Here is a 57,671-nt window from a genome sequence, read left to right as displayed (position 1 = left end):
ACCAGACCACGGCCCCGCCACGGCGGCGCACCTGTTGCACCGCCGCCATCAACGGCGGCAGCAGGCCGATGTCGGCATACTCCATGGGGTGCTCGAGAAACACCAGCTGCGGTCGTCCCAGAAAAGCTTTGACGCACGCCGCGCGTTCGAGATCGCTGGCGGGACAATCGTCTGGCGGCAACATCGGCAGGCCGGGCAGACCGAAATGGCGCGCCAGGTCACACGCCATTTCACGCAGCAGATCGTCCGGCAGCACTGTGTGGTGCCGCAATGGCAGCAAGAGATTGTCCATGACCGTGCGCGAGCGTAACCAGTTACCGCGGTTCATCACCCGACCAACCTGGCCGCGCACGCGAAACGCGTCACTTTCAGACATTTCACGCCAGGCCTGTCCGTCAAAGCGCACATCGCCGGCTTGCGGTTGTTCAAGCCCGAGCAGAATGTCCACGAGCGCCGTCGAACGCTCGACGTCGAGCGAACGCAGCAGATGCAGTTCGCCCGGCGCAACATTCAGATCGAACGACAGTGCCGGCCAGGTGCCGGATGCGGCCACCCTGACGCCATGTGCCTGCAGGCGCGGCACCGTGTTGTGATGAGTCATTGGTGCAAGCATCTACAACACCGCCGAAACCGTTGCCCCGATCAAGAACGTCGCGATCAGGGAATAAACGAAACCACGCGGCAACATGCGACGCACCGCCAGCGCATTGGCCTCCACGCGCATACCGAACCAGACGGCGATATACGCAATGACGTAGCCGGTAACCAACGGCTTGATTACCAACAACAGGTGATCGCCGATGGTCATGCCGCTCAATACGCTATCGACGAAGCTCAGCAGCGAGATCGACGTCAGGCCGGTCAACGACGCCATCAGGTAGCCCGACCACAGCGCTGCATACAGAAAGATGATCGTCAGCACGCAGACTGCCAGGGACATGGCAAAGCAACGCGGTATCGCAATGAGATCGACCGGGTCGAGGCCGACCGACTGCAACATGCGCAGTTGCCCATTCACTTTCATGTGTCCCACTTCGTCGAGCAGCACCGATCCGCTGCGCCCGATGACGATCAGCGCCGTGACCACGGGCGAAATCTCACGCACCAGCACCAGAACGAGAAATGAACCGACGCTTCCCTGTTGCCCGGCGACGTCGAGCCAATACAGGATCTGCTGGACCAGCCCGATGCCGACCAACAGCGCGGCGACAACCACGGCAGGCACGGCACGCACCCCGACGTGGTAGAAATAGGTGAACAGCTCCTCGCGCATCGTGCGCCGCCAGCGCCCCGGTACGAAACCGCGGGCCAGCGCCACCGAGGCATCGCCGACGAACATCAAGACGGCGCGAATGACGCGTAGTACCCGCTCGCCCAATCGAGCAAGTAGCCCCAAAGCCGGCAATGTATCGCCAGTGTTCACGGCAACCGTGTTTGCCTCGCGCAGCTTCACAGCCGGCCACTCATCAGGTACGTGGAAAATTCACCGATATTTTCCAGATAGTGGCGCCCGCGGAGTTGGAACAGATAGTCGTCCGACAAGGCCCGGTAGACCGTTTCGGTTGCCTGAATGCTGCCGGGCAGCCCGGTCAGCGCCATGTCTGTCGCCATCTGCGCGGCCTCCCCCCACAGGTTGAACGCGCGCTGCTCGCGACCTACGACGCTCCCGATCACCGGACCGAGATCAAGACCGATACAGAACGCCAGCGGTGACTGCTGCTCGGTGAACAATCGTTCGCACACCGTCTGCACCTGCAGCGCAAAATCGGCCAGCTTCGCCGCGCCGGTCCTGGGATCATCGTTGGGATCCGCCGCTGCCATCACTTGATCGGAGAGAAACTTCATATAGGCCAAGTCGTGATCGGCGGCGGCGCGCTCGAGTTCGCGGATCAGGTAGGTGACGACAGACTCGTCGCTGGATTTGCCGAACGGCTCGGCCAGCACGACGGCATCGGTGAAGTGCAGTGACAATACCGCCAACTCGTCGATAACCTCGGCGCTCGCCGCGCGCTGCTCGCCGGCGAGCTGGGCAAGTCTCGCGGTAAAGGCTGCCGCACGCTGCGCCCCCAGGCTGGTTTCGATGTCGACCGCCTCGTCACGCCTGGCTTTCGCCGCAGCCGGCAGCGCGCCGCCTTGCCGCTTCTCGACGGGTGATGCCATGTCACGCTGGCTGTCCGACACGGTCGCGCCGCTCGTCGCCTGCCGAATGGCCAACAGGTTGGCCATTGCCAGCGCAAATTGCGCCACCTGGTCCGACCAGCGTTCACGCCTGCCGGTATCCTCCAGCCACAGCGCACCGATCACCTCGCCCCTTACCTTGACCGGTGCCGACAACAAGGCCCGGCAACCCATCGGGTCGAGGTAGCGGCTGTACACAGAGGTCGTTGCCGCCGCATTCGATGTATCGAGCTCGCGCAATGTCACGCCCTGCTCGATTGCATCGAACAACGCCTGGTGGTCCGGGCGGCGCAAGGCATTGCCGTGGGTGTGTCCTTCTGCCTCTTGGTCGAAACAGTCGAGACAACGCAGTTCGTCATGAGCGCTGTCGAACTGCCACACGCTGGCACGCCGGACTCGCGACGAACGCGCCACCGCTTCGGTGACCGGCGCCAACGAGTTCTCGTCGCCCGAGTCGAAAATCGCCGACTGCACGGCGGTGCTGCCGAATGCCTCACTCTGCGCATCGAGCTGCGCTTCACGTTCGAGAATACGGATGGCCTCGCGGTCGGTACGCAATCCCTGGCGAATCAACAAGGCGGCGAGGAAGGCCGCCAGCAGCATGACCGACAAACCCATCGCCAGCGTCTTGCCGACGTTCTCGACGACAAACCCAATGAAGTCATCCTCCGGCACCACCACGATCACCGACCAGTCCCGGTCGATCAGGTGCTTCAGTGAAGATACCGAACTGATGTAGCGGCGATCGTTCAATTCAAAATCGCGCCGGCCGTGGCCTTCTACCCGGAAACGGTCGTAGGCGCGTCGTGCAATCGGATCGGCAAGATCGGCGACGCGCGTCAAACGCACCTCACCGGCCTCCGTCTCCTTGACCAATTCGGCACTGGGGTGGGCGATAACGCGATCGGTTTTGTCGACAATGAACGCAAAGCCTGTGGTGCCGATTTTGAGGTCGCTCAAGAAACGACTCAGGCTTTCGAGCTTGACGTCGGCACCTATCACGGCCGCCAGTTCGCCCGCCTCGTTGATAAACGGCAGCGAACCCGTAATGCCGGCGGCGCGGTCGGTGAAGAACGGATAGACGTCGGTCCAGAACAGGCGGTCGGCTTCCTCATGGCTTACCCCCTGATACCACGGACGCTGACGGGGATCGTACCCGTCCCACTCGACAACCTGATCTGAAATCACTTTGCCGGCAGCATCACGCCTTACCAGGCGCACGACGGGCTTGCCATCGGCCTCGCTGGCTTTGCTGATGGTCTTGACCTCGAGCCCACGCTGTTGCTGCTTGTCGTCCTGATAGCGACGCACCATGAAGAACTCGCCGTTCGGCACGCCGATGATCAGGCTCGTGAGCTGCGGCATGTTGTTCAACACGCCGATGCCCAAGGGCTCGACGAGGTCGCGGCGGACATCGGACAGGGTCTTGTCAGACAAGAGATCGCGCGACAGGCGGATGGTGTCGCCGATGGGCTCGATATAGGCGACGACTTCGGTCTCGATCCGGCTTTGCAGATTGACGATCACGCCCTTGGACAATGCCAGGGTGTCGGCGCGCATGGTCCTGTAGTCGAATATGGCGATCCCGACCAGCGCAACCAGCATGACCACCACAACGCCAATCGGAAACCACAGGCGCAATCGACGACGGCGAGCCAGGGCCCTTGCTTCTTCGAACGCTGTCAATTCGTGAGCCGCCGTGGCCATGAGCGCGCTTTCGCCCTCCTTGTTCTTGTTGCCGCCACTTGCACCGGGCATGCCTGCCGGCATTGCGCGTCGTTAAACGCGGGTCTGGCCTGCCGATTGTAATCGACCCGCGGCCTTCGGGCATATCGGGTGACCAGGGCGAGGTCAGTCGTCGCTGCGATCCACCCCGCAGCAATGCGAATCCGGCCCGGCGGCAGACGCCTCGAGGATGGAACCGGTCACACGATTCGGCCGGAAGGTGGTGCAACCTTTGAGTCCAAGACGATAGGCGTCTTCGTACACCGACTGATAATCGGCCACAGCGAAATCCTCGGGGATGTTGACGGTCTTCGAGATCGCATTGTCGACATAGGGCTGCAATGCCGCCTGCATCTGCAGATGCTCTTCCGGCGTCAATTGGTGAGCGGCGACAAAGTAATCGGGCAGCGACTGTTCACCACGTTGCCGGCGCCATAGCCCGAGACTGTAGTCGTACAAGGCAAAGCACTGCGGCGAACCGTCGTTGTCGCGGATCTGTCGCTGGTGCTCAAAACTGAACACCGGCTCGATACCGCTGGACACATTGTTGGCCAGCAGGCTGATCGTGCCGGTAGGGGCAATGGCCGTCAGGTGGCTGTTGCGCAGACCGCTGCTGCGTATGCCTTGCTGAATGTCCTGCGGCAACGACTTGATGAACGGCTGCTGCAGCAAGGCATCGCGCTCGAAGAACGGAAAGCTGCCCTTCTCCTCTGCCAGCGCCACCGATGCACGATAGGCGGCGTGGCACACGGTGCGCATGATCGTCGCGGCAAGCTGCCGTGCCGCATCGCTGCCGTAGTGCAGACCGAGCATGATGAGCGCATCCGCCAGCCCGGTGATGCCGAGACCGATGCGGCGGCTGCCACGGGCCTGCTCTTGCTGCGCCGGCAACGGAAAACGCGACAGGTCGATGACATTGTCGAGCATGCGTACCGCAACCCCAGCGGTCTGGGCGATGCCGTCCAGATCGATACGCGCCTCTGCAGTTAACGCATGAAGGACGAACTGAACCAGGTTGATCGAACCCAGGTTGCAGGCGCCATACGGTGGCAACGGGATCTCACCGCACGGATTGGTGGCGCTGATGCGCTCGCGGTAAGCAAGATTGTTCTGCCGGTTGATCCTATCGACGAACAACACGCCGGGTTCAGCACTCTCGAAGCTGGCCTGCATGATCCTGTCCCACAGCGCCCGCGCCCGTAAGACACGCAACACCACGCAGGGCACGCGGCCTGCATAGCCGGGCCATTCACGCTCAATGATCGCGTTGCCGGCATGCTGCCCGCCGGCGAGACCGTCTGCCGGAAACACCAGCGGCCATTCATCGTCTGCGTGCATCGCCTGCATGAACGCATCGCTGACCAATACCGAGAGGTTGAAATTATGCAGTTGGCCCGTCTGCTGCTTGGCGTCGACGAACGCCTCGATATCCGGATGATCGCAGCGCAATGTCGCCATCATGGCGCCGCGCCGTGCGGCCGTGGACAGCAAGGTCTCGCACATGCTGTCCCAGATGCGCATGAACGAGACCGGCCCGGACGCCGTACCGCCGACCCGCCAGGCCGGCACGCCCGACGGACGCAGGGTCGAAAAATCGTAACCGACCCCGCCCCCGGACTGCATCGTGATCGCGCCTTCCTTCAAGGCCTCGAAGATGCCTTCCATCGAATCTTCGATGCGCCCCATGACGAAGCAGTTGAACAGGGTCACGTCGAAACCGGTGCCGGCACCAGCAAGAATCCGCCCTCCGGGCAGAAAGCGAAACGCATTCAACTGTGCATAGAAGCGCTCCTGCCAGTGCGCTTGGTCCGATGGCTCGACACTCGCCAACGCCGCGGCCACACGCTGCCAGCTGTCCTGCAAAGTGTGGTCTTGCACCACACCGTCGAGCCGGTAGCGGTAGCGGCTGTCCCAGATCTGTTGCGACACACGGTTTTCGAACGTTGAATCTGTCATTCGACGGATACCCACGGTCGGCGATGGAGAAGATGGTACCGGCAGCGCCGACACCTGGTACTCGCGCTGCAGGACTCCGTTTGGCGAACATCAATCGCCGCGTGCATGTTGGCCTGTCAGCGGTACGAACGCTACCGGCAGTATGTTGTGGGTTTCGATCTCACCGTGCGCGTTCTTGCGCAACAGTACGAGCTCCTGGCTGAAATGCGGCTGGCCCAGCGGCAACACCAGCCTGCCGCCGGGCTTGAGTTGCTCGATCAGCGGTGGCGGTATCAGTGGCGTCGCCGCGGTCACGATGATCGCGTCGAACGGCGCCTTGTCGGGCCAACCCTCGTAACCGTCACCGAACTTGGTCGACACATTGCGATAACCGAGTGATTTCAGCCTGCGCGCCGCATTTTCGGCGAGTTCCGGCACGATCTCGACCGAGTACACCTCATCGGCCAACTCGGCCAGAACCGCGCACTGGTAACCCGAACCCGTACCCACCTCGAGCACGCGCGCACCCTTGCCGACCTCGGCCAGCTCGGTCATCAAGGCAACGATAAACGGCTGCGAGATGGTCTGCCCGCGCCCGATCGGCAACGGTCGGTTGTCATAGGCATGGTCCTTGAGGTCGTCGTCGACGAACGCATGCCTCGGCACGCGGCGCAGCGCGTCGATCACGGCGGGAGCCAACGCATCCCGGCCCGTCTGACGACGTGTGAGGGCCACATCGTCGTTGATTGCCTGCAACATGCTGTCGGCTTCATGTGTTTTGCTTGACATGCCGCAAACCGTATTGGACGAAGTCTCGATCTACTATAAGCATAGTAGTGAAAACACGGTCGCCATCGAACACCGTTCGACACGCCGGCCGGCTCGTCGTGAACAAACGCGAGGCGTACCCATCATGCACTGCGACATCAAAGACCGGTCTCTCGCCGACGGCGGCCGTCGACGCATCGATTGGGCCTGGTCGGAGATGCCGGTACTGCAGACATTGTTCGAACATTTTGCAGCCGACAAACCGCTCGCCGGGCTGCGCGTCAGCGCCTGCCTGCATATCACGACGGAAACCGCCAACCTGGCACGCGTACTACAAGCAGGAGGCGCCGATATCGCTTTGTGTGCCAGCAACCCACTGAGCACGCAGGACGACGTGGCGGCCGCACTGGTGCACGATTTCGGCATACCGGTGTTCGCTGTGCGCGGCGAAGACAACGAGCGCTACTACCAACATATCGATGCGGCTATCGCCCACCGACCGCAAGTGACGCTCGATGACGGCGCCGACCTGGTCAGCGAGTTGCACAAGCGCGGCGGCCCAACGCTCGACGATGTGGTCGGCAGCACCGAAGAAACCACCACAGGTGTGATCCGACTGCGCGCCATGGCGGCCGACGGCGCCTTGCGCATACCGGTAATCGCCGTCAACGATGCCGATACCAAACACCTGTTCGACAACCGCTACGGCACCGGCCAAAGCACCCTGGACGGCGTTATTCGCGCGACCAACATCCTGCTGGCCGGCCGCACCTTCACCGTCGTCGGTTACGGCTGGTGCGGACGCGGCATCGCCAACCGCGCCCACGGACACGGCGCACACGTCATCGTCTGCGAGGTGGACGCGGTGCGCGCGCTCGAGGCGGCGATGGACGGATATCGTGTGATGCCATTGCGTCAGGCGGCCGCCGAATCGGATTTCATCATCACCGCCAGCGGCGATAAACACGTGCTGGATGCAACCCACCTCGAGACGATCAAGGACGGCTGCGTGATCGGCAACTCCGGGCATTTCAATGTCGAGATCAATATCCCGGCGCTGCAGGCGATGTCGGTCGAGGTTACCCGGCCGCGGCCGCATGTCGACGAATACCGGCTCAACGATGGACGACGTGTACGCCTTTTGGCGGAAGGCCGCTTGGTGAACCTCGCAGCCGCCGAAGGACACCCCGCTGCGGTGATGGATATGAGCTTCGCCAACCAGGCGCTCGCCGTCGCCTATCTGCGCGACCATGCCCTGCCGGCAGGGGTGCATCGCGTACCCGCCGAGATCGACAACGAAGTCGCCGCTCTTAAGCTGGCCGCCATGGGTTTGGCCATCGATGAACTAACGGACGAGCAGGCACAGTATCTCGCAAGCTGGCGGGAAGGTACCTGACGGCCGGTCTTATCGACCGATGCGGCGCTCGACAATCTCGCCATCGCGGATCGCGAGAATCTCCCCCTCTGCGAGCACCTCCCACGATTCGTCGGTCAGCGGTACGCTGGCCACCAGGGTCAATGCCTGCGCAACCGGCGACAGGGTGACCCCGGACCCCGACAGGTCGGGCGTCGCTTCCTCGCAGCTGCGCGTCAGCACGAACATACCCGGCAACACCATCTCCTTGTCGGGCTCGGTGCGGCGATGCGCGTGGACCCACAGCACATCGCCATCGGAATAGATGAAGTTGGCGGAGCCGAGTTCGCGTGTCTGCGCGGCGAAATCGGCGACGGTTTGCAGCCGCTTTGCCAGGTCCGGCACACCGCCCCCGGCCTCATCCCAAAGTGGCGCCAGGCCATCGAGCAGCTTGCAGAATGCGACTTCGGAGTCAGTCTCACCGATCGGACGGAAGCGCGAATGCCGCAGTGGCACCTTGCCGAGCAGATCCGGCAGGTCGCCGTTGTGTGCAAACACGTGGGCACGTCCGCCGAGTTCTCGCACGAAGGGCTGCGTATTGTGCAATGCGCGCTCGCCGAAGCTCGCTAGGCGGATATGCGAGATCACCCGCTGCGTCGGCGGACCGTGCTGCTCGATGAACTTCACCAGGTCGCTCTCGCTCGCGGCACTCGGTTCGCGCAGCAACAAGGCATCGGGACCGGCATAAAACGCCACGCCCCAACCATCGCGATGCGGGCCTTCGGCACCGCCCCGACGCGTCAGGCGTTCGAGCGAGAACCCGACACTGGTCGGCGATCGGCTCGACATCGCAAATAACTCGCACATCTTCAGATCATTCGTTCAAGTTCCCTCGAATCAATAACACAGCCAGGCAGGTAGTGCGAATGACCGGGCGCAAAGAACAGGCAGGGAGACGATGAAAGCTCAATATCCCGGTCGGCGCGTCGTCAACGCCAAACGCGTCCAAGTCAGATCGACCGTCGAGGGCGCGCAATCTCGATGACCACTCAGTTCATGTGTGGCCCATCTATCCTGACGGTGATCTGCGGCTCGACGATCGAGCCATCGGGCATTATCCAGAGCGGCTCTGAGAAATGACTGACTTCGACGCAACCGTAGGGCGTATGAAACACCAGACCGCGCCCGTGGCTCATCAGTACCCGCCTGCCACCAGCGGGATTGAGTGCGGGCGCAAGCTCCGGCACCCGCCACTTCAGATGATGCGCCAAATCCCAGTACACAATGTCGCCGTCGGCCTCGAACATGAGCCAACAATGCATGTCGTGGGTCTGCGATTTTTCCGGATGAACCCAATACCCAGCCAGGTATTGCGCTTTGAGGCCGACGGCTTTGGCCATCGCCATGATATAGCCATGCATGTCGACGCAACTGCCTTGCGCCGTACCACATACCAGGGGCATCTCAGCAGTCGCATCGTTGAATCGTTGTTTGGGGTGGGCGTATTCGAATCGTACGGCGGCATGCTCGACCAGCGCCCGCACCGCATCTGCCTGGTTTGCGCAATGGGCAACGGTCGATCTCGCCGTGTCGACCAACCCGATCGTTGCACGTGTATAGCGATTGTCTGGCTGCCGCCACACCGAAGCGTCGGGCCTGTCCATCGTCAGTTCGATGTCGAAACCGATCGACAGTGCACGGTTGTCGACGGCACACAGCAGCATTGCGCCTTGCGACAACGCATCCGCCGTCAGTCGGCCGGCCAGCGCCGCGTTGGTATACCGAGTGGCAGCAACCCGTTGAAACCATTCACCCGGCGGTATCGGCTGCAGCAGCAACGGCGGTTTGTCCCCAACTCTTAGGTCAGGTTGCTCGACGTCGATCGACACACTCCACAGCATCAGCGTTTCCCCGTCATGCGCATACATCCACCCCGTCCGGCAGATCGAGATCGGCCACGACAGCGGCGTGGTCACTGGCGAAACTGCCATCGCATGTCGGCCGGTCGAGGGCGACAGATAGCGCAGCCCAGCGAATACCCAATACACCGCCACCGAAGCGAAACAGATGATCGATGCATCCGCGGCCGTCGAAGTTCAATGTGTTGAGGTCATTGCCCGCGTTGCATTCGTCCCAGACCGAAATCGCATCGTCCCGTCCGGCCAATCTGTGCAGCGCAGGTGAATGCACGCCGGCGTTGAAATCACCGCCCAACACACACAAATCTGTGACCCTGGTATCCAAAAAATCGACAAGCTGACCCACCTGCTGCGCGCGTAAACGATCGCCGGGATCGAGGTGGGTCAGATGAACGTTGAGCAGCCCCACCACAACCGATCCGAGGTGGCATTCCGCCCACAAGGCGACACGCTCGCCATCGCGCGGGTTGCTGTTCAGCGCCAGGATTCGCGTGGCCGACAGCGGTAAGCGGCTCAATATCGCGAGTCCGGAATAGCAGTCGACCGATCTTTCTCCCACCCGACGCCGCTTGCGACGCGCAGGTGCGAAACACAGATACATATCGAGTGCTCTCGCCAGGAACACGCCAGTATCGATCTCTCCCGCCGATGCCACCAGCACCTCCTGCAGAAGAACGACATCGGGTTCGATCCGCGCCAAGCCGTCGGCAAGACACCGCAAGCGGTTTGCATAATCGCGCTCCCCTTTCCAGGTGTTGAGCGTGACGATTCTGACGCGCTGTCGCTGCATGATTCGGCGATTTTCGATACCGGTAAACCAACAAAAACTACCCGCACGATGTGACAGGCGTTCGATCGACAGAGATCGATCCGCGACGCACCAACCAATCAGCAACGTTGTATAGACAAATCATGGCCGGTAACCGATTTGTCATCGTTCGTAAACGCGGGAGTCATGGCTGCGCCGGGAGAATAGTTACATAAGACGGAGGCCGAGCCATGTCCAAAGCAATCAGCATTCAGCAGCTGAACAAAACGTTCGGCCGGGGATCAAGCGCGCAGACCGCACTGAAGAATATCAACCTGGATATCGCACGTGGCGAAATGGTCGCTTTGATCGGGGCGTCGGGCTCGGGCAAATCCACCCTGCTACGTCACGTCGCCGGCCTTGCCGCTGGAGACGCGAAGAACGGCGCCGGCATTGTCGAGGTCAACGGGCGAACCGTGCAGCGAAATGGTCGTATCCGTCGCGGCAAACGACATCAGCGCGCCGACACCAGCTTCATATTCCAGCAATTCAATCTGATAGAGCGCCTCTCTGTGCTTACCAATGTCTGTCTCGGGCTGCTGGGTCGGATTCCGGTAAACCGGGGCTCGCTCGGGTGGTTCAACAAAACCGAGAAACTTGCCGCCATGGAAGCGCTCGACCAGGTCGGCATGGCACGCTTTGCCGATCAGCGCGCATCGACACTGTCGGGCGGCCAACAGCAGCGCGTCGCGATCGCGCGCACCCTGGTACAACGTGCCCAACTCATTCTGGCTGACGAACCGATCGCCTCACTCGATCCCGCGTCCTCAAAACGCGTGATGAAGGCGCTGGCCGCGATCAACCAAGCGGACATCAGCGTCATCGTGTCGTTGCATCAAGTGTCGTATGCAATCCACTACTGCCCGCGAACACTGGCGATGCGCGACGGCGAAGTCGTCTATGACGGCACCAGCGAGGCCTTGACCCCCGAATTTCTCACCGAGCTGTACGGAGAAGACAGCGAAGAACTCATCCTCGGCACCCGCAAGAACACCGCCGACGATGACGACTACGACGACGCGTTCGACACCGACGTCGTCTACGCCTCTGCCAGTTAGTGCAATTGAAACCCGGCCCACATTCACCTGGAGCATAGAATCATGATGAAGACCCTGCTGAAAGGCGCGTTGTCCGCGCTGCTGCTGACCGGCGCAGCCGTCGCCGAACAAAACTTCAAGGCGCTCGAAGGCGATCCCGAAGTCATCAACTTCGGAATCATCTCGACCGAGTCGACCATCCACCTGAAACAGTCCTGGGAGCCCTTTCTCAAGGACATGGAAGACGCGATCGGCATCAAAGTAAAACCGTTCTTCGCTTCGGACTATGCCGGCATCATCGAAGGTATGCGTTTCGGCAAGGTTCACGTCGCCTGGTACGGCAATAAATCGGCTATCGAGGCCGTCGATCGTGCTGGTGCCGAGGTATTCGTTCAAGAGATCAAGGCCGACGGAACCCAGGGCTACTACTCGCACATCATCACCAACGTCGCCAACAAGGACATCAACTCGCTCGACGATCTGCTCAAGTGCGACGGCAGCAAGAACTTCGGCATCGGCGACCCGAACTCCACGTCGGGATTCCTGGTACCGACCTACTACGTGTTCGCACAGAACAACGTCGATCCGAAAAAATGTTTCAAAACCGTCCGCAACGCCAACCATGAGACCAACCTGCTGGCGGTCGCCAACAAGCAAGTGGACGCCGCGTCGAACAACTCGGAGCAGGTAGCACGCTCCAAGGTCACTGCCCCGGATGCCGCCGAGAAGATCAAGATCGTCTGGACCTCACCGCTGATCCCGGCAGATCCGATCACTTATCGCAAGGACCTGAGCAAGCCGCTCAAGGCCAAGATCAAATCGTTCTTCCTCGGTTACGGCCGTCTCGGTGACAAGGCCGCGGCACAGCAGCAGCGTCTTGCCGACCTGGGTACCGGTGGCGGCGGTTACACCGACTCCAACAACGCCCAGTTGTACCCGGTGCGTCAGCTCGCCCTGTTCAAGGACAAGCTCAAGATCGAAGGCAACGACAACATGAGCGCTGAGCAGAAAAAGGCAAAGATCGCCGAGATCGACGCCAAGCTCGCCGAGCTCGAAGTGTTGATCAGCAGCTCGATGGGCGTCGCCGCCAACTAAGACGCCCCTGGCCGTGCGCACCCCTGCGCGCGGCACCTCCCCGGCTTCCGGCCGGGGAGGCCACCCGCCAACGTCCATAACATCGCTATGAATCACACCGCTACCGCCACCGGCAAACTGGAACTCCCAAAGCGGGATCTGAAGAAATCGCTCGCCTACTACGTCGGCTGGGCCGCTGCACTCGCCGTGTTGGTGTGGTCCTGGGAGGGCGCCGAAATGGCGCCGGGCGTGCTGTTCAGCGAAGCGGGCAACATGAGTTCGTTCCTGCAGGGCTTTTTCCCGCCCGACTTCACGAACTGGACCGACTACGTCGAAGAAATGATGGTCACCATTCAGATCGCCGTATGGGGCACGGTACTCGCTGTCGTATTGTCTATCCCCTTCGGCGTGTTGTCGGCAGAGAACATCGTGCCGTGGTGGATCTACCAACCCGTCCGCCGACTGATGGACGCCGCGCGCGCCATCAACGAGATGGTATTTGCGATGATGTTCGTCGTAGCGGTCGGTCTCGGCCCCTTTGCCGGCGTGCTCGCACTGTTCGTGCATACGACCGGCATACTCGCCAAGCTGTTTTCCGAAGCGGTCGAGGCGATCGACCCCCGTCCGGTTGAAGGTATCCGCGCCACCGGCGCGAGCCGACTGCAGGAAGTCATCTTTGGCGTCATCCCACAGGTATTGCCGCTGTGGATTTCGTATTCGCTGTACCGCTTCGAATCCAACGTGCGCTCGGCGACGGTGCTTGGCATCGTCGGCGCCGGCGGCATAGGCCAGCCACTGTACGAGATGATTCGTGGTTTCTACTATGCAGAAACTGCGGCGATCATGGTCATCATCGTGGTCAGCGTCAGCCTGCTCGACATCCTTTCGCAGCGCCTGCGCAAACTGGTTATCTGACCGATGGATTTCACGATCATCAACGGTCGGGTGCTGACGGGCGAAGGCCACATCGCGTCGGTCCCGTTGCAACTCCGCGACGGCGTGATTGCCGGCTCCGCTGATAATGGTCCGGCATCGGCCGGGCAAACCATCGACGCGCAGGGCGCGTTGATTCTGCCAGGCATCATCGACCTGCACGGCGATGCCTTCGAGCGCCAGATTCTGCCGCGCCCCGGGGTTCATTTCCCGGTCGATCTGGCGCTGCGTGAAACCGATCGGCAGTTGCTCGCCAACGGCATCACCACCGCGTTCCACGGCATTACCTACTCATGGGAACCCGGGCTGCGAGGACGCGAAACCGCACTCTCTCTGATCGATGCCATAGAACAACAAAGGCCCAACCTCGGCTGCGACACGCGCGTGCACCTGCGCTGGGAGACCTTTAACCTGGCGGGCGAGCGAGACGTTTCCGACCTGCTGCACGACGGACGTGTCGATCTGCTGGCTTTCAACGACCATGCCGCCCACATCGGTCAGCACATCGCGGCCGACAACCGCCGCAAGATCAATGAATACGCCAATCGGACAGGTTTGACTCACGACGCGTTCATCGGGGTTTTCAACGACGTGATTTCGCGCGCCGCCGATGTGCCGCCCGCGATCGCCCGACTGGCTCAAGCGGCACGCGATGCGGGCATCCCGTGTGCGTCGCATGACGATGAAACCATCGAGATGCGCTCATGGTTCCATGAACTGGGCGTGCGCCTGTGCGAGTTTCCCGTGAGCACCGAGGTTGCCAGATCCGCCAAAGACCAGGGCGACTTCGTGATCCTCGGCGCACCCAACGTCGTACGGGACGGTAGCCATTGCGACCGCCTGTGTGCAACCGGCGCGGTACGCGATGGCGTTTGTGACATCCTGACGTCGGACTATTACTACCCATCGCTGCTGGTCGCGCTGTTCAAACTGGTTGAACGGACCGACAAGACGCTAGCGGAGCTGTGGCCCCTGGTATCCAGCTGGCCGGCGGCCGCAACCGGGATGACGGATCGCGGGTCGCTACGAGAAGGCATGCGTGCCGACGTGCTGATCGTCGATGACCGTGAGCCCGGCCTGCCCGAGGTCATCACAACCTTCGTCGCCGGCCAACCGGTCTACACATCGCGTCAACGTGTTGCTGCGTGAATCTCTTGGGAACTCGACCGACCCCGCGATGCGCCCGTTTAACCGGACGTGCACGTCAGCTTTCAAAGACCAGTTGCACGCGGTCGCCGCTCCAGATTGTCGAGCCAAAGGCAACCGGTTTGTCATCAACGTCCACGTCAATGTTTTCGGTGACCAGCACCGGGCGGTTCAGCGGCTGGCGCAGTTGCTCTGCTTCATCGCGTTTCGGCATACGCGTCGTTACATGCGTGACCTTGCGGAAATAGTCATCGACGCCGCACAGGCGCAACGATTCCGTGATCGACAGGGTGTCGAGCGCATGTCCCGCCATATCGGGAAAACGCGCGCGATTGAAAAAATCGTCCGACACGCTGACCGGGCGCCCATCGACCTCGGCGATCGAGCGCAGGTGGATGACCGCCCGCCCGCGCAGCATGCCGAGCGCCTGCGCCACCTTGGCATCCGCCTTGGCGGTGTCGGCAGCGATGATGCGACGGCCGCGCGACCGGTTCTGCCGCTCGACCGTTTCGGTGAAGCGCGTGCGTTTTCCGATCGGATAGAACAGCACGTTCTCCTGCACGAACATGCCGCGCCCCTGCTCGACCCGCAACAGGCCCTGCTCGGTCAAGCCGGAAATGGCACGCCGCACGGTATGGCGGTTGACACCCAGTTCGCTCGCCAGCGCATGTTCGGTCGGAATGCGTTCACCGGCCGCATAGGTGCCGTCCAGGATGGCGGCCTTCAGACGGTTTTGAATCTGGCGCCATACAGGCAGTGAAGCAGCGTTATCTGACACAACCATGAACATACGCCTCGTCTGTCAAAAAAAATTCACCGAAACGTCCTTGCGGAAGTCACCGTGGCAGCGTAATTGTATAGACAACATTTGTCTATACAAATATTTGGATTGTCTGAACAGCACATGAGTGAAACCTCAACACAACAAACGCAGCGACGCGCCTGGATGGCGACCCTCGCGCGCAGTTCGCTGGCGCAGTTGCAGTCGTTGATTGACGACGCACCGCAAAAGCCGAGTTACAGCCTGCCACGTCCCCCGGAGTCGGGGCTGTGCCAAGTGCGCGGTCGCATGGGCGGCAACGGCCGGGCGTTCAACCTGGGTGAGATGACGATGACCCGCTGTGTCATACAACTCGCCGACAAGACAACCGGCGTCGCCTATATCTGCGGGCGTGACAAGCGGCGCGCCGAACTGGCTGCCGTAGCCGACGCCTTGTTGCTCAACGGCAGCCTGCCGGCGGCGACCGTCGCGCCGTTGCAGCAGGCCATCGAACAGGCTCGGCGGTCACGTTCCGGCGAGGTCGCAAAAACCAAGGTGGACTTCTTCACGCTGGTACGGGGGGACGACTGAGATGCCTCAAGCAAGCGACGTGCTCGCTACCGGGTTCGACAACCCGGTGCACCAGTCACAGCAAGTTTTTCGCCATGTGTTGCAGGCGATGTCGCGCCCCGGCCTCGTTGTCACGCTGCCGGACTCGCGCATAGCACCGAACAACGGCCTGTCTGCCGCCGCGACACAGATCGCGCTCGCATTGCTCGACTTTGAAACACCCGTCTGGCTGGATAGTGCAGCCTCAGAATCGCGCGAATTTCTGGCTTTTCATTGCGGCTGCCCGATTGCGGATGCAGCGGAGCGTGCGCAATACCTGTTGTTCGGCGAGGCACAGGCATTCGATCGCACTGCGCAGATTCATATCGGCACGGACGAACATCCGGAACAGGCAGCGACCGTCATCATTGATGTTACCGGCATCGCCAACGATGGCGGTCAGCGATTGATCGGCCCCGGTATCGACGGAGTCATCGAGCTTGAAGTTGCCGGCGCGCCGGCCGGTCTCTGGCAACGGGTGGCCGACAACGCAACGCTTTTTCCACGCGGTGTCGATTTCATTTTGACCAGCGGTAATCGCCTGGCTGCATTACCGCGCAGCACGCGATTGGAGGCCTGACATGTACGTAGCCGTAAAGGGTGGTGAAAAGGCCATCGACAATGCGCACCGGCTGCTGGCCAGCGATCGCCGCGGCGACCGCGCGATCGACGAGATCGGCGTCGATCAGATCCGCGAACAGCTCAGCCTGGCGGTCGACCGCGTGATGATTGAAGGCTCGGTATACGACCGCGACCTGGCGGCGCTCGCGCTCAAACAGGCGCGCGGCGACGTCATCGAGGCAATCTTTCTGCTGCGCGCCTATCGCACCACCCTGCCCCGCCTCGCGGTCAGCGAACCGATCGACACCGACGCGATGCATGTCGAACGTCGCATCTCGGCGACCTACAAAGACATCCCCGGCGGGCAGATCCTCGGGCCGACATTCGACTATACCCACCGACTGCTCGATTTCGCGTTGGCCGCCGAAGGCGACACCGCGGCTGATAGCGACGCCACCAAGTCGGAGTCTTCTCATCCGGCGTCAAAGGTCGACGCGACGCAGCAGGCGATGCCGCGGGTCACCGACGTGCTGAACGACGAAGACCTGATCGAGACCGAAGCAAACGCCAACGCAGATGAACCGGTCGGCGACCTGACGCGGGAACCGCTGACGTTCCCCGCCGAGCGCGACATCCGACTGCAGAATCTCGCCCGTGCCGACGAAGGCTTTCTGCTGGCGATGGGCTACTCGACGCAGCGTGGTTACGGGCGCAACCATCCCTTTGCCGGTGAGATCCGCATGGGCGAAGTCAGCGTCGAAATCGTGCCCGAGGAGCTCGGCTTCGCGATCGACGTCGGCGACATCGTCATCACCGAATGCGAAATGATCAACCAGTTCAAAGGCAACGCCGAACAAAAGGCGCGCTTCACGCGTGGCTATGGACTCACATTCGGCTACGGTGAACGCAAGGCGATGGCCATGGCCCTGGTCGACCGTGCGCTGCGTTCACGCGAGCTGGGCGAAGACACATCGGCGCCCGCGCAAGACGAAGAGTTCGTGCTCTACCACAGCGACAACGTCGAGGCATCAGGGTTCGTGCAGCACCTGAAGCTACCCCACTACGTCGACTTTCAGGGCGAACTCGATCTGGTACGTCGCCTGCGTGCAGCCGATGAACATGACGACGCCACCCAGCGTAAGGCCGGAGGTGCCGCATGAACGGCACCGCCGCAAGCGCACCGATGGACGGCTACAACTTCGCCTACCTCGACGAGCAGACGAAGCGCATGATCCGCCGCGCGATCCTCAAGGCCGTCGCCGTGCCGGGTTATCAGGTGCCGTTCGGCAGCCGCGAGATGCCTCTGCCCTACGGATGGGGAACCGGCGGCATTCAGGTAACCGCGAGCGTGATCGGCGCCGACGACACCCTGAAGGTCATCGACCAGGGCGCAGACGATACGACCAATGCGGTCAGCATTCGTCGCTTCTTCGCGCGTACCGCCGGCATTGCAACCACCGAGCAGACCTCAGCGGCCAGCGTGATCCAGACGCGCCACCGGATACCCGAGGTGCCGCTGCGGGATGGCCAGATCCTCGTCTACCAGGTACCGATCCCAGAGCCGCTACGCTGGATCGAGCCGCGTGAAAGTGAAACGCGCAAGATGCACGCCTTGCAGGAGTACGGCGTGATGCACGTGAAGCTCTACGAAGACATCACCCAGTTCGGTCGCATCGCCACCGGCTACGACTACCCGGTGCAGGTCAACGGCCGCTACATCATGTCGCCGTCGCCGATTCCGAAGTTCGACAACCCCAAGATGCACATGAACCCGGCACTGCAACTGTTCGGCGCCGGTCGTGAGAAACGCATCTACGCCATTCCGCCGTTTACCGAGGTCAGAAGCCTCGATTTCGAAGACCATCCCTTCGAGGTGCAGTCATGGCAGCAGCATTGCGCCCTGTGCGGCTCCGACCATAGCTACCTCGACGAGGTCATCACCGACGACCGTGGTGGTCGCATGTTCGTCTGTTCCGATACCCAGTACTGCGCACAACGCCGCGATCAGGGATTCAGCGGTGACGACATCACGCCGGCGGCATACCCACACCCGGAATCCGAACGATGAACAGCAACACCCGCGAGCCGTTACTCCGCGTCACACGGCTGAGCAAATACTACGGCGAACAACTGGGATGTCGCGATGTCAGCTTCGAACTGCATCCGGGCGAGGTCCTGGGAATCGTCGGCGAATCGGGCTCCGGCAAAAGCACGCTGCTCAACTGCCTGTCGGCCCAGCTCTCACCAAGTAGCGGCAGTGTCGAATACGCCACGCGCCACGATGGTATGCAGAGCCTGTTTGCTATGTCCGAGGCGCAGCGACGCATGCTGATGCGCACCGACTGGGGCATCGTGCACCAAAACCCGCGCGATGGGCTACGCATGGGGGTCAGCGCCGGCGCCAATGTCGGCGAACGTTTGATGGCTGTCGGCGCCCGGCACTACGGCGGGATTCGCAACGAAGCACAGCGCTGGCTCGGACGTGTCGAGATCGACGCCGCCCGCATCGACGATCTGCCGAAGAACTTCTCCGGCGGCATGCAACAGCGGGTACAGATCGCGCGCAACCTGGTCACCACCCCGCGGCTGGTGTTCATGGACGAGCCGACCGGGGGCCTGGACGTTTCGGTGCAAGCGCGCCTGCTCGACCTGTTGCGCAACCTGGTCACCGATCTGCAACTGTCCGCCGTTATCGTCACCCACGATCTGGCCGTAACCCGCCTGCTGGCACATCGCCTGATGGTCATGCGCCGTGGCGAAGTCGTGGAAACGGGACTGACCGACCAGGTACTGGACGATCCGCAACATGCTTATACGCAGTTGCTGGTCTCATCGGTACTGCAACCATGAGGTCGCCGATGGACTCGATGATGCTCGAAGCACGAGACCTGCACAAACACTTCACCCTGCACAACCAGGGCGGCATCCGTCTCGATGTGCTTGACGACGTGTCGTTCAGCATCGAACGCGGTCAATGCATCGTGCTGCACGGTCAATCCGGCACCGGCAAGAGCACCCTGCTGCGTTCGCTATACGCCAACTATCTCCCGCAATCGGGTCAGGTGTTGGTGCGTCACGATGAGGCATGGGTCGACATGGTGACGGCTGCGTCGCACCAGATACTCGACATCCGGCGGCGAACCCTGGGTTATGTCAGTCAGTTCCTGCGGGTCATCCCCCGAGTCAGCACCCTGGATATCGTCGCCGAGCCACTGCGCCGCCAAGGCGTACCGGCCAATGAAGCCCGGGAACAGGCAGAGACCTATCTCGACCGACTCAACATCCCGCGGCGTCTGTGGTCGCTTGCACCAAGCACCTTTTCCGGCGGCGAACAACAGCGCGTCAACATCGCGCATTGTTTCGTCGCCGATTATCCGATCCTGCTGCTCGATGAACCGACTGCGTCGCTCGACGCCGCCAACCGCCAGGTCGTGATCGACCTGATGCACGCTGCGATGCAACGCGGCGCAGCCCTGATCGGTATTTTCCACGACGCCGAAGTGCGCGAAAACGTCGGTACGCACCGACTGGATATGGGTACCGGCGAACTACGGAGTATGGCCGCATGAACAGCGAGACAGTTCTCAGCAACGCACAGATCGTGATGCCGGACTGCGTCATCAAAGGTACGGTCTGCCTGCACGACGGCAAAATTAAGGCGGTCGATGAGGGTCACAGTCAGCTGCCCAGCGTTGTTGACCTCGACGGCGACTACCTGATCGCCGGTTTGATCGAACTGCACACCGACAATCTCGAAAAGCACTTCAGCCCGCGTCCGACCGTGAGCTGGCCGGCGATGCCGGCGATCTTTGCCCACGATGCGGCGGTTGCCAGCGCCGGTATCACCACCGTGTTCAATGCCGTGGCGACAGGCGACGTAATCCAGGGTTCATCTCGCATCCAACGCTTCAGGCACATGACCGAGGCCGTTCGCCAGGCACATGCGTCCGATCTCACGCGCGCCGAGCACCTGCTGCATATACGCTGCGAGGTCACCTATGAGCCGACATTGGAAAACTTCACGTCGATCGTCGACGACCCGCTCGTCAAGCTGGTATCGGTCATGGACCACTCGCCCGGCCAGCGGCAGTTCGCCGACATCAACAAGTACCGCGAGTACTACCAGGGCAAGTACAAGCTGAGCGATGAGGAGATGGAGGCGCAGATCCAGCGTCAGACCGAGACCAGCCTGCGTCTCGGCCGCCATCATCGCGCGGCCATTGCAGAGATGTGCCGCGAACGCGGCCTGTCTCTGGCCAGTCACGACGATGCGACGATCGAGCATGTCGAAGAAGCGGTTGCCGACGGCATGAGTATCGCCGAGTTCCCGACAACCGTGGGCGCAGCCAACGCGTCACGCCACCACGGCCTGCACGTGTTGATGGGCGCACCGAATGTCGTGCGCGGCTTTTCGCACTCGGGCAATGTATCGGCACGTGAACTCGCGCAACAGGGTCTGCTGGATACCCTGTCGTCAGACTACGTACCGAACAGCCTGCTGCACGCCGCGTTCGTCCTTGCACAGCACATCGATCACATCCAACTGCCGGAAGCCGTGGCCATGGTCAATCTGAACCCCGCGGACGCCGCCGGCCTGCACGACCGCGGCAGCATCGCCGTGGACAAGCGGGCAGACCTGATACGTGTGCGTTGCGTGGATGATGTGCCGGTAGTGAGACAGGTATGGCGCCAGGGCACACGCGTCGTCTGACCCTGAGACGCACCGATATTCTGGTGGGCGCGAAACTGTTCTATATCATCGGTGCGTCTGGTGCAGGCAAGGACAGTATCATGCGCTATGCGCGCGACAACCTGCCGACGGCTGCATCCGTGCTGTTCGCCCATCGCTATATCACCCGGCCTGCGGATGCCGGTGGTGAGAACCATGTCGCGCTCACTCCCGACGAATTCGCCCGTCGGCTGCAAGCAGGCTGCTTTGCCATGCACTGGCGCAGCCATGGTCTCTCGTATGGCGTCGGCATCGAGATCAAGGAATGGATGCAGCGCGGCATGCATGCCGTTGTCAATGGCTCTCGCACCTACCTCGACAAGGCGGCAGCACTTTTCCCGAACCTTCATCCAATTTTGATCAGGACCGACCCGGAGATCCTGCGACAACGACTCACCGCACGCGGCCGGGAAACCCGGGTGGAGGTCGAACGACGCCTGCTGTTGGCCAGCGAGCGCGATGCATTGGTCGACCACACGCGCCTGACATGCATCGACAACAACGGCAGCCTGCAGCGGGCGGGCCAGCAAGTGATAAGGCTGCTGTCGGAAGACGAGCAATGAAGCTGACGTTTCTCGGCAGTGGCAACGCCGGCGGCGTACCGCTGTTCGGCTGCGACTGTCCGGCCTGTGAACGTGCGACGCTCTCGGCGGCCTACAGGCGCCACTCTGCCTGTCTGCTGATCGAGGCCGACGACAGCGTGATTCTGCTCGATGCCGGCTTGCCCGAACTGGCAACCCAGCCCTTCATGGATCGTGTGACCAAGGTGGTGCTCACCCACTACCATACCGACCACGTGCAGGGCCTGTTCCGGATCCGCTGGGGAACCGGCAAGCACGTCCCGGTGATCGGACCGGACGACCCGGAGGGCTGCGGCGATCTGCTCAAACACCCCGGTATTCTCGATTTCGGAAACAAGGCAACGGCATTCGAGCCTTTCACTGTCGGCGAGGTCAGGTTGACACCCTTGCCATTGACACACTCGAAACCGACATTCGGCTACCTGATCGAACATGCCGGACTAACGGTCGCTTATCTCTGTGACACCGTCGGTCTACCTGACGCTACGGCAGAACGATTACAAGATCAAACGCTCGCTGCAGTGATCATCGACTGCAGCTTTCCGCCGCGCGACGCCGCCCCGCGCAATCACAACGATCTGACACGCGCATTGGCCACCATCGAGTCGCTGAAGTCACCACGCAATCTGCTCACACATATCGGGCACGAACTGGATAGCTGGCTGATGGAGCACGACCATCGGCTACCCGACGAGGTAACGGTTGCTTACGATGGTCTGGTGATAGAGATCTGACGCCCAATCGCTACCGTCAGGTTGCGATCAATCTGCCGCGCCGGCTTGACCTCGAAAATGGTCCCGCATGCGCGACACGAAAGGTGCGATGTCGACTTTGTCGTTGTGCGGATCTTTGGCCAGGTCGTCCCAATGGCGCAATCGAACGTGCAGGTACATATCCGGACGGGCTTGAAACTCGCTCACTTCATCTGCACTCATCGGCCCGCCCTGGAACGCCAGGCTCTCGACGCTGGCGGGAGACAAAGTCGCCAGATAGTCTGGATCGACCGCAGTCAGATAGCGCTTGCTGTCGACGTGGGTCGCCACCAGATCGATCACGAGTTCTGAGAACCCCAGCTCACGTAACAGGTCTGCACCGATCTGCTGATGACGGTAGATGGCTGCATCACGTTGCGCCTCCGGCACCTCGTTGACCATCAGATGCCCGATGTCGTGCAGGAAAGCGCCGATCACGACATCATCGGGATGCCCTTCGGCAATCGCCAGCGCGCCGGCTTGCACCGCGTGCTGCGTCTGGGTCACGGCTTCGCCATAGTGGCCCTGTCCGTGGCGCTCGAACAGGTGAAGAATCTCGGCAACGGGGTCGCGCATCGGCATCGTGGTTTGTCTCGGCGATTGATTGTCGCTGAATTGTCATGGCTGACAATGACAACATTATGTTGCTCGAGTGGTTTCGCCTATGGCTTTTCGGCATTGCACCGTAGATCATGCGATCGGGTTCTAAATTCATCAGGTTGACACGGTGATGATCGACATCTCCTTCAGAGCCGCCACCGAAGCCGATCTTCCGTCCATCCTGGATCTGTACAGCCAACCCGAATTGGACGACGGCAAGGTGCTGACGCTCCCGGCTGCGCAGGCTGTCTTCAACCAGATCAACGCCCTACCCGGCTACGGTTTGTATGTCGCCGTTCACGAACAGCAGATCGTCGGCACCTTTGCCCTGATGATCATGCCGAACCTCGGTCACTGCGGGACGCCTTCAGGCGTGCTGGAAGATATCGTGGTTACCCCCGAGCAACAGGGGCTCGGCATCGGTACGGCGATGATCGAGGAGGCGATGCGTCTGTGTGGCGCAGCGGGCTGCTACAAGATGACCTTGTCGTCCAATCTCAAGCGCGAGCGAGCGCATGCCTTCTACGACAAACTCGGATTCGACAAACACGGCTACAGTCTTCGCATCGCCATCGCTGGCGAGTAAGCTGCCGCGACCGGGCAACAAAAAACCCACCGGCAGGCGCTGATCGGCCTCGCCGGTGGGTTTCTTTGGGTTTTGCTATGACGTTATCAGCTACGACGCAGCAACTTGGTCTTGATGATCTCCAGCGAGGCGCTTAGTTCATCGAGCTCGTTGATGCCGGTCTTCTGGAAATGCACGCCCATATCGCCATCGCGCATCGAGCGCGTCTGATCGATGATCTTGCGGAACTTGCCCATGAACGAGCGATCCAGCGTCATCACGCCGATCAGCATCGTCACCAGTACAAGCAGGCCGGCGCCGTAAGTGAGATAGGCGATCATGTCGGCGCTGTCCTGCACGCTGGCGCGCGTCGCAACAAGTTCGGTATCTTTCTTCGCCTCCAGCGTATCCAGCCCTGAAAACACCAGCTTGAGTCGATTCTTGCCATCGGCGATCTGCGTGTTTGCATCCACGGTGTGCTGGGTCGAGGCAACCGCTGCCAGTTCGCCGACCTCGTTCAGCCCGGCATAACGCTCGATGATCTTCTCGAACTCGCTGCGATAGAACGCGATCGCTTTCTGCCACTCGATGAATTCGATCGCATCATTGTCGTCGAACAAACCGTCCGCATCGTCGATCATCGCTTTGATCATGACGTCGACCTTGTTCATCGACTCGGTCCATTCGCCGATGTACTTGGCTTTCTTCGCGGTATGACCGACGTAGATGAAGTATTCCTTCTCGTAGCGACGGGTTTTCTGCAGCTGGATCATCAGCGAGTTCGCCAGTGCATGCGCCTGGCTGTTCTTGAGCAGGGTTTCGTCAACCAGTTGTACCTGGCGATTGCTCAGTGAGCTCACCGCGAGCGCGTACGCCAGGATCACGGCACCCATGAGAAAAAAGATGGCTAGCAGTCTTGTTCGTATGTTCATTTCGTTGTGTTGTCTCTGTCTTGGAGTCGGGAAAAGTTTCGGGCCTCCAATGCACCTACTAAGAGGAGTGTCCCAACCAACCATTGGCGTAGCACGACGCGTGCACCAAGCTCAGACTTCCTCTCGGTAAGCGCTCGTGACGAGCAACCGTCGCAATGCCATGGCGGTGGGTTTCGGCCGGCTTCAGCTATCGACCCTGCAGGGCATTACTTTAACATTGCCTAATATAACGATTTTTTATCGCAGAAGTCAGCCCTTGATTCCCACAACTCACCAAAAGCTTCCTTAAATCAGGCATTTAACGACTATCCCTCGCGCACCGATTTTCAGATTTGAGAAGCAGTTCAAAATAAAGCCGAACATCGTGCCTTTACAAAAGCCATCCCCAAGTTCTCACCGAACGACGGCTCGATGCCCTCCAACCGCTATCGGAAATCATCCGAATTTCAGACGACACCCGCCACCAACGGCACGCGCCTGACAAGAACATCAATGCATTCCATTCGCTGTAACGACGCATGGTTTAGCAGTTGTTCAACTAGGCATGCTGCACGACCTTGAATCGCACGCTATGGATCAGCAGTCACGAAATCGGCGTCGTGTTCGCCAAGCGAACGGGTCCATCAAATCGCCAGTGTTTCGCCACAATTTGCACATGAACCGCAGCAGCAAACGGCCTATACTTGCGCGTCGTTTTCGGACACCAACTACAAGGAACGTCGCATGGGTTTCATCTTCCGGGCAATCGGCAAACTACTGGCTTTGATCTTCGGAAGCCTGAGTTGGCAAGCGCCGCCCTGGTTGCGTCCGATGACGGTTTGGCGCCGCGATCACAGCGCGACATTCAATCGATCCGTGCTCGTATTGCTGCTGATCGGCATTGCCGGCGGCGCCGCCTATTTCTATTACCAGACCCTGCCCGAACCCCTGCGCTACGTCGCCGCCGCTGAAAGTCCGCGTGTCACCCCTGTCGTCAATGATGAGTTGCAACCGCAGCCGCTGATCATTCGATTCAACGCCGTGTTGTCCACCGATGTACTGCGTGCACAGTATCCGGAAGGCGCGCCCGATGTTGCCCAGTTGGATCTGATCGGAGAGACCGTAAAAAACGGTGTCACGATGAAACCGGCCGTACCCGGCACCTGGGAATGGCTCGACGCGAACACCCTGCGTTTTCAGCCGAAAAACGACTGGGCTCCCAACCAGGACTACACCGTCGATTTCGCGCCTTCCATTTTCGCACCGCATGTCGAACTCACGCAGCCCGGCGCCGTATTCAGCACGCCGTCGATGACGGTCAAGCTGAAAAACTTCCGCTTCTACCAAGATCCGGCGGACAAGAAAATCCGCAAGACCGTCGCCACCCTGCAGTTCAGTCATCCGGTCGATGCCGAGAGTCTCGATGAGAAACTCTCGGTCGCCATGCGCGAATCCGACGCCGGCGTAGTGACCAAGCCGACGTTGTACGGCCGCAAGATCACGTTCGACAAGTTTCACCGCGAGGCGTATATCCACTCCGACCCGGTATCGCCTGGCGAACAGACCAGTTACATGAAGCTGCATGTCAACGAAGGCGTTGCCAGTTCACTCGGCGGCGACGCCAGTGCGCAGACGGTCGACGCATCGGTCAAGATCCCGAGCCGGGAGACCTTCTTCAAGGTCGCCGCCAGCCAGGCAATGATCGCGCGCAACGCGGACGACGAGCCGGAACAGGCGCTGGTCGTCAATTTCACCGATTACGTGAAACACAGCGCCGTCGTCGATGCGACGCACGTTTGGCTGTTGCCGACCAAGGAGAATGCCTACGAACGCTGGAACAGCCCGCGCGAGGTCACCGACGCCGTGCTGGCCAAGGCCGAGCCGGTCGTGCTCGAAGCGATGGAGAGCGAACGCGATTCATCGCAATCGCACAGCTTCCTGCTCAACATCCCGGAAGGTCGCGATCTCTACGTGCAACTCGAACGCGGACTGACGTCCGATGGCGATTTCAAGATGGCGACCCGCTACGACACGGTGTTGCGCAGCCCGGAATATCCGAAAGAAGTCCGGGTAATGGCCGAGGGCGCGCTGGTCGCCAAGAGCGGCGACAAGCATCTGCCGTTGCAGACTCGTGGTCTCGAAACCATCCGCTACACCATCGGTCGGCTGCTGCCACAAGACATCAATCACCTGGTCAGCCAGACCGCGGGCGACATCAGCTCGCCGCAGTTCATCAACTTCCAGTTCAACGAGGACAACCTCACCGAACGCTTCAGCGGACTGATCAGCCTGGCACAACAACACCCCAAGAAAGCCAGCTTCGCGTCGATCGACCTGAATCCCTACCTGGCGCAGAGCAACGATCGCCTCGGACTGTTCCTGGTCAAGGTCGAGGGTTGGGACCGCAAAAAAGGCTACGCCATACCCGGTACCGTAGACCAACGCCTGGTGCTGGTCACCGATCTGGGCCTGCTGGTCAAGGACAACGTCGATACCAGTCACGACGTCTTCGTGCAGTCGATCAACGACGGCTTGCCGGTAAGCAACGCCCAAGTTGCCCTGCTCGGCAAAAATGGCTTGCCGATCCTGCGCGGCACCACCGACGAGCTCGGTCATGTCAGGCTCGCCGAAACCGAAGGCTTCGAGCGCGAACGCACACCCACCGTCTATCTGGTGCGCACCGAAACCGATGTAACCTTCATCCCCTTCAGTCGCGCTCCGCGGTTCCTGAACTATTCACGCTTCGATACCGGCGGCCTGCACTCCCGCTACCAGCGCGACGACCAACTCACGGCCTACCTGTTCACCGACCGCGGCATCTATCGCCCCGGTGAAAGCGGCCACATCGGGGCCATCGTGCGCCGGTTCGATTTCGAGCAGCCCGGACGGATACCGTTGGCGGTTCAGATCACCGACCCACAGGGCAACACCCTGGTCGACAAAAAACTCACCCTCGACCCGAGTGGCTTCATCGAACTCGATTTCGCCACCGACGACGTCGCACGTACCGGTACCTACCAAGCGGCGATCTATATTATCGATCGGCAGAAACGCCGCGACCTGATCGGCACAACCAATTTCCGCGTCGAGGAATTCCAGCCCGACCGCATGCGCATTCGCACGCGCCTCTCAAGCCCCAAGGCGAAAGGCTGGATAAACACCACCGACGTCAATGGCCTGGTGGCGCTCGAAAACCTGTTCGGTGCACCGGCGCAAAACCGACGCATCGAGGCCGAGCTCACGCTGAGCCCGAGCGGCTTCGGATTCAAGGAGTTCGCCGACTACACCTTTATCGACCCCTATCTGGACCCGGAAAAGCCGCCGCGCACGATTCGCGAGAAGCTGCCGATGCAGCGCAGCGACGACAAGGGCAATGCCACGTTCGAACTGCCGCTCGCCAAGTTCGACCAGGGCACCTATCGGCTGACGTTCGCTGCCGACGGCTATGAAAGTGGCGACGGCCGCAGCGTGAGCGCTGCCACCGGTGTGCTGCTGACGCCCGCCGACAAGCTCATCGGCTACAAGGCCGATGGCGGTCTCGACTATCTCAAACGCGACGCCAAGCGCAGCGTGGAGTTTCTTGCCGTGGATCCCGAGCTCAATCGCGTCGCCTACGACGAGCTCACACTGCGCCTGGTCGAACGCCAGCAGGTATCAACCCTGGTGCAGCAACGCGACGGCACCTATCGCTTCCAATCGGTGCTCAAACGCCGGCCGGTGTCCGAGACGCCGTTTGCGATCGCAGCCGAGGACGCCGCCGAGTACCAACTGCCGTCCGACAAACCGGGTGACTACGAGCTGGAGTTGGTCGGCAACAGTGGACGCGTGGTCAGTCGACTGAAGTTCTCGGTCGTCGGTGCCGCCAATGTCGCCGGTGAACTCGAAAAGAACGCAGAGCTGTCGATCAAGCTCGACCGCAAGGATTACCGCGCGGGTGACGAGATCGAGATCGCGATCACCGCGCCTTATCACGGCGCCGGCCTGATCACGATCGAACGCGATCGTGTGTATGCCTTCCAATGGTTCCAGAGCGATACCACGCGCTCGGTCCAGCGCATCCGCATACCCGAGCAACTCGAAGGCAACGCCTATGTGAACGTCGCCTTCGTGCGTGCCGCCGATTCCAAGGAGATTTTCACCAGCCCGCTCAGCTATGGCGTCGCGCCGTTCAGTATCGACCGCGCAAAACGCCAGCTCGAGCTGACGCTCGATGCCCCCGAGCGGGTAAAACCCGGCGAGACACTGACGATCGGTTTCTCGTCGTCCAAACCGTCGCGCATGGTGGTCTTCGCGGTCGACGAAGGTATCCTGCAGGTTGCGGATTACAAGAACCCCGAACCGCTCGATCACTTCCTGCAGAAACGTGCGCTCGAGGTCAGAACTGCGCAGATCGTCGACCTGATCCTGCCCGAGTTCGCGCTGCTGAAATCGCTATCCGCCACCGGTGGTGACGAAGCCAAACGCAAACGCGCCCTGGGCGCCAACCTGAACCCGTTCGCACGCAAGGCCGACGCCCCGATTGCTTTCTGGTCGGGGATCATCGAGGCCGATGCCGAACGCCGCGAACAGTCGTTCACCATACCGGACCGTTTCAACGGCGAACTGCGCCTGATCGCCGTCGCCGTCAGCGATCAGGGCATGGGCATGCAATCGGACAGCACCCATGTGCGTGGTCCGTTCGTGCTTCAACCCAATGTGCCGCTGGCCGTTGCACCCGGCGACGAGTTCGACGTAACGGTCGGCGTCAGCAACGCGCTCGAAGGGTCCGGTCCCGATGCCAAGGTCATGATCGAAGCGGTCGGCGGCGACCGTCTGCAGATCCTGGGTGACGCCAAACAAGAGATACCGCTTGGCGAGGGCAAGGAGTCGCGCGTGGAGTACCGCGTAAAGGCGCTTGCGGCGCTCGGCGATACCGAACTCCGTTTCCGCGCCAGTCACGCCGAAGCCGACGCACGCATCACCACCACGCTGTCGGTACGCCCAGCAGTGCCCTATCGCACGAGCCTGGATGCCGGCTTCGCCGAGAACGGCAAGGTCACCGTGAAGCTACCGCGCACACTGTATAAGAATCTCGGTGAGAATCGTGCGACCGGTTCGGCGCAGCCGATTGCATTGGCCGACGGGCTGATCACTTATCTGCAGCACTACCCGCACAACTGCACCGAGCAGATTGTCAGCCAGACCTACCCGCTGCTTGCCTATCTCGACTCGGCAGACTACCAGGGCGATATTGCGTCGAAACACCAACGACTGCAGGCATTGATCAGCAGTCTGCGCTCGCGCCAGTCGGCCGACGGTGGTTTCGGTCTGTGGCCTGGCGACAGCCGCACGGCGACGTTCCCCAGCATCTATGTTGCACAGTTCCTGACCGATGCGGCCGAACGCGGCGTTGGTGTGCCGCGCGACATGCTCGAACGTCTTACCAGTTACCTGCGTGGCTATGCCGGCGACAAGCCGCTCACACTCAACGATGCCCGGCTGATCGCCCGCGCCCAGTACGTGTTGACGCGCAACGGGATCGTCACGACCAATATGCTGGTGAATCTGCACGAGACGCTGAACAAGAAGTTCGCCGGCGAGTGGGCCACCGACATCACCGCGATCTACATGGCGGCGACCTACCAGCTGCTGAAGAAAGAAGCCGACGCGGACAAGCTGATGAACGACTATAAGATCGGTCAGTTCGTCGACGGTCTCACCGGCAAACAGGCCACCGATCGCAGCGATTACGATTCGCGACTGGCCCACGATGCGCAGTATGTCTACCTGATGGCACGGCACTTCCCTGCCCGCTTCGACAGTCTCGAGGGCAAACAGCTGCTGTCGCTGGTAGACCCGATATTCCAGGGCCGCTACAACACGGTGTCTTCGGCCGCGGCGATTCTGGCACTCGATGCCTATTCGGATCGTGCGGGCGATACCGCGGCCGCCGAGTCGGTCAGGTTCGCTGTGCCCACTGCCGAGGGCGGTGAACAGGTGCTCGATATCGCCGATCAACCGTACCCTCAGGCAACGGCGCCGATCGACGCACAACAGATCATGATCGACGGACCGGAGAAACTGTTCTATCTGGCCAGCCAGTCCGGCTACAACCAGTCGATGCCGGAGACGGCGATCAGCGAGAAGCTCGAAGTCTCCCGACAGTATCTCGATGCACAGGGCAAGCCGGTTTCATCCGCCAAACAGGGTGATGAATTGACTGTACGTCTGCGCATACGCGCCTTGCAGGGCACCTTGAGCAATGTCGCTGTCGTCGATCTGCTGCCCGGCGGCTTCGAGGTGCAGCGCGACAGCGTGCGTCGCAAGTCGGCCAACTGGCTGGCCGACTACACCGATGTGCGCGAAGACCGCGTGGTGTTCTACGGCACCTTCGGCAACCAGGTGACCGAGCTCAGCTACAAGGTCAAGCTCACGGCGCGCGGCAACTTCGTGGTACCGCCACCGTTTGCCGAGGCCATGTACGATCGCACCGCCGTCGCCCAAGGCCTGTCGGGGCGCTTCGAGGTCAAGGCAGCACAATGACGGGCTGGCGGTTCGGCCGATGGTCGCGCCGGCTGCTGCTTGCCGGTGGCGGCCTGTGCGCCATCGCGCTGCTCGCCTATGCCGTCTGTCCGAAGCCCGATCTGCACGGCGACGTACCCTGGTCGCGCGCCTACACCGATCGCAACAACGAGCTGATGCGCCTGTCGCTGGCGGCGGATGACCGCTACCGCCTGCGCACACCTCTGGCGGAAGTCGCACCTGCGATGATCGACGCGACGCTGCTGTATGAAGACCGTTACTACTTCGATCACCCGGGCGTCAATCCAATCGCCCTGCTGCGCGCGGCATGGACGACCTTTGTCGAAGGCGATCGCCGGGTGGGCGCTTCGACAATCAGCATGCAACTGGCGCGCATCCGCTTCGATCTCGACACCCGCCACGTGCCGGGCAAGCTGGTGCAGATCGCGCGCGCCGTACAACTCGAACGACACTACAACAAGCAGGAACTGCTCGAAGCCTACCTGTCGCGCGTGCCCTATGGTCGCAACATCGAAGGCGTCGGCACGGCAAGCCTGATCTACTTCGGCAAGCCGGCCAGCGAATTGTCGCTGCCCGAGGCGTTGAGCCTGGCCGTGATCCCGCAGAACCCGGCTGCACGCAACCCGGATACAGCGGAAGGCAGAGCCCGCTTGGCAGCAGCCCGCTCACGCCTGTTCGACACCTGGATCACCAGCCACCCGCAAGACCGGGCGCGTGCCTCGCAGTTCGATCTCGCGCTCGCATTCCGTCCGCCCGAAGCACTGCCCTTTCTCGCGCCACACCTGACGGAACGCCTCGAACGCGAACTGCCGAACGGTCAATCTGGAACGGTGCAGACGACAATCGACGCCCGGTTGCAGCGGCTGCTCGAACAACACATCTCGCACTACGTCGAACGACGTGCGCCGGTAGGTGTCGACAACGCCGTGGCACTGTTGGTCAATACCAAAACCATGGATGTCGAGGCCTATGTCGGCTCGGCCGATTTCTTCAATGACGAGATCGAGGGCCAGGTCGACGGCGTGCGCGCACGCCGCTCGCCCGGCTCCGCACTCAAACCGTTCGTCTATGCCTTGGCGATGGACCAGGGATTGATCCATCCGATGAGCTTGCTCAAAGATGCACCGCGTCGCTTCGGCGGATACACGCCGGAGAACTTCGACAAGGATTTCCTCGGTCCATTGTCGGCCAAGACGGCACTGGCGTTGAGCCGCAACGTTCCGGCAGTGCAGTTGGCCGGCGAGCTGAACAACCCGGACCTGTATGGGCTGCTGAAGTCGGCAGGTGTCAAGCAGATGCAGCCGCGCAAGCACTATGGTCTGGCCATCGCTCTCGGCGCACTCGAGGTCAGCATGGAAGAACTGACGCGGCTGTATGCGGCATTGGTCAACGACGGTGTGCTGAAGACACCACGCTACCTGCCCGGTGCGGCCTCGACCGACGATGGCATTCGGCTGATCAGCAGCGAGGCAGGCTTTCTTACTCTGGATATGCTGTACCAGGCAGATGCACCGGACGAGCAGACACTGCCCGGACAACTACGCGAGGTATTGCCGGTCGCGTGGAAGACCGGCACCTCATATGGCTTTCGCGATGCGTGGACGATGGGCGTGTTCGGTGACTATGTCATGGCCGTGTGGGTCGGGCGCTTTGACGGTCGCGGCAATCCCGCCTTCGTCGGCCGTCGTGCGGCGGGGCCGCTGTTTTTCGACATCGCGCGAGCAATCGAGCGCGAGCGCGGCCCGTTCGAGGTACCGATGCCGGGCCCGGGCTTGAACCTGGCCAAGGTCGACGTGTGTGCGCCGACCGGCGACCTGCCGAATGAGCATTGCCCGCACACCACAACTTCATGGTTCATACCGGGCGTGTCGCCGTTAAAGATCAGCGACATCTACCGTGCCATACCGGTTGACATGGCCAGCGGCAAACGCGCCTGCTTCCACGAACCACCGCGTACCGAATTGCAGACCTACGAGTTCTGGCCCAGCGATCTGTTGGCCCTGTTTCGCAGCGCCGGCATATCCCGTCGCCTGCCGCCGCCGTTCGAAGCGGACTGTCCACTCAACCTCGCCAGCAGCAGCGGCGCGGCACCGCAGATCCGCGCACCAGATGCGAACATCACGTATACCTTGAGATCGGCGCAGCGTAACGAGGAACGCATCCCTTTCAGCGCGATCGCCGATACCGACTCCGATACCCTCTACTGGTTCGTCAACGACCGCTTCGTCGGCCAGAGCGACATCGGCGAGGTGTTTTTCTGGCAACCCGATGTCGGAAGTTTCGATGTGCGCGTGGTCGACGATCATGGTCGGGCCGCCCACTCGCAGCTCATAGTGAAGATGGTCAACTAGCGCATCCCGCTGGTTGCACGGCAAGAACAAGCCAACTGGTCGGTTCTACCCTCTTCGCAGGTGATCATCCGCCATCGAGTTTTCCCATCACCATATCGCGCAGCGTTGTCGATCCGATGATGGGATCGTCCAAGCGCGCGGCGAAGTCCGGCGATGCACTGGTTACGATGTCTTGTCTTGAACCTATCGAATCGAACCAGGGCATCGCCGCATGGTCGATGCGCCGCAGCACCTCGGTGAGCCAATCCTCCGCCAGGGGCACCGAACATAGTCGATTGATCTTTGGGTAGCCGACGACGTCGTCGGGTCCGGCAATCTGCGGGTTGATCATCATCAGATCTTCCGGCAGTTCATCCACACGATGCGCCATCTCGAACTCCGGCACCCAACTGCCGAGGTTGACGAACGTCCGGGTTCCCAGACCAATCAATTCGAAATGAATCACGTCATAGATGTTGACGTCGGATCGGTGTCGATAGAACTGCGGGTTGTGGTCACTCTTACCGGCGGCAAAGCCTCTACCAACGAGTTCCCTGGCCGCTGCCCGACCGAACTCTTGGCGGAACCGCTCATGTGACACTCGCTGATAGCGCCTTGAGGCGCACAGCTCATCAGCACGGCCCGGCGCAAGGCCCAATGCAGGTCCACCGCCGGCGCACTGCCCGACCCGCTGCGCCGTCTCGCTGTCTCCCAATTCGTCGAGTGCTTCGACCACTGCGCCGCGTTCGGAGAACGCACATAACCAGGGAATCGCGATCTGCTCGACCTGCGCCAGCATCTGCGACGCACTGTCGGAGTCGACCAGTTGGTCCGGCGACCAAGGCCACCCGCCGGCAGCGTGATGTACTTGGTTCATCCCCACGCCGCCAAACAACGGCGTGCGAAAACCCTTGGGAAACTTCTTGCCCGCGAAGCCCGGCTGCATCTCCGGCGCCCAGACGCCCACCCAGAGCATCACATTGCGATCGCCGCCAGCATCGATCCAGGCAACATGAAACAGATCGTCGACCCGCTTCACCAGCGTGTTGCCGTGCACACTTGCAAAGCCAAGTTGTTCCAGTCTGCGCGCAACAAGCGATGGCCAGTCCATAGGTCCGCTCTTCTTCCACAAGGTTTCACCCGAAGCATAGCAGCGGATCCCCCTGTCTCCGCCGCCAGCTACCCGGCCCCGACTCCATGTGTACGACCCGGGTTCGGGCTGTTAACCGCCCGTTAACCACCGGGCGCATACAGTGAAATCACGACATTGGGCGGTTGGAAGACGTGGGCAACAAGACATCGACACTACGGGCGGCATCGACGGTACGCGGCATCGTCACCGCGTCGCTGTGTGCGCTCGCCCTGACCGCCTGTAGCAGCGGCGTGCCACGTACCGAATTCGCCGAACGCGCGACGCGTGAAGCGGGCAGCGTTACCGCGTGGTCAGCGTCGGAACCCGGTGAATCGCCGGGCTACATCGGTGATCTCATTGCATCGAGCAAACTCGACACCCTGGTGAGCGAGGCGTTGCAATCCAACCCCAGCCTGCAGCAAACCCTGTTGACGCTGCGCATCCGTCAGGCACAGCGGCGCCAGACCCATGGCGCACAACGCCCGACAATCGAGGCGGGTCTGAGTGGTGAACGCACCGAAGACAGCGACGATGCCTATACCGGCACCCTCAGCATCAGCTGGGAGATCGACCTGTGGTCCAAGCTCGCCGACGATACCGCCGCCGCCGACAAAGACGTCGCCCAGCAACGTGCGCTGTTCCAGGCTGCGCGCGATACGCTCGCCGCCGAGGTTATGACCAACTGGCTCAACCTGGTCGGCCAACAACGTGCCGTCGACATCCAGCGGCAGCGTCTCGAATCGCTGACACGCAACGAGCAGTTCATCGTCCAGCGCTACCGCAACGGCCTGGGCACCCTCGAGGATCTCGACAGTGCACGCACCTCGACCGCCAGCGCCCGCGCGACACTGGCGCAACAGCATGAAACCCTGGCTCAACTGCAACAAGCGTTGCGCGGCCTGCTCGGCCGAACCGATGCCAACGATGTCGAGATCAGCGAAGACTTTCCCAGCGTCGCAGTTCCCGCGGCCGGCCTGCCATCGCAAACGCTGCAGCGCCGACCCGATCTTCAGGCCGCCTATCACGCCATCGTGGCCGCCGATCTGCGCACGTCGGTCGCCTACAAAGAACTGCTGCCCAGTCTGAGCCTGACGGCCGCTCTGCAAGACGTCGCCGAAAACCCTCGCGCGGCGCTGCTGACCGATCCCGTCTGGTCGCTACTCGCGCAGTTGACCGCGCCGCTCTACAAAGGTGGCCAGCTGCGCGCGGCGGCCGAGGTCGCCGAACTTGAAACCGCGTACGCCTACCAGAGCTATCGCGACACGCTGCTGACGGCGGTCTCCGAAGTGAGCAACGCCTTGAGCAACGAGCACGCACTGGCACGCCGCTTGACCCATACCGAAACGGCGCTCGCCAGCGCACGCAACAACCTCGACCAATACCAGCGCAGCTATCGCGCCGGCCTGGTCGACATCCTCGACCTGCTTTCCGTGCAGCAGCAAACCTACGACCTGGAAGACCAGGTCAACACACTGCGTTACGAACGCCTGGCAAACCGTATCACCCTGGGGCTGGCGCTCGGCCTCGGTGTCGACCCAACCCTCAGCGGAGCTGACCCCGAATGACTCGACGTGGCACCCAATGGCTGACTCTGGCTATCGCACTCGCGATCTGCGTCGGCGTGGCCGGCTATCTGTTTCAACACCTGTCGCCACCCGGATCGGGACCGGCAGGTGCGCCGGCACAGGCGAAGCAACCACCAGCGTCGGCTGTGCCTGCCGAACAGCCACCATCGTCGACCGCACAGGCGATCGATGTTGCCACCGTGCGCGTCGCCCCGGCCAGCTACCAGGCACACGTGGCGGCGTTTGGCGAAGCGCAGGCCCACTATCAACTCAGCCTCAGCGCACAGGTGGCGGGAAAGATCACATCGCTCAACGAGGCATTTGCCAACGGCCGACGCATCGCCCAGGGCGAGTCGCTGCTGCAGATGGAAGACAGCAGCTACCGGGCAGCCGTGGCCAGCGCCGAGAAAGAGCTGGCCGACGCCAAGCTCGCCCTGCTCGAAGAACAGCGCCAGGGTGTGCAGGCCGAAACAGAATGGAAGGCCTCCGGACTCGGCGGCAAGCCCGACTCGGCATTGGTGCTGCGCAAACCGCAACTGGCCGCTGCGCAGGCCGCGGTGTCGACCGCACAGGCGGCGCTGCGCAGTGCGCGTCATGATCTGGAGCAGACACGAATGCTCGCCCCGTTCGATGCCCTGGTGGTCGAGCGCCTGGTATCTCCCGGCGGCTATGTGCAGGCCGGCACCGAGGTCGCCACGCTGTACAGTACCGACCGCATCGAGATCCGCATCGCGCTGTCGGCACGCGACTGGCAGAACCTGCCGGCCGACGATCAACTGACCGCGGGTGACTGGCCGGTTAGCCTGACCGATGTCGAGAACGGTCAACAATGGTCCGGCCGGGTGATACGTGTTGAGCAACACCTCGACGACACGACGCGGCAACGCGCATTGATCGTCGCGGTCGACCAACCGCTCGACCAAGAACCACCGCTGTTACCCGGCACCTTTGTCAGGGCGCAGGTCGCAGGCACCGAGCGCAATGACCTGTGGAAGCTGCCGGTCTCGGCATTGAGCCAACGCGGTGAGATCTGGTACATCACCGCATTCAACACCCTGGCCAAGATAGCGGCGACGCCGGTGTTCAGCGATACCGACAACATCTATATCGCCGTGCCGGAACAGCTCGAAACGATGCCGCAACAGGTGCTGGTGCATCCGCTGAATGGCTACCTCGAAGGCATGCAAATCAACCCGGTCGAAGAGCCGCACGATGAGTAGTGGACACCGCGGCGTGATCGCCTGGTTCGCCGCCAACCCAGTCGCCGCCAACCTATTGATGATCCTGGTCATCGTACTGGGCCTGATGCAGATGGGCAGCCTGCGCAAGGAGGCCTTCCCCAGCATGGAACCCGACCGGCTTACCGTGTCGGTGACCTACGACAGCGGCTCGGCGCAGCAGTCGGAAGAAGGCATCGCGATCAAGATTGAGGACCAGCTCGAAGGTGTCATCGGTATCGAGTCGATCACCAGCGAGTCGACCCGCAACGGCGCTACGGTGACGGTGGAGAAGCTGGCGGACTACGAACTCGACGATCTGCTGCGCGACGTGAAGGCCAAGGTCGACGCGATCTCGACCTTTCCCGCCGACGCCAAGAAACCGGTCATCGAAAAGGCCGAGCGCGAAGAGCACTCGATCTGGCTGCAGCTGTACGGCGCTGTGGGCCGCGATACCTTGCAGGCACTGGCGGATGATCTCAAGCGCGAGTTGCTCGCCGATACGTCGATCAGCCGGGTGAGCATCTCCGGCTGGCTCGACCCGATGATGGCGATCGAGATCGACGAGGGACGCCTGCAGGCCTATGGGCTGTCGCTGTCGGATGTCGAAGATGCAATCAACCAGGGCTCGTCGAACACCATGACCGCGGTGATGCGCAATCGCCAGCTCTACCTGCAACTGCAGGCGTCGGAGCAGGCCTACCGCAAACAAGAGTTCGCGCGCATCCCGCTGGTCACGACGGATGACGGTCGGCAAATCTTGCTGGGCGACGTCGCAGAGATTCGCGACACCTTTGACGACACCACCTCGGTGCTGTCGCGCTTCAACGGTGAAGACAGTATCGCAGTGCAGGTCATCACCGCCGGCCAGGACGATATCACCGAGTCGGTGGCCGCGGCGCATCGGGTCGTGGAGAGTTGGCTGGAGCAAGGCAAGCTACCGCACGGCGTGGAACTGGCGAGCTGGTACGATCGCAGCACCGCCATCAACGATCGACTGAACCTGCTCGTACGCAACGCCTTGAGCGGCATACTCTGGGTGTTCCTGTTACTGGCGGTGTTTCTCAACCTGCGCGTCGCCATCTGGGTGGCCGCCGGCCTGCCGTTCATCTTCTTCGGCACCCTGTACTTCATGGGTGACAGCTTTCTCGGCCTGTCGCTCAACGAGTTCACGACCTTCGGCTTCATCCTCGCCCTCGGCATCGTGGTCGACGACGCGGTAGTGGTCGGCGAGAGCGTCTACAGCGTGCGGCGCGCCGAAGGCGACACCCTGACCAGCACCGTCAAGGGCACGATGCGCGTGGCGATCCCCACGTTGTTCGGCGTGTTCACCACGGTGGCAGCCTTCTGGGCGCTGTCGCAGACCAGCGGACGCCTGGGTGAACTGTATGCCCAGTTCGCAGCCATCGTCGCGGTGTGTCTGGTGCTGTCGATCGTCGAATCCAAGTTGATCCTGCCCGCGCACCTGGCACATCTGAACACACACCGCAGCAATGGCAGCCGTGGCATCGTCGGCCTGTGGCAGAAGGTGCAACAAATCGCAGATCGTCTGTTCGAAACCTTCAGCGACAAGCTGTACCGCCCCGTCATCGATATCGCCCTGCATCATCGCTACGCAGTGACCTTGCTGTTCCTCGCAGTCTTCGGCTTGGTGGTATCGATGCCGATCACCGGTGCGCTACGCGTCAGCTTCTTTCCCGACATCCCCGGCGACACGGTCAGGGCCGAGCTGACGATGCGCAACGACGCCAGCTTCGGTCAGACGCATGATGCGCTGCGCCTGATCGAACAGCGGGCCTACGAGGCCGACCGTGCCCTGCGCGGCGAGGCAGCGAGCGGCATCGCGCACCTGCAGGTGTTGTCCGAGGCCGACCAATCGGGCCGGGTCACAATCGAGCTGGACAACCAGTCGGCCTACGACATTCGCACCTTCACCCAAAAGTGGCGCAGCCTGGCCGGCCTACCCGAGGGCGTGCGTTCGCTCGCGATCCAGAACTCGCCACGCATGGTCGATGCCGTGCGTGTTGAGCTGCGCGCCGACGACGACCAGGTGCTGACGCTGGCCGGCGAAGAACTCAAAGCGAAACTCACCGCGATGCCGGCGGTATTCGGCATCGAGGACAACCTCGAACCCGGGATGCCACGCATGCGCCTGGAACTGACCCAGCAGGGACGCTCCCTCGGCCTGACCACCGATGCGCTGGCGGCGCAGGTACTGCAGGCGTTCAGCGGTCAGATCGTGCAGCGCTACCAACGTGGCAGCGACGAAATCGAGGTCAAGGTGCGCTATCCCGAGAACCAACGGCAGAGCGCCGCCGACGTTCTAAATGCGCGCGTACGCACCACCGATGGTACCGTAGTGCCGTTATCGAGCGTGGCAACCGTCAGTTTCGGCTATGCACGCGACAGCATCAGCCGCATCGACGGCAAACGGGCGGCCTATGTGTCGGCCGACGTCGACAAGGAACAGCTCTCGGCCACCGAGCTGGTCGCGCAGTTGAAAAGCTCGGTCGCACCGCAGCTTGAACGCCAGTTCCCCGGCCTGGGTATCCACTTTGCCGGCGAGGCCGAGCAGCAGGCCGAAACGCAGACATCGATGACGCACATGTTCATGCTCGCCTTGCTCGTCATTTACCTGCTGCTGGCGATACCGCTGAAGTCGTACTCCCAACCGGTGTTGATCATGACCGCGATCCCGTTCGGCATCGTCGGCGCAATTCTCGGTCATTGGCTGAACGACCTGTCGCTCGGCATCCTGTCGTTGAACGGTATCATCGCGCTGAGCGGCGTCGTGGTGAACGACAGCCTGCTGCTGGTGGCGCGCTTCAACGAACACAAGCCGGACGCCGCTCATCTGCACCAGGCGATCAGCCGCGCCTGCCGCGAGCGTCTGCGTCCGGTGTTGCTCACGTCGTTCACCACCTTCGCCGGCCTGATGCCGCTGCTTGGAGAGACCTCGCGCCAGGCCCAGTTCCTGATTCCGGCCGCCGTATCGGTCGCCTACGGGATCATGTTTGCTACAGTGATCACATTGATCCTGATACCGGCATTGTTGCTGATCCAGCACGACATCGCCGACCTGCTGAAGCGGATCAAAAACGCCTTGTTCACCGCGGAGAAAACGGCTCGCCATGCTGAACGCACTTCTGGTTGAGGACGACCTCGATCTTGCGCAAACAATCGTGCAGTACCTCGAGCTCGAACAGATACGCTGCGACCACGCCAGCAACGGCGTTGCCGGGCTCAACCTCGCACAGCAGGCGCGTTACGATGTGTTGTTGCTCGATCTGAACCTGCCGCGTCTCGATGGGCTCAGCGTCTGCGAGCGCCTGCGCGCCGACGGTGACGACACCCCGGTACTGATGCTGACCGCCCGCGACCGTCTGGAAGACAAGATCGACGGCTTCCGCGCAGGCACCGATGACTACCTGGTCAAGCCGTTCGAACTCCAGGAGCTCGTTGTTCGGGTGCATGCGCTGGCACGACGTCGCAGCGGCCAGGTGCATGTGTTGCGCTGTGCCGACCTCGTCATGAACCTCAGCGAAAAGACGGTGGCACGGGCCGACCAATTGATCCACTTGTCGCCGACCGGGTGGCGACTGCTCGAGGTATTGCTACGCGCCTCGCCAAACACCGTCAGCCGTCAAACCTTGGAAGACGCCGTTTGGGGTGACGAACCACCCGACAGCAACAGCCTCAAGGTGCATATCTTCAACCTGCGCAAAGCGGTCGACGGTTCTGCGGGGCCGCGCCTTGTGCACACGATCGCGGGTCACGGTTTTGCCGTGCGGAGCGAAAACGATGAAACGCCAGATTAGCCTACGTTGGTTCATCGCGCTGGCGGTACTGGCGCTCGGTATCGTGCTGGTCATCGGCTACTCGGTGCTGACGGCTCAGTATTTCATGCGCGGCATGGACAACATCATCGCCGCCAATATGGAAGCGGCCGTCAACAGCTTCGTCGAATCAACGCCCTCCGCCGACTACAGCGAAAGCAACAGTTTCGACGGCTATACCATCAGCAACCGCTGGGATCAGCTGCCCGATGCCGTCCGCGACAGCTTCGGCGAACCACCTACCCGCGTCGGTTTTCTGCAAAAGCACGATGCGTCGGGCTTCATGCAGCGCCCGGATGCCATTCACTTCCTGATGCGGTTTCGCGTAAACGGCGACGAATTGCTGATCTCGCGCACCTTCACCCGCGAAAACGCCTCGCGCCTCGTGGGTCGCAACATCGCGCGCAACATGAAGGCGCTGTTGATGATCAGCGCCGCCAGCGCCCTGGCGTTCGCCGTGATCATCTGGTTGTTGATGAAGCGCGTATCACGCCCAGCTGCCGAGCTCGGCAGCTGGGCGCAGGCACTCGACGCGCACAACATCACCAAACCCGTGCCCGACTTTGCCTATCCTGAGCTCAACCGGCTGGCGCAGCTGATCAAGAACAGCGTGTCGTCGGTGCAGCAATCGGTCGAACGCGAGCACCGTTTTCTGCGCCATGCCAGTCATGAACTGCGCACACCGATCAGCGTTATCCGCAGCAACGTCGAACTGATCCGCAAACTGCAACTCGATCACAAGCACCTGCCGGACAAGTCGCAGCAGAAGGCCTATGACCGTATCGATCGGGCCAGCCAGACCATGCAGCATCTCACCGAGACCCTGCTGTGGCTGAGCCGCGATGAGCTCGAAACGCTGCCGACCCAGATGGTGTCGATCGGCGACCTCATCAAACAGCTGGTCGACGACAATCGCTACCTGCTCGCCGACAAGCATGTCGAGGTCGAATTGCAGACCGACCAGAGTATCGCCGAACTACCCGATACCGCCGCACGCATCGTGCTCGGCAACCTGATCCGCAACGCCTTCCAGCACACCTGGGAGGGCCAGGTGAAGATCACCCAGCGGCGTAGCGAGGTGCGCATCGAAAATCGGCAGGCCGACACACATGACAACGGCAATGGCGAGGCCACCGGTTTCGGTCTGGGCCTGCAGTTGACCGCTCAGCTCAGCGAGCGGCTGATGTGGCCCTACCGCAACCAACCGGTTGGTGGTGGCCGGGTGGTTGAGATCACCCTGGCCAACTGATCGTCACCACCCTGCCCTACCAAGGGCGTCCACTGGACCGGCCCAAACTACCGTTCGACCCCGGCAATGCTCTCTTGTCGCGGATCATCTAGCGCGCCCAACAACGCAATTCGCCGCAGGCCTCGATGAAGCCGGATGCACTTTTGCCGGTCGACAACTCCACAATGCCCGCGTCATCAAGGGACCCATTCAGCAAACATGCCTCGACCAACTCACGTGCCTGTTTGCTATAGGCCACGAACTTTTTGTGGGAAATCGCATCGGCGATGAACTGGCGTGCGGCGTTTTCAATCAACAGGTCATCCGCCCCTTTCTCGGAAACGATAATCGCAACCGCATCAAACAGCACCGACGGTGCACCCTCGAGGATCTCATCCGCGGCGTGTCGCTGCCCCTGGTCGTCTTCGATGCCGTCGGCGACCGGCGCCACCAGGGTGATGTTGGCCCTTTCCTTCTTTGCGGCCTTGCGCAAGGCGGCCAACAGTTTGCCGTCGAATCCCTCGGTCACAAGCACGCCCAGCTTGCGGCCGGCAAAGGTCTGCGGTGGATTCTTCAGCATGCTGAGCGCATCGGATACAGGCAGGTCCTTGATCGGTGCACGCGCCGCTGTTGCCGGTTTCGGCAACTGGGCGATACCGAGCCCCTCGGCGACGCCTTCCGCCAGGCCCTTGTCGATGTTGAGTAGGTGAGCGACCACACGTACCCGAATATTGGGTTCTTTCACCTTGCTCAGTTCAAAGACCAACGCGTCGCGCATGTGCTCACGTTCGACATCGGCCTGACTGACGTAGAACTGACGCGCCTGACTGTAGTGATCGGCAAAGGTTTCCGATCGGTACTTGCCTTTCTCACCGCTTTCCTCGGCAGGGTACGAGGTAAAACCATCGCTCGACGCACGTGGTCCGCCGTCGCTACCCCACGAGTTCGGCTCATAGTTCACCCGTCCTTTGGGATTGTTCATCGCCATGTGGCCATCTTGTTGAAAGTGATGGAACGGGCACTTCGGTGCATTGATCGGGATATGGGTGAAGTTCGGTCCGCCCAGGCGTTTGACCTGGGTGTCCAGGTACGAGAAGTTGCGCCCCTGCAACAGCGGATCGTTGGTGAAATCGATACCGGGCACGATGTTCTGCGTGCAGAAGGCGACCTGCTCCGTCTCGGCAAAGAAGTTGTCCACCACCCGATCGAGCACCAGCCTGCCGACGATCCTGATCGGCACCTGTTCCTCGGGTATCAGCTTGGTGGCATCGAGCACATCGAATTCGAACTTGTCGGCGAACTTGTCATCGAACACTTGCAGCCCGAGTTCCCATTCGACCTTATCGCCCGCGACCAGCGTGTCCCACAGGTCGCGACGATGAAAGTCCGGGTCGGCGCCGTTGATCTTGACCGCCTCGTCCCAGGTTACCGATTGCATACCCAACTTCGGTTTCCAATGAAACTTGACGAAGCGTGACTGTCCCTTGGCGTTGACCAGGCGGAAGGTGTGTACACCAAAGCCTTCCATGAAACGGAACGAGCGCGGTATCGCGCGGTCGGACATGATCCACATGACCATATGCATGGCTTCGGGGGTCAGCGAGATGAAATCCCAGAAGTTGTCGTGCGCCGTCTGCGCCTGCGGGAAACCGCGGTCGGGTTCATCTTTGGCGGAGTGGATCAGGTCGGGAAACTTCATTGCATCCTGAATGAAGAACACCGGGATATTGTTGCCGACGATGTCCCAGTTGCCTTGCTTGGTATACAGCTTCACGGCGAAACCACGAACGTCGCGTGCCAGGTCGACCGAACCCTTGTTGCCGGCCACAGTCGAAAACCGGACGAACGCCGGTGTCTTATCGCCCTTGCGCTGGAAGATGTCGGCGCTGGTGAGGTCGGCAAGCGACTCATAGGTTTCGAAGTAGCCGTGTGCCCCGTAGCCACGCGCGTGCACCACCCTCTCGGGGATACGTTCGTGATCGAAGTGGAAGATCTTTTCGCGGAAGTGAAAGTCTTCCAGCAAGGTCGGGCCGCGCTGGCCGACCTTCAACGAGTTCTGGTTGTCGCTGACGGGTACGCCCTGTTGGGTGGTCAGCGTCTCGCCATTGCCCTGATCGGGCGCCTGTTGAATCTCGCCACCGCTGCCGATCGGCGTTTCGATGTCGGCGATCACTGTTTTAGCGGTCGATGATTTGCGTTTTCGTGTGCCGGATTTCGTTGCCATGTGGTGCCCCGTGTTCTCTGTCGATGTGTTCACTGAATACGACGCCGATCGGCGTTTCGGAGCGTTAGGGCAAGCCATATGCCAATGTGCCAAAGCACGATCGGACGGCGTTAAAGCGGGCGTGCCGACGTCGCGAAACCGGGTGCGAGGTGCTAATCGACCACCGCTCGTCTGTATTCAGCCACCCATCGGGAGCGACCCGCCGCCGGGGCTTTCAGAGTTGTTCGATGGTCGACGATAAGCCGACACACGCCGCCGCCTGTGGTTTGTACATCCCCTATCGGCGGCACAGCGCCTTGCTGGCCAGGGCTGGCACGGTTAGTGCTGAACTCGGAGCAGCATGGTCGCGTTCCGCGTGGGCGGCGACCAGGGTCGAAACGGGTATTTCAGTCGCTGGTTCCCGTATCTTTGTTAGAGGCGAGTCGGAGGAGTTATGAACATTTCGGCACGAGCGTTTATCGGTGGCTATGTTAAGAACCTGGAAGGCGAAAATCTCGGCAACGTCGAAGAGGTCATGATCGACACGGATACCGGACTGGTCTCCTACGCCTTGTTGGACATGAGTCAGTTCCTGGGCGTCAGCGAGAAGCTGTTTCCTGTGCCCTGGAACGCATTCCACCTGGATGGCGAGAGCAACGGTCTGCTTCTGGATATCGACCGCGCGAGGTTGACGTTGGCCGAAGGGTTCGAAAAAGATGACTGGCCGGATTTCACCGACCGGGACTACGAGATGAAAATTTACGACACCTATCGCACCCGGCCCTACTGGCAATAACATTTTTGTATCCGTCGTGGAAATCGCAACGATCCGGAGATCGGGTTACCGGATCGTCTGCAGACAGGAGGCCGGAGCCGATTCATCTGTGAACTGTAGGGCGACTCTCGACATTGGACCTGCACTCAACGCGAAGCTCCGGGGTCGACCCTGGCGGACGAGGCTGGCGAAGTTCGGCACGAGATTATGGAAAAACAGAACCGCAAAAATGAAGAAGCCGACACATCGGCAAATATCGCTTCTCTGATGGAGCGTTACGGCGAACTCGTGCAATGGGAGGCCGTCGACGAATGGGAAGATGTGGTGAAATACATCATCCACAAATCGCGCAACAACTATGCGGCGCTGGCGGCTGTGTGCAACAACTTGCTTAGCGAGACGACCGACGCCGACGTTGCCGAGCGCCTGAAGCTGTTCAAGGAACAGATCGATGTCGGCCTCGCAACGCTACAACCGATCAGTGCGAAGATCAGCCAGCCGCTGGAACATGCCACGACCTTCAACCTGGACGAGACCGTTGTCCAACTGTGTGAGATCGTCAACCAGCGCTACGCCACCGCTTGGGCCTGCAGCTGCACGGCAGACGATCAGGCGCCGGTTACCCTGCCCCGCAAACAAGTGATGCGCACGATCTACCAGATCCTCGTCCATGTGACGGAGTTGTTCGAGGCCGGCGTACCCAGCCCGGCGACTGTCTGCGTCGAAACAGTCAGCGGAGGCGTTCAGTTGCAACTACCGCAGATCCGGCTCGACACCAATGCTGCCAGCGACTCGGCAGCCGAGCGCCTGCGCGACGGCCTGGGCAAGGCGACCACCCTGACGCGCCTGCTCGATGGCAAGCTCGAGGTTCATACACCGGACGCCTCTCACCTGTCGGTCAGTTTGTTCCTGCCGACCTGACCGACCCAACGTTTGACGATTCGCCCGCGACAGGCGAGCGGCGAGCGACGTTCATCGGCGATCGCACTGGCCTTTAATCGCTACTTAACTGGTGCAGTTGCGCCAGACCGGCTGGTTGAATTCAACCGGGCAAAAGACATCCCGCGGCACCGCGCCTCGTTAGTCCGTGCCAATTTGCGAAGGTGCATGTGGCATGCAGCTTGCCACCTCTCTTACAACACGGTACGCAGTTTCGATCGCACAGGCGTCTGAAGGCTGCCATCGCTGCCGGACCAGACCCAAGGAAAGTAGGAGTTCCCTACCCTCGGCCATTTACCGGCGAATCAATAGACCGACCGCGCGTTCGAGCAGACGGTTCGACGCGCAGCCGAAGACATCCGCGAAGAACTGGTTGCCAACAAACGCAGTACACAGGAAGGCAAGATATGCACAACGTCAATCGCTATCAATGCAGAGCCTTGATTTTCACGGCCGGGCTGCTGGCCTGGCTGACCGCAGGCGCGACGCCTGCCCTCGCCGACCAAGACGTCGGCGAGCAATTGGCCAAGAAAGGAAACAGCAACGGTGCGGCAGCCTGCATAGGCTGCCACGGCAGCGACGGACAAGGCATGGCCGCCGGCGGTTTCCCACGACTCGCCGGCATGAATGCCGACTACCTCGTCTCGCAGTTGCACGCCTTCCGCGACGGTACGCGCAACAACCCGATCATGACGCCTATCGCCACCAACCTTGCAGACAGTGAAATTAATGCGGTTGCCCGCTACTACTCTCTGCTGCCGGCTGCATCCGGGTCTGGTCCAAAGGCCAGCCCGCTCGAGGGCGACCTGCTGCAACGCGCCAACCACCTCGCCACCTGGGGAGACTGGCCGCAACGTAAGCTACCGGGATGCAACCAATGCCATGCCCCATCGGGTGAGGGTGTCGGCGCAAACTTTCCCGGCATCGCCGGTCAGCACGCAAGCTACCTCAAAGCACAGCTCAAGGCATGGCAGTCAGGTGCCCGACGCAACGATCCGCTCGGCCTGATGAAACACGTCGCCACCTCGCTCAGCGAGGAAGAGATCGATCTGCTGGCGACCTACTATGCATCGATGCCGCCAGGCAAAACGATAGCCGCCGACAACCTGGTGCAGGCACCTCCCAAGCAGCCAGTTGCGGGCACAACGCCGGCACCCGACGCGGGTCAGCAGGCGACGTTTACGCCTCCATCCCGCGAACAGTTCCCGGTGGGGCCGTTCGGCGACATGGTTCGCCAGGGTGAGGCCATCTTCACCCAGACCAATACCGATCCCGTATCCGCGCCCTATGTCGGAAACGATCAGGCGTGCACTAACTGCCACCTGGATGCCGGTCGGTTGGCCGACTCCTCTCCCCTCTGGGCTGCCTGGGTATCCTATCCGGCGTACCGCAAAAAGAACGACAAGGTGAATACCTACATCGAACGGCTGCAGGGTTGCTTCACGTACTCGATGAATGCACAGGCATCAAAGGCCGGCAAGCCCCCCGCTGCGGACAGCGATACGATCGTTGCGCTGACTGCATACAGCTATTGGCTTGCAAGCGGGGCACCGACCGGAGACAGCGATATGGCGGGGCGCGGCTACCCCGAGGTCGCAGCTACCGAGAAAGGATTCGATGCGCAGCGCGGGGCCAAGGTGTTTGCCGACAATTGCGCCATGTGTCACGGCAAGGATGGTCAAGGCGTCAGGGATGCCGAGGGGTCGGCGATCTTCCCACCGTTATGGGGCGAACATGGGTATAACTGGGGGGCCGGCATGCATCGCATCAACACCGCCACCGCGTTCATCAAACACAACATGCCTTTAGGCGTCGGCGGGCTGAGCGACCAGGAAGCCTGGGACGTTGCCGCGTTCATGAACAGTCACGAACGACCGCAAGACCCACGCTATGACGGCGACTTCGAAGAAACGGTCAAACAGCACCACGGCGGCGAGTACGACTACTATGGTGTGGATGTTGGCAAGTCGGGGAAACGCCTGGGCCAACCCTAGAAGCAAAATGCAGATGGACGATGCAACAGATCGCAGGCGCGACCGGGCCGGGTGCCGGAGGTCGCGTGCCGACCGGCTAACGCCAGGCAGCTCAGGAAGACAATTTCGCCAACACCTCGCGCAATGCTTCTTCCTGGCACGGCTTGGTGATCATCTGTACGCCGGGAAAGGTCTTCTGCAAGGTGGCAACATCGCCATAGCCGGTCGCGAACGCGAATGGGATGGACGCCTGCTGCAAACGGGTGGCGATCGGCTCGCTGCTTTCTGATCCGAGATTGACGTCGAGCACGGCGACGTCGATCGGTTTCTCGTCTAGCACCCGGTCGGCGTCGATCACGCCGGCCGCCACCGTTACGTTGGGTACGCCCAGGCGCTTCAATAACGCTTCCATGTCCATCGCGATGATGAAATTGTCTTCGACCACCAAGGCGTGCTGAAACGCAGATTGTGATGACATTGGTTCGTCCGTTGTTGTCTCGTCCACGGTTACCGACTCGCTGCCGTCAGTCGAAATGAAGGCGGCCGGGATCACGAAGTCGGCTTCGACACCGGCAAGTCTGTAATGAAGTGCAGCCTCGCCTTTCAGTTCGAACGGAATGGAGCGCTCGATGATCGCGCTGCCGAACCCGCGTCGCTTCGGCGCCTGCACGGGCGGACCGCCGGTCTCTATCCAATGCATGGAAAGGTCGCCGTTGCCTTTCGTGTCGAGTTCGACCGTCACGGTGCCGCGCGAATCCGCCAGTGCGCCGTACTTCGCCGAGTTCGTGGTCAGCTCATGGATGACCAGCGCCATCGTTGTCGCGGCGACCGGCGCCAACATCACGTCGTTGCCTTTGACAACCACGCGCTCCGCCTTGCTGGCGATATAGGCTTTGACCTCGGTATCGATCAGTCGGGTCAGCGACGCGGGCGACCAGTTCTGCTGTGTGATCTGATCGTGGGCGCGCGCCAGCGCATGTATCCGCCCGCCGACAACGTCGGTGAAATCGGCGACCGAGCGTGAATCGGCGCTGCTCTGCGTGACCAGGCCGCGAATCAGGTTGAGGATGTTGCGCACGCGGTGGTTCAGTTCCGCGATCAACAGTTCCTGGCGCTCCTGAGCCCGCGCGCGGTCGCTCGCTGCAACATCGGCCATGCGCAGGATCACCTCGAGCAGAGTGACCCGTACCGATTCGGCGGCCTCGCACTCGATATCGCTCCATGGCTTGGACCTGCCGCGCACCGTCTGTTGCCACAGTTCGAAACTCTTGCGCGGGGTGAGGCGCTCACCTTGCGAGTCTGCAACCAATGGCTTGGTCGGGTCACCCGCCCACGCAACCGTGCTGACGAATTCCTTTCTGAAGAACATCATGTAGTCGCGCGGCGTACGCGACACCGGCAAGGCCAACAAGCCCGATGCCGTCGCGGCATAGTGCTCGGCCGGTGGGAACACGTCGCCGAGGCAGTCCGTTTTATAGATGGTGCTGCAGCCGGCCGTGTTCAGAAAACGCACAACCTTCTTGATGTCTTCTTCCGCCGGCGTGTCCCCTTCGGCCAGCAACTGACCATCGATATAGCCTGCCACGCCGTCGCATTCGATGACCGTCTGCAGGCTACTGGCCAGACGGGGAAACTTAGCGGCCAAACCGGATTCGTCGGCGAGCTCCGACATCAGCCGATGATGCAGCGCCTGCGCCTTGCCCGAACCAAGGCTTCGAATCTCGCCCTCCAGTTGATCCAGCACGAAGCCGAAGATCTGGCCATACAACTCGGCGCCGGTACGTATCCGATAAGGCAGCACCCTGGACGATTCGTGGTGACAGGCGAACAGGCCCCACAACTTGCCGCGTTTGAGTATCGAGATCGACAGCGACGCATGCACGCCCATGTTCTTCAGGTACTCGATGTGGATCGGCGAAACCGAGCGCAAACCGGACATCGACAGGTCCAGCGGTTTTCCGTCCGGGCTGAACTCGGGCACGATCGGTGAGCCGGGGTCGTCGACATCGCTGATGATGCGCAGCAGATTGCGACGGTAGAGGGTTCGAGCCTGCTGTGGAATGTCCGACGCGGGGAAATGCAGTCCGAGGTAAGACGTCGCAGACGCATGGCGCTCTTCGGCAACCACCTCGCCGCTGCCGTCGGCAGCGAAGCGATACACCATGACGCGATCGAACCCGGTGAGCTCGCGCACCTGCCGCGCCGCGGCGCGACACAGCGCCTCAACCGAGTCGCAGGACGGCAGCGCTGCCAGCATATTCCTCACATGCTGGTTGGTGTCGCTGTATTCCGCGGCTTCCCCGGCCTCGATATCGAGAATGATCCACGCGCCGGACACGTGCATCGCCAGATCATATGTTCTGTCGCTGCCGCTGAGCAGCTTCACACCGAACATCCGCGATACGGCATCTTCGGTATTCAACTCGCTGACGTGCTCGCGGAGCTCGGCAAACACCTCACCCGGTATCAAGCTACCGAAGGGCGTACCAACCAATGCGTCGGCGTCGAGACCGAGGTACTCGCGAACGTTGGTCGACGCGCGGCTGATGATCCAGTCGCTGGTGAGCGCGAGCAGGCAGCCGAAATGCTGAACCCGTCCGAGAAGATGGATGGGTTCGCGGTCGCAGGTGGAAAGATCACCGCGGGTCAACAGTTCGCCGGCTACGTTTTCGCTCAACGCACACTCCAAGTGCATTCCATGATTGATAGCGCCGCGAGATTAGCACAGACTATTTGGCGTTTCATGTTCTGGACAAGTAGATCTGGCGCCATGCCGAATATGCGATATCCACGCGCTCTGCACGCATGGCGCCACGTTGCCGTTGGAAATGAAAAAAACCCAAGCGTCACCGCAACACGGCGCCAAGTAAAATGACATTTTCGGCGAGTCGCCTGGGCGTTGCGTCGCGTTATACAGCCACACTATTCGCCTGTAGCGCAGTGAAAGACTAACCACTATTTACAATATGGAAAGTAACTTAGCACCGCAAAGCGGCACGCGATTCAACATATGTTATTGACGACCAGGCTCAAAACGGCGACCGGGCAGCTGCACCGTGCGGCAGAGCGGCATCCGTTTGTCTCGTCGATGCTGGGCGGCCGCTTGTCGAGCGCACAGTATGTACGCTATCTGCAGCAACTGTTGCCGGTCTACCAGACCCTCGACCGGCTGTCGCAAGAACACATTGCGCCAAAATTGGCGTCGTGGTCTGAGTGGGATCTGCCACGCGCCCAGGCGATCGCCAGCGATCTGATGCATTTCGGTCACACGCCGGCACCCGTCGATTCCGGCGCGACCTCAGCCTACGTAGAGCAGATTCGTGCCAGCGCCGACCGCTATCGCCTCGGCGTGGTCGCACATTTCTATACGCGTTACCTCGGCGATCTCGCCGGCGGGCAGATGATCGGTCGTGCCGTCGCCAGCGCCTTCGACTTACATGACGAGAACGGCGTGCGCTTTTATCGCTTCGCCGCGGCACAGGCGCAGCACCCGACAATGGTGCAGATCAAACAGGAACTGGATCGCCTGGCGTTGACCGCAACGCAGATCGATTTCCTCGAACACGAAGCACAACGCTCGTTCGAATCGAGTATCGCCTTGTTTGATTCGATTTGAGGATGCCGGCAGCCATACACCGGACAAACAGACGCCGACGACAAACCACGCGGGCTCGCCGTCGGCTCTGCTTGTGAATGCTCAGGCTATCGCTTACTTCGACTTGCCTGCGCTCTTACCACCACCATTGCCGGTCGCGGCTTCGACCGTCACGCTGATCGACGTGGTTGCTTTATTGCCCGCAGCATCGGTCGCTTGTGCGCTGATCGTGTGGCTGCCTGCAGCTACCCTGCGCAGGTTCCAGGTACATGACGCACTGGTCGTACCGGAACAACGTGCATTGCCGTCGACATAGATCACCACGCTGCTTACCTGGTCGTTGTCGGTCGCCGATGCCGACAACCTCACGCGCCGACTTACCGTGGCACCGTCGGCTGGCGATGTGATCGCGACCTCCGGGTCTTGGGTGTCGCCCACAGGCTCGCTGAGCGTGACGACCTTGGTAACCGTCGAGGTCGCGCCGCTGTCGTCAGTGACGGTCAGGCCGACCTTGTACCAGCCAGCCGCAGCGAAGCTATGCGTCGGGCTTTGCTGCGTCGACGACGATCCATCGCCAAAGCTCCACTGCCAGCTGGCAATGCTGCCGTCGCTGTCGCTCGACTGATCGCTGAAGCCACATCCGAGCCCATCGCAAGCGAAGGCAAACTCGGCTGTCGGTGGATTGTTCACCTGCGCGGTAACGTTCACCGTTTGTGAAACCGTGGCCGTCTCGCCGTCATCGTCGGTCACCGTCAGTTCGACCGCATAACTGCCCGCTGCATCGTAGCTATGGCTGGGATTGGTTGCGGTCGATGTCGTGCCGTCGCCAAAACGCCACTCGCGACTGACGAGCGTGCCGTCACTGTCGCTCGAGGTGTCGGTAAAAGAGCACGCCAGGTCCATGCAACCGTAGCCGAACTGTGCGGAAGGTGCCTGGTTGGCTACCGACCCCGCAGGCACCATGCCGCCGATGAAGTATTCACCGGCACTGCCGTAGTTGCTGTAGTTGTTGCTGCCTACACCACGCACCTCGAGGTAGTAGGTCCCTGCGTCGACGTTGGCTGCAATGTTGGCATAGGTGTCGGTGCCCGGGTCGGACGTCGCCACAACCTCCCCCGACGCATTCAACAGGCGGGCTTGGATGTCGAGGTTCGCGCCGCGCCGGTCGGTACGATAGAACGCGTCCCATGCCGGATTGATCGTCAGATCGATAGCCCCGTCCGGCACACTGAAGCCGAAGACATCGACGTCGCCGCTGTTTTCGACAACACCCTTGTTTTCAGGGTTCACATTGTGCGGATCGGCCTCCGGGTTGGAGACCTGCACGCTGCCGTCGGACTCGATAACTAATGGTGAAGCGTCGGCAAGTGTATCGCCGTGATCGTCGGCCGCTGACGACAGGTTGTTTTCAATGATCGCCAGATCGTCTTGCGTGTTGTTGGCATCGGCATACTCACCTTTGCTCCACTGGGTGACGTTCTGGTAGTAGCCGACACCCATGATCGGCGCCCACGAGGTCGCACCGCTGCCATGGCCGGTGTAGTAACCCTCACTGCTGGTACCGTCGTGCGACAGGCCGAGGTTGTGACCAAATTCGTGGCTGCTCGCCTCGGCGATATAGGTCGTCCCGTTGCCGAGGTTGTCGTGGTAGACCAGTGCCGGTGAATAGTAGGTGTAATTCGAGCGACCCCAAACACCAACATAGGCGACACCACCGGCGGTATCGTGCGGCATCGGGTTGCCGGAGGCATCGGTACGCGATGTGATCAGCACGCGACCGACATTGGGACCGAAGGCCGGCGGCTGTTCAGTGGTAACGTCGATATCGAATGCCGCCATGTCTTCTGCCACGCGGTGCCAGATCTCGGCAATGGCCGCACGTTCCGCTTCACTGAAGTTCGCCCGGTCACTGTCCAGACTGAACGCGCGCGCCGTGATCGTACCTGCACCCCACGCCGTATCGGTAAAGGAGTGACCGTTGAAATCGAGATAGACCACGTTCGGTGCGCCAGGCCGGCTGTGCAACGCGAAAGGCTCATCAACGGCCCAGGCATTCGCGCTGGCAAACGGCGTGTCGGACTCGCCCGCTGCCTGCTGCACGTCGCCGGGTACCGGCAGATTCTCGTCTACGTAAAAGACGCCGCCCTCTTCATCGACGTCGAGTGATTCAGCATCGGCGGCAGGGAACTCGAAACGATGCAACCACTCCATCGCTCTGTTGCGCGCGCGCGAAGGCATCGAATCCAGTCGATTACGCAGTCGGCCACGCGGCAGGTCGCCGCTGACAAAGGCATGACCGGCACCGAACATGCGATGTTTCCACGGCGCCCCACCATCGGTGGTATTCGGTGGCGCGGCATTGACGGATGCAGACAGCATCGCAGTAAGCAAAAAGGTCGAAAGACGACGATCCATAAACTCCACTCTCGATAAGGTAATGGGTATGCAAACACGCCTTGGTGCGACCTGCTCAACATCGCGTTGGACGCTCAAGGCTCTCTGACTCCCTGCACGTGGCAGCGCAGTTCAGCTTGCCAGCGTGTTGCCCAAGCTCAGCGTCGTCTGTTCAACAAAGTTGAACGACAAAAATCGACGATTGGAGGAAAGCGTGATGCAGGCACGCTGGAAAGTAAGGCGGGTACTCAAAAACGCTTTTTCTGCCTAGCAGCGCCTTTCCGGCCGCGAGGTTCGACAGTTGCTGTCGACTGGCAACAATGAGATCAAACGTTGCGATTGACGTTCAACGGTGGGCGCCGCCCATGCCACTTAACCGGATCGGCGCAAGGTGTATTCATCAGCGGGGCTGAGTTACCTCAGCTGGGCGTGCGTTCCTCGGCAACAATGTCGGCGGCCGGCTTGCAGCGCAGCATGGGCACGACCGAACCTGTCGGCGAATAGATGCCGTACTTTGCAAGATACTCGCGCTGAATCGCATACGCTTCACGCTCGGCCGCGATGCTGTGTTCGCAGGTTTGCGAGAGTGCGCCGGTCTTGCCCTGCACCCAGTGAACCAGTTCGTGCAGCAAGATCGATGTATGCAGCGTGTTGCGTTCGAGATCGAGCCGATCATCGACATAAACCACATCGCCGTCACCGGGGTACCACCCCAAGACCTTGCACTTGCGACCGTCGCAGGCCTGTTCTTCGAGCCAGGCGTGCGACACCTTGCTGACTTGCGGGCACCCCTCGACCTTCTCAAAATCGGACAAAGTAAAAACCCAAGATAGTAGTACTGCACACAGTTCCATAAACGGCCTCGCATCCTGAGTCGCTTCGACAACAGCCCGGCTACTACAATCGTCCTACACCCGTGCAGACCGGCGACCCAGTGTCATCTCTATATAAACAATCTACAACGCGCCCGGCCGTTGCGGAAATAAAGGTCGCACAAACCGGGGCGTCACAGACTTTGCAGGAAGCGTGCCGCGATGCGTTTGGACGCAATGTAATGCACTGATCGTTCACTTACCCCACACACATCCAACGAACAAGCCCAAGCCATAAAGCGCTTATTACCAAGGATTTACTGTGCGAAACGGCAGAATGACGGGCATTCGGCAATGAGTTTGTCTGTATTCTTCCGACAGTTGAAATGAGCAGCGAAAACGCGAGAAGCTGATCCACATCAGCGCCTTGAAGAAGAAGATGCCGATATTTTGGCATTCGCGCACCATACCCGGGCAATGACATGCCTGACCCCAATAATAGGGATGAGACGGCAATTTCCGGATTGGTGCCGTACAACCCCGTGCAATCGAAAAAGATGCGAGCCGCTCGGGCTGCTGTTCAACGCTGGTATCGACTAAGGAATCGAAATGAATGCGCGCGACCCACGCTATCTGAATCAACTCACCCGCAATACGCTAGCGCTGGTTCTCGCCGGCGGCCGCGGGGCCAGGCTACACGAGCTGACTGAACGTCGCGCCAAGCCCGCGCTGTACTTCGGCGGCAAGTTCCGCCTGATCGATTTTCCCTTGTCGAACTGCATCAACTCCGGCATCCACCGCATCGGTGTGCTGACGCAGTACAAATCGCACTCACTGATTCGCCACCTGGTCGAAGGCTGGAGTTTCTTTCGACGCGACCTCGGTGAGTTCATCGAGATACTGCCGGCGTCGCAACGTACCACCGGCGACTGGTACAAAGGCACGGCGGATGCGATCTATCAGAACCTGGATATCGTGCGCACGCTATTGCCCAAGTATGTCTTGGTGCTATCCGGCGATCATGTCTACAAGATGGACTATGGTGCATTGCTGGCGCACCACGAAGAGAACGACGCCGACCTCACGGTGGCGTGCGTCGGCGTATCGTTGCAAGACGCCAAAGGCTTCGGCGTGATGAGCGTCGACAAAGACTTCCGCGTCCGGCAGTTCGATGAAAAACCGGATGATCCGCAACCCATGCCCGGGATGGACGACATCGCCCTCGCATCGATGGGCAACTATGTGTTCAACACCGAGTTCCTGTTCCGCAAACTCGAGGAAGACGCCAACAACGCCGACTCACGACATGATTTCGGACACGACATCATCCCGTCGATCATCGAGGAACACCGTGTTTTCGCCTACCCCTTTCTCGACAGCGAGACGGGCAGGCAACCTTACTGGCGCGATGTCGGCACGCTCGATTCGTTCTACGAGGCGAACATGGAACTGGTATCCGTGGAACCGGAACTCAACCTGTACGACAAGGAGTGGCCGATCCGCACCTATCACCTGCAGTTGCCATCGGCCAAGTTCGTGTTTCGCGATCCCGACCGCGAAGGCAAGGCGCTCGACTCCGTCGTCTCCGCCGGCTGTGTGATCTCCGGTTCGGCGGTGATCGATTCGCTGCTGTTCTCGAACGTACGTATCCATTCCTACAGCAAGATCACCGCCTCGGTGCTGCTGCCCGAGGTTGAAGTGGGTCGGCACTGCCGGATCCATCGCGCGATCATCGATCGCGGCTGCCGAATACCGCCGGGCACCGTCATCGGCGAAGACCGCGCTGCGGACGCAAAGCGCTACCGCGTGACCGACAAAGGCGTGGTGCTGGTCACCGCGTCGATGCTCGGGCAGGAAGAAACCGTCAGCCAGATGTAGCGACCTCGCCCACCGGCCGGGCTGAATTGGTCTAGACTTCAATTTGCCGTTGTGGCCTGGCGCGAAAAGGAGCTTCGCATGGAACCGGAATTCTGGATTGATTCATGGCAGGAACGGGGCAGCAAAACCAGCTTCCACCGACCGGACATTCATCCCTACGTAATCAAGCATACCCCGGCCGACTACCTGGCCGGCAAGCGCGTATTCGTGCCGTTGGCAGGGAAATCCAACGATCTCGATTGGTTTCGCCGGCACGCCGCCTACACAACCGGCGTGGAACTGGTCGACAGCCCGATACGCGAGTTCTTCGATGAACACGATCTCGCC

43 protein-coding genes and 1 pseudogene (2 of these 44 running past the window's edge) are annotated in these 57,671 nt (G+C 61.1%); 28 read left to right on the top strand and 16 right to left on the bottom strand.

The window, feature by feature from the left end; genetic code table 11:
* The 5 genes from B1781_RS08440 to B1781_RS08420 all read right to left on the bottom strand — a co-directional run.
* Positions 1-613, bottom strand: partial view of a P-loop NTPase family protein gene (locus B1781_RS08440; RefSeq protein WP_164513310.1) — the 5' portion only. It extends 101 nt beyond the left edge of the window; 613 of the gene's 714 nt are visible here — the first part of the coding sequence; it begins with the start codon at positions 611-613; its stop codon lies beyond the left edge, outside the window.
* On the bottom strand, positions 614-1,453 hold the full coding sequence (locus B1781_RS08435) for an MlaE family ABC transporter permease (RefSeq protein ID WP_078119241.1): 840 nt from the start codon (positions 1,451-1,453) through the stop codon (positions 614-616).
* The gene (locus B1781_RS08430; protein WP_164513309.1) at positions 1,450-3,936 is read right to left on the bottom strand and encodes a cache domain-containing protein; all 2,487 of its coding nucleotides are present in this window, start codon (positions 3,934-3,936) and stop codon (positions 1,450-1,452) included. Before B1781_RS08430 ends, B1781_RS08435 begins: the two co-directional genes overlap by 4 nt.
* A gap of 93 nt (positions 3,937-4,029) precedes the next feature.
* Positions 4,030-5,859 carry an adenosylcobalamin-dependent ribonucleoside-diphosphate reductase gene (locus B1781_RS08425; protein ID WP_078119239.1) on the bottom strand — a complete coding sequence of 610 codons (1,830 nt, stop codon included), beginning with the start codon at positions 5,857-5,859 and terminating at the stop codon, positions 4,030-4,032.
* A 90-nt stretch (positions 5,860-5,949) separates the two neighbouring features.
* Positions 5,950-6,627 (bottom strand): protein-L-isoaspartate(D-aspartate) O-methyltransferase, encoded by a 678-nt coding sequence (locus B1781_RS08420; RefSeq protein WP_125931974.1) that lies wholly within the window; start codon positions 6,625-6,627, stop codon positions 5,950-5,952.
* A 124-nt stretch (positions 6,628-6,751) separates the two neighbouring features.
* Between B1781_RS08420 and ahcY the strand changes: the two genes are divergently transcribed.
* Positions 6,752-8,002: an adenosylhomocysteinase gene (gene ahcY / locus B1781_RS08415; protein ID WP_078121980.1), complete on the top strand. Its 1,251-nt coding sequence runs from the start codon at positions 6,752-6,754 to the stop codon at positions 8,000-8,002.
* Between the two features lie 9 nt (positions 8,003-8,011).
* On the opposite strand, the gene B1781_RS08410 is transcribed toward ahcY, so the two are convergent.
* The 3 genes from B1781_RS08410 to B1781_RS08400 all read right to left on the bottom strand — a co-directional run bounded on the left by B1781_RS08410 (position 8,012) and on the right by B1781_RS08400 (position 10,669).
* Positions 8,012-8,827: a class II glutamine amidotransferase gene (locus B1781_RS08410; RefSeq protein ID WP_078119238.1), complete on the bottom strand. Its 816-nt coding sequence runs from the start codon at positions 8,825-8,827 to the stop codon at positions 8,012-8,014.
* 182 nt (positions 8,828-9,009) lie between these two features.
* Positions 9,010-9,951, bottom strand: coding sequence for a transglutaminase domain-containing protein (locus tag B1781_RS08405; RefSeq protein WP_078121979.1), 942 nt, complete (start codon positions 9,949-9,951; stop codon positions 9,010-9,012).
* Positions 9,875-10,669 (bottom strand): endonuclease/exonuclease/phosphatase family protein, encoded by a 795-nt coding sequence (locus tag B1781_RS08400; protein ID WP_125931973.1) that lies wholly within the window; start codon positions 10,667-10,669, stop codon positions 9,875-9,877. The genes B1781_RS08405 and B1781_RS08400 overlap by 77 nt, the downstream gene beginning before the upstream one ends.
* Positions 10,670-10,878: 209 nt before the next feature.
* Here B1781_RS08400 and phnC point away from each other — a divergent pair, with 209 nt between their 5' ends.
* From phnC to B1781_RS08380, 4 genes are all read left to right on the top strand, one after another.
* Positions 10,879-11,745 (top strand): phosphonate ABC transporter ATP-binding protein, encoded by an 867-nt coding sequence (phnC, locus tag B1781_RS08395; protein ID WP_125931972.1) that lies wholly within the window; start codon positions 10,879-10,881, stop codon positions 11,743-11,745.
* Positions 11,746-11,787: 42 nt separating this feature from the next.
* Positions 11,788-12,819 carry a phosphonate ABC transporter substrate-binding protein gene (phnD, locus tag B1781_RS08390; protein ID WP_078119236.1) on the top strand — a complete coding sequence of 344 codons (1,032 nt, stop codon included), beginning with the start codon at positions 11,788-11,790 and terminating at the stop codon, positions 12,817-12,819.
* Between the two features lie 87 nt (positions 12,820-12,906).
* Entirely contained in the window at positions 12,907-13,713 is an 807-nt protein-coding gene (gene phnE / locus B1781_RS08385) for a phosphonate ABC transporter, permease protein PhnE (RefSeq protein ID WP_078119235.1), read from the top strand.
* 3 nt (positions 13,714-13,716) lie between these two features.
* Positions 13,717-14,880: an alpha-D-ribose 1-methylphosphonate 5-triphosphate diphosphatase gene (locus B1781_RS08380; protein WP_078119234.1), complete on the top strand. Its 1,164-nt coding sequence runs from the start codon at positions 13,717-13,719 to the stop codon at positions 14,878-14,880.
* Between the two features lie 55 nt (positions 14,881-14,935).
* Here the strand turns inward: B1781_RS08380 and phnF are convergent, their stop codons facing one another.
* Positions 14,936-15,661, bottom strand: a complete 726-nt coding sequence (phnF, locus tag B1781_RS08375) for a phosphonate metabolism transcriptional regulator PhnF (RefSeq protein ID WP_164513308.1) — start codon at positions 15,659-15,661, stop codon at positions 14,936-14,938.
* Between the two features lie 120 nt (positions 15,662-15,781).
* Between phnF and phnG the strand changes: the two genes are divergently transcribed.
* Genes phnG through phnP form a run of 9 tightly spaced genes read left to right on the top strand, consistent with a single transcriptional unit; the run spans position 15,782 to position 22,851 of the window.
* Positions 15,782-16,228 (top strand): phosphonate C-P lyase system protein PhnG, encoded by a 447-nt coding sequence (gene phnG / locus B1781_RS08370; protein ID WP_078119232.1) that lies wholly within the window; start codon positions 15,782-15,784, stop codon positions 16,226-16,228.
* Between the two features lies 1 nt (position 16,229).
* Positions 16,230-16,826: a phosphonate C-P lyase system protein PhnH gene (gene phnH, locus B1781_RS08365; RefSeq protein WP_078119231.1), complete on the top strand. Its 597-nt coding sequence runs from the start codon at positions 16,230-16,232 to the stop codon at positions 16,824-16,826.
* A gap of 1 nt (position 16,827) precedes the next feature.
* Positions 16,828-17,967 carry a carbon-phosphorus lyase complex subunit PhnI gene (locus B1781_RS08360; RefSeq protein WP_078119230.1) on the top strand — a complete coding sequence of 380 codons (1,140 nt, stop codon included), beginning with the start codon at positions 16,828-16,830 and terminating at the stop codon, positions 17,965-17,967.
* Positions 17,964-18,875 carry an alpha-D-ribose 1-methylphosphonate 5-phosphate C-P-lyase PhnJ gene (locus tag B1781_RS08355; RefSeq protein WP_078119229.1) on the top strand — a complete coding sequence of 304 codons (912 nt, stop codon included), beginning with the start codon at positions 17,964-17,966 and terminating at the stop codon, positions 18,873-18,875. The genes B1781_RS08360 and B1781_RS08355 overlap by 4 nt, the downstream gene beginning before the upstream one ends.
* Positions 18,872-19,657: a phosphonate C-P lyase system protein PhnK gene (gene phnK, locus B1781_RS08350; protein ID WP_078119228.1), complete on the top strand. Its 786-nt coding sequence runs from the start codon at positions 18,872-18,874 to the stop codon at positions 19,655-19,657. The genes B1781_RS08355 and phnK overlap by 4 nt, the downstream gene beginning before the upstream one ends.
* Positions 19,654-20,376, top strand: coding sequence for a phosphonate C-P lyase system protein PhnL (gene phnL / locus B1781_RS08345; protein WP_078119227.1), 723 nt, complete (start codon positions 19,654-19,656; stop codon positions 20,374-20,376). Before phnK ends, phnL begins: the two co-directional genes overlap by 4 nt.
* Positions 20,373-21,518 (top strand): alpha-D-ribose 1-methylphosphonate 5-triphosphate diphosphatase, encoded by a 1,146-nt coding sequence (locus B1781_RS08340; RefSeq protein ID WP_078119226.1) that lies wholly within the window; start codon positions 20,373-20,375, stop codon positions 21,516-21,518. The genes phnL and B1781_RS08340 overlap by 4 nt, the downstream gene beginning before the upstream one ends.
* Positions 21,491-22,099 carry a phosphonate metabolism protein/1,5-bisphosphokinase (PRPP-forming) PhnN gene (gene phnN, locus B1781_RS08335; protein ID WP_078119225.1) on the top strand — a complete coding sequence of 203 codons (609 nt, stop codon included), beginning with the start codon at positions 21,491-21,493 and terminating at the stop codon, positions 22,097-22,099. The genes B1781_RS08340 and phnN overlap by 28 nt, the downstream gene beginning before the upstream one ends.
* Entirely contained in the window at positions 22,096-22,851 is a 756-nt protein-coding gene (gene phnP / locus B1781_RS08330) for a phosphonate metabolism protein PhnP (protein ID WP_078119224.1), read from the top strand. Before phnN ends, phnP begins: the two co-directional genes overlap by 4 nt.
* Positions 22,852-22,878: 27 nt before the next feature.
* Here phnP and B1781_RS08325 read toward each other — a convergent pair whose 3' ends face one another.
* On the bottom strand, positions 22,879-23,451 hold the full coding sequence (locus tag B1781_RS08325; RefSeq protein ID WP_078119223.1) for an HD domain-containing protein: 573 nt from the start codon (positions 23,449-23,451) through the stop codon (positions 22,879-22,881).
* A gap of 148 nt (positions 23,452-23,599) precedes the next feature.
* Here B1781_RS08325 and B1781_RS08320 point away from each other — a divergent pair, with 148 nt between their 5' ends.
* Positions 23,600-24,055 carry a GNAT family N-acetyltransferase gene (locus B1781_RS08320; protein ID WP_078119222.1) on the top strand — a complete coding sequence of 152 codons (456 nt, stop codon included), beginning with the start codon at positions 23,600-23,602 and terminating at the stop codon, positions 24,053-24,055.
* 86 nt (positions 24,056-24,141) lie between these two features.
* On the opposite strand, the gene B1781_RS08315 is transcribed toward B1781_RS08320, so the two are convergent.
* Positions 24,142-24,966 carry a hypothetical protein gene (locus B1781_RS08315; RefSeq protein ID WP_125931971.1) on the bottom strand — a complete coding sequence of 275 codons (825 nt, stop codon included), beginning with the start codon at positions 24,964-24,966 and terminating at the stop codon, positions 24,142-24,144.
* A gap of 723 nt (positions 24,967-25,689) precedes the next feature.
* Between B1781_RS08315 and B1781_RS08310 the strand changes: the two genes are divergently transcribed.
* Positions 25,690-31,467, top strand: a complete 5,778-nt coding sequence (locus tag B1781_RS08310; protein ID WP_078119220.1) for an alpha-2-macroglobulin — start codon at positions 25,690-25,692, stop codon at positions 31,465-31,467.
* Positions 31,464-33,818 (top strand): penicillin-binding protein 1C, encoded by a 2,355-nt coding sequence (gene pbpC / locus B1781_RS08305; RefSeq protein WP_078119219.1) that lies wholly within the window; start codon positions 31,464-31,466, stop codon positions 33,816-33,818. Before B1781_RS08310 ends, pbpC begins: the two co-directional genes overlap by 4 nt.
* Positions 33,819-33,882: 64 nt before the next feature.
* Here the strand turns inward: pbpC and B1781_RS08300 are convergent, their stop codons facing one another.
* Entirely contained in the window at positions 33,883-34,908 is a 1,026-nt protein-coding gene (locus tag B1781_RS08300; protein ID WP_078119218.1) for a hypothetical protein, read from the bottom strand.
* A gap of 173 nt (positions 34,909-35,081) precedes the next feature.
* Here B1781_RS08300 and B1781_RS08295 point away from each other — a divergent pair, with 173 nt between their 5' ends.
* Genes B1781_RS08295 through B1781_RS08275 form a run of 5 tightly spaced genes read left to right on the top strand, consistent with a single transcriptional unit; the run spans position 35,082 to position 42,796 of the window.
* Positions 35,082-36,494, top strand: a complete 1,413-nt coding sequence (locus B1781_RS08295) for a TolC family protein (protein ID WP_334223921.1) — start codon at positions 35,082-35,084, stop codon at positions 36,492-36,494.
* A complete protein-coding gene (locus tag B1781_RS08290; RefSeq protein WP_078119217.1) occupies positions 36,491-37,714 on the top strand; it encodes an efflux RND transporter periplasmic adaptor subunit in 1,224 nt (407 codons plus the stop codon). The genes B1781_RS08295 and B1781_RS08290 overlap by 4 nt, the downstream gene beginning before the upstream one ends.
* A complete protein-coding gene (locus B1781_RS08285; RefSeq protein ID WP_078119216.1) occupies positions 37,707-40,865 on the top strand; it encodes an efflux RND transporter permease subunit in 3,159 nt (1,052 codons plus the stop codon). Before B1781_RS08290 ends, B1781_RS08285 begins: the two co-directional genes overlap by 8 nt.
* Positions 40,843-41,529 (top strand): response regulator transcription factor, encoded by a 687-nt coding sequence (locus B1781_RS08280; RefSeq protein ID WP_078119215.1) that lies wholly within the window; start codon positions 40,843-40,845, stop codon positions 41,527-41,529. The genes B1781_RS08285 and B1781_RS08280 overlap by 23 nt, the downstream gene beginning before the upstream one ends.
* Entirely contained in the window at positions 41,513-42,796 is a 1,284-nt protein-coding gene (locus B1781_RS08275) for a sensor histidine kinase (RefSeq protein ID WP_078119214.1), read from the top strand. Before B1781_RS08280 ends, B1781_RS08275 begins: the two co-directional genes overlap by 17 nt.
* 88 nt (positions 42,797-42,884) lie before the next feature.
* On the opposite strand, the gene B1781_RS08270 is transcribed toward B1781_RS08275, so the two are convergent.
* A complete protein-coding gene (locus tag B1781_RS08270; protein WP_078119213.1) occupies positions 42,885-44,999 on the bottom strand; it encodes a catalase in 2,115 nt (704 codons plus the stop codon).
* A 433-nt stretch (positions 45,000-45,432) separates the two neighbouring features.
* Between B1781_RS08270 and B1781_RS08265 the strand changes: the two genes are divergently transcribed.
* The 3 genes from B1781_RS08265 (at position 45,433) to B1781_RS08255 (ending at position 48,686) form a co-directional block, all read left to right on the top strand.
* A complete protein-coding gene (locus B1781_RS08265) occupies positions 45,433-45,774 on the top strand; it encodes a PRC-barrel domain-containing protein (protein WP_078119212.1) in 342 nt (113 codons plus the stop codon).
* Between the two features lie 186 nt (positions 45,775-45,960).
* Positions 45,961-46,674, top strand: a complete 714-nt coding sequence (locus tag B1781_RS08260) for a hypothetical protein (protein ID WP_078119211.1) — start codon at positions 45,961-45,963, stop codon at positions 46,672-46,674.
* A 425-nt stretch (positions 46,675-47,099) separates the two neighbouring features.
* Complete coding sequence (locus B1781_RS08255) at positions 47,100-48,686, top strand: c-type cytochrome (protein ID WP_078119210.1); 1,587 nt, start codon at positions 47,100-47,102, stop codon at positions 48,684-48,686.
* 91 nt (positions 48,687-48,777) lie between these two features.
* Here B1781_RS08255 and B1781_RS08250 read toward each other — a convergent pair whose 3' ends face one another.
* A complete protein-coding gene (locus tag B1781_RS08250) occupies positions 48,778-51,342 on the bottom strand; it encodes an HWE histidine kinase domain-containing protein (protein ID WP_334223920.1) in 2,565 nt (854 codons plus the stop codon).
* Positions 51,343-51,675: 333 nt separating this feature from the next.
* Between B1781_RS08250 and B1781_RS08245 the strand changes: the two genes are divergently transcribed.
* Positions 51,676-52,281 (top strand): biliverdin-producing heme oxygenase, encoded by a 606-nt coding sequence (locus B1781_RS08245; RefSeq protein ID WP_078119208.1) that lies wholly within the window; start codon positions 51,676-51,678, stop codon positions 52,279-52,281.
* A gap of 93 nt (positions 52,282-52,374) precedes the next feature.
* Here B1781_RS08245 and B1781_RS08240 read toward each other — a convergent pair whose 3' ends face one another.
* Together B1781_RS08240 and B1781_RS08235 are read right to left on the bottom strand one after the other, a co-directional pair.
* On the bottom strand, positions 52,375-54,675 hold the full coding sequence (locus B1781_RS08240) for a PKD domain-containing protein (protein ID WP_078119207.1): 2,301 nt from the start codon (positions 54,673-54,675) through the stop codon (positions 52,375-52,377).
* Between the two features lie 398 nt (positions 54,676-55,073).
* Positions 55,074-55,520: pseudogene (locus B1781_RS08235) on the bottom strand (DUF6647 family protein); the annotation flags it as partial.
* Between the two features lie 555 nt (positions 55,521-56,075).
* On the opposite strand from B1781_RS08235, the gene glgC reads away from it, so the two are divergent.
* Together glgC and B1781_RS08225 are read left to right on the top strand one after the other, a co-directional pair.
* The gene (gene glgC / locus B1781_RS08230) at positions 56,076-57,344 is read left to right on the top strand and encodes a glucose-1-phosphate adenylyltransferase (RefSeq protein WP_078119205.1); all 1,269 of its coding nucleotides are present in this window, start codon (positions 56,076-56,078) and stop codon (positions 57,342-57,344) included.
* Between the two features lie 78 nt (positions 57,345-57,422).
* Positions 57,423-57,671, top strand: the beginning of a protein-coding gene (locus B1781_RS08225) for a class I SAM-dependent methyltransferase (protein ID WP_078121977.1). It continues 396 nt past the right edge of the window; only the first 249 of its 645 coding nucleotides appear in the window; its start codon is at positions 57,423-57,425; the stop codon falls past the right edge of the window.

Origin of the sequence: Thiosocius teredinicola (genome assembly GCF_002009425.1) — a bacterium.
GTDB classification, from domain to species: Bacteria; Pseudomonadota; Gammaproteobacteria; order Chromatiales; family Chromatiaceae; genus Thiosocius; species Thiosocius teredinicola.
This window is presented reverse-complemented; position numbering and strand designations above follow the sequence as displayed.

Excerpts from the sequence above, each read along its gene's own strand:
- B1781_RS08430 (WP_164513309.1), bottom strand. The coding sequence starts at position 3,936 with ATGCCCGGTGCAAGTGGCGGCAACAAGAACAAGGAGGGCGAAAGCGCG.
- B1781_RS08425 (WP_078119239.1), bottom strand. The coding sequence starts at position 5,859 with ATGACAGATTCAACGTTCGAAAACCGTGTGTCGCAACAGATCTGGGAC.
- B1781_RS08420 (WP_125931974.1), bottom strand. The coding sequence starts at position 6,627 with ATGTCAAGCAAAACACATGAAGCCGACAGCATGTTGCAGGCAATCAAC.
- ahcY (WP_078121980.1), top strand. The coding sequence starts at position 6,752 with ATGCACTGCGACATCAAAGACCGGTCTCTCGCCGACGGCGGCCGTCGA.
- B1781_RS08410 (WP_078119238.1), bottom strand. The coding sequence starts at position 8,827 with ATGTGCGAGTTATTTGCGATGTCGAGCCGATCGCCGACCAGTGTCGGG.
- B1781_RS08405 (WP_078121979.1), bottom strand. The coding sequence starts at position 9,951 with ATGGCAGTTTCGCCAGTGACCACGCCGCTGTCGTGGCCGATCTCGATC.
- B1781_RS08400 (WP_125931973.1), bottom strand. The coding sequence starts at position 10,669 with ATGCAGCGACAGCGCGTCAGAATCGTCACGCTCAACACCTGGAAAGGG.
- phnC (WP_125931972.1), top strand. The coding sequence starts at position 10,879 with ATGTCCAAAGCAATCAGCATTCAGCAGCTGAACAAAACGTTCGGCCGG.
- phnD (WP_078119236.1), top strand. The coding sequence starts at position 11,788 with ATGATGAAGACCCTGCTGAAAGGCGCGTTGTCCGCGCTGCTGCTGACC.
- phnE (WP_078119235.1), top strand. The coding sequence starts at position 12,907 with ATGAATCACACCGCTACCGCCACCGGCAAACTGGAACTCCCAAAGCGG.
- B1781_RS08380 (WP_078119234.1), top strand. The coding sequence starts at position 13,717 with ATGGATTTCACGATCATCAACGGTCGGGTGCTGACGGGCGAAGGCCAC.
- phnF (WP_164513308.1), bottom strand. The coding sequence starts at position 15,661 with ATGGTTGTGTCAGATAACGCTGCTTCACTGCCTGTATGGCGCCAGATT.
- phnG (WP_078119232.1), top strand. The coding sequence starts at position 15,782 with ATGAGTGAAACCTCAACACAACAAACGCAGCGACGCGCCTGGATGGCG.
- phnH (WP_078119231.1), top strand. The coding sequence starts at position 16,230 with ATGCCTCAAGCAAGCGACGTGCTCGCTACCGGGTTCGACAACCCGGTG.
- B1781_RS08360 (WP_078119230.1), top strand. The coding sequence starts at position 16,828 with ATGTACGTAGCCGTAAAGGGTGGTGAAAAGGCCATCGACAATGCGCAC.
- B1781_RS08355 (WP_078119229.1), top strand. The coding sequence starts at position 17,964 with ATGAACGGCACCGCCGCAAGCGCACCGATGGACGGCTACAACTTCGCC.
- phnK (WP_078119228.1), top strand. The coding sequence starts at position 18,872 with ATGAACAGCAACACCCGCGAGCCGTTACTCCGCGTCACACGGCTGAGC.
- phnL (WP_078119227.1), top strand. The coding sequence starts at position 19,654 with ATGAGGTCGCCGATGGACTCGATGATGCTCGAAGCACGAGACCTGCAC.
- B1781_RS08340 (WP_078119226.1), top strand. The coding sequence starts at position 20,373 with ATGAACAGCGAGACAGTTCTCAGCAACGCACAGATCGTGATGCCGGAC.
- phnN (WP_078119225.1), top strand. The coding sequence starts at position 21,491 with ATGGCGCCAGGGCACACGCGTCGTCTGACCCTGAGACGCACCGATATT.
- phnP (WP_078119224.1), top strand. The coding sequence starts at position 22,096 with ATGAAGCTGACGTTTCTCGGCAGTGGCAACGCCGGCGGCGTACCGCTG.
- B1781_RS08325 (WP_078119223.1), bottom strand. The coding sequence starts at position 23,451 with ATGCCGATGCGCGACCCCGTTGCCGAGATTCTTCACCTGTTCGAGCGC.
- B1781_RS08320 (WP_078119222.1), top strand. The coding sequence starts at position 23,600 with ATGATCGACATCTCCTTCAGAGCCGCCACCGAAGCCGATCTTCCGTCC.
- B1781_RS08315 (WP_125931971.1), bottom strand. The coding sequence starts at position 24,966 with ATGAACATACGAACAAGACTGCTAGCCATCTTTTTTCTCATGGGTGCC.
- B1781_RS08310 (WP_078119220.1), top strand. The coding sequence starts at position 25,690 with ATGGGTTTCATCTTCCGGGCAATCGGCAAACTACTGGCTTTGATCTTC.
- pbpC (WP_078119219.1), top strand. The coding sequence starts at position 31,464 with ATGACGGGCTGGCGGTTCGGCCGATGGTCGCGCCGGCTGCTGCTTGCC.
- B1781_RS08300 (WP_078119218.1), bottom strand. The coding sequence starts at position 34,908 with ATGGACTGGCCATCGCTTGTTGCGCGCAGACTGGAACAACTTGGCTTT.
- B1781_RS08290 (WP_078119217.1), top strand. The coding sequence starts at position 36,491 with ATGACTCGACGTGGCACCCAATGGCTGACTCTGGCTATCGCACTCGCG.
- B1781_RS08285 (WP_078119216.1), top strand. The coding sequence starts at position 37,707 with ATGAGTAGTGGACACCGCGGCGTGATCGCCTGGTTCGCCGCCAACCCA.
- B1781_RS08280 (WP_078119215.1), top strand. The coding sequence starts at position 40,843 with ATGCTGAACGCACTTCTGGTTGAGGACGACCTCGATCTTGCGCAAACA.
- B1781_RS08275 (WP_078119214.1), top strand. The coding sequence starts at position 41,513 with ATGAAACGCCAGATTAGCCTACGTTGGTTCATCGCGCTGGCGGTACTG.
- B1781_RS08270 (WP_078119213.1), bottom strand. The coding sequence starts at position 44,999 with ATGGCAACGAAATCCGGCACACGAAAACGCAAATCATCGACCGCTAAA.
- B1781_RS08265 (WP_078119212.1), top strand. The coding sequence starts at position 45,433 with ATGAACATTTCGGCACGAGCGTTTATCGGTGGCTATGTTAAGAACCTG.
- B1781_RS08260 (WP_078119211.1), top strand. The coding sequence starts at position 45,961 with ATGGAAAAACAGAACCGCAAAAATGAAGAAGCCGACACATCGGCAAAT.
- B1781_RS08255 (WP_078119210.1), top strand. The coding sequence starts at position 47,100 with ATGCACAACGTCAATCGCTATCAATGCAGAGCCTTGATTTTCACGGCC.
- B1781_RS08245 (WP_078119208.1), top strand. The coding sequence starts at position 51,676 with ATGTTATTGACGACCAGGCTCAAAACGGCGACCGGGCAGCTGCACCGT.
- B1781_RS08240 (WP_078119207.1), bottom strand. The coding sequence starts at position 54,675 with ATGGATCGTCGTCTTTCGACCTTTTTGCTTACTGCGATGCTGTCTGCA.
- glgC (WP_078119205.1), top strand. The coding sequence starts at position 56,076 with ATGAATGCGCGCGACCCACGCTATCTGAATCAACTCACCCGCAATACG.